Here is a 57,476-nt window from a genome sequence, read left to right as displayed (position 1 = left end):
ACAGTGTTCAAAGAAACCCACGTTTGAACCTGCTGATTAACTTCTTTTTTGGCTGTCCCTTGACCGAAGATTAAAAAGGGAAATAATAGAACTAGAACTTTAGATAAATTTTTCAAAACAATATGTGATTTAGATCAAAAAGTAACTGCTGAACAAAATACAATTTCAGATTTTGCTCAGTAAAAATACTTTACATTTTATAATTCTAATATGACATTTATCATTTTGGAGAATAAAAACTAACGTGAAAGTTATAATTTCATACTCTTACTCTTTGCACTTCAATTTGTATTTCTGAATAATATAATTTGTAATAGGTTTTAATGGTTTAGCAGTTTCAGGATAAAATCCAGGCTGATTAAATAATTCAATTTCTCCATCCTTTTTATAGTACCAAACTATAGGCTTGTCATTTTTAAAAAACTCTAATCCAGCCTTTGGATCCAACTTTTCCAACTTCATTATTTTCTCATCAATAGGAACAATTAAAGTCAATTGACCAATTCCTAGTTTATCATTGGAACAATCAACTGCTTCATAATGATTTTCTTTCCACTGCATACATTCTTTGGGTGGAAAGATTATATCTTTTACTGAATATGTCATAAAAGATAAAGAAATCAAAATCATTATAATGAAACCAACTCTTTTGATACTTTTCCAATTCTTAGTGATTACATCATTTTTTATTAAACCTTCCAAATCAATTTTATCAATAATAATCTCTTTCTGTTCTACCCTTTGAGAAATCCCAACTCCTATTTCTTTAGTATCTCCAATTTGCAAATACCTTTTATAAGGTCTTGGATTATAATCTACAATAATAGCCGCCATTTCAATCCTCGTTCTATCTTCTGAATTTTTTTCACCTAACAGAAAAGAGCGTATCGGTCTAAATCTGCTTATTTCGCATTTTTCAATGGACTTCCTCAAACTCCCTTCCTCTTTTACATTGAAAAACAGTTTCATTGTTGTTTCATCATTCTTGGAAAGAGATTCATCAAAAAAAATCAAACACAAATTACGCAGTTGTGCAGGACTTGGATTCATCAAAATCCCAGTGATATCTTCTATTTTCTTCTTTTCATATTGAGTTCTAATAGCCGTCTTGTATTCATTCAAAGTAATTTTACTCATATCATTTACTGGAATTAATTAACATTAAATGGAAACCATCGGAAATACTGGAATTACCGGAATTCCATTGAAATCATTCAACATAAACGGCATTCCTTTGCTTCAGAATTAGTTCTTGTTCTATTTCGCGATAAGAACAAATGTACAAAACTAGTTCCAAAAAAGTGTTGCTATACAGCGTAGTACGTTTATTCGGGAAGTATAAATAATACTATACTGCTTTAGCACACTTCACTTCCCACGAGCAAAAAAACAAACAGTTTTTAGTGGCTTGCCTATTCAGGTAATGATCCGATTTCAATATCGGACAGCCCAATCTATGTCTAATTTTTAATACTTAAAAAAATGAAAAGAATATTTTTAGTATCGTGTTATGTTATTGCAGCAGTAGCAATGGCTTCTTGTACCAATGATGATGTGGAGACAACTCCAAAAACAAATAAGCAACAAATCAGTGCTGATGAGCCAGGAGATGGGCAAAGTGGACAAACACCAACCACACCTCCGAAACCTTAATTCTAGAATATTAATTCTAAATCATAAAAGATTTTAATTAATTTGAGTATTTTCGGGAAATGATAGCGAAAAAGTTACATTTCCCGAATTTTTCTTTATTACTTATACTCATACTATTAGTTCTATTTGGTTGTAATAAAAAGACATATATTCCTAAAGTAAAAAAAAATAATACAGCATATCAAGTTTATATTGATTATGCTGAAAAATATTTTGCAAATTCAAAATATAACAGCGCATTCATTTACTATAATAAATCAAAATTAACTTGCGACCCAATTCAAGATAGTACAAAAATCATTTATTCATTACTTAAAATTTCTATTATTCAACAAATACAAGGTGATTATGCTAGTAGTGAAACTAGTGCGACTGAAGCAATCTCCTTTTTTAATAAAACAACAGAAAATCAATACAAAACAGCAATCTATAATATTCTAGGCATTAATTATGAAAATTTATTCGATTATGATTCTGCTATTAATTATTATAATCAAGCGTATAATTTTGCTGAAAGCGAAATACAGAAAGTTATACTTAAAAATAACATTGCAGTTGTTTATTTAGATCAAAATAAATACCAGCAGGCCATAACCATTTTATTGCCATTAACAAAAGAAAGCGCAGTTCAGGGAAACAAAGAAAATTATGCCCGAATCTTAGATAATTTAGGCTACTCCTATTTTCGATTAAAAGATACCCACAGTTTATCATATCTCAATCAATCATTAAAAATAAGAGAACTCATCAGAGATGATTTTGGATTGACCAAAAGTTATATTCATTTATCTGAATTTTATAAAAATCTTGATGCAAAACTATCTTACAGCTACTCTAAACAAGCTTATGCTACAGCTACTAAAATAAATAATGTTGACGATCGCTTAAAATCATTGACTTTATTAATGCAAAACAATATTAAAAATGATTCTAAAAAAAATTCAGAAATCTACCTTCGCATCAGCGACAGTCTTAATAAAGCTAGGCAAAAAGCAAAAAATCAATTTGCAAAAATCAAATACGATTCAACCAAAGAAAAAAATGAAAACCTAGTTCTTAAAGCCCAAAAAGCTGAAAATGCATTAGAACTGGAACGGCAAAGAACTAGAAATTATATCGCTTATTTTTTCATATTTACAGGGATTCTATCTTCTGTTTTTTTATACTATTATTTAAAAAACAAAAATAAGAAGGAACAACAAGACGCCGTTTATAAAAGCGAAACCCGAATAGCCAAAAAACTTCATGACGAGTTAGCCAATGATGTTTACCAAACAATGGCTTTTGCAGAAACCCAGGATTTACAAAATCCAATAAAAAAAGAAACGCTACTCGGCAGTCTGGATAAAATATACGCTCTAACACGAAACATTTCAAGAGAAAACAGTAAAATAGAAACGGGTGCCAAGTTTGAAGAAGAACTAAAAGAAATGCTGTCGGGTTACAACAATGATCAAGTAAAAATAATTATTAAGGATAATGGCGATATCAATTGGTTAAAAATCCAGCCTGAAACAAAAATTGCCCTCCACAGAGTATTGCAGGAACTGATGGTCAATATGAGAAAACACAGTCAGTGTTCATTTGCTGTCATTAGTTTTGAATCGAATGAAAAACACATTGAAGTCAATTATTCTGACAATGGAGTTGGAATAAAAGATTCCTTAATTTTAAAAAACGGACTCTCCAATGTGGAAAACCGTATTCATACCATCAATGGAACTATTATTTTTGACTCAGAAACCACTAAAGGTTTTAAGGCTAAAATAGCAATCCCTAAATAATTACTGATTATGTTCAAAAAAGTTTTGATAGTAGATGACATCGATTTTAATGATATTGCTGCAGTACAGGTTCTTGAAGAACTTGAAGTTCCCGAAATTGCTTTTGCAAAATATTGTGATGACGCTTTGCTAAAAATCAAAAAAGCCTACAAAGACGACGAACCCTATGAATTATTGATCTCCGATTTGTCATTTAAAACCGATTACAGAGAAAATACCCTCAACTCTGGCGAGGAATTAATAACTGCAGTAAAACAATTGTTTCCCGAAATAAAAATCATTGCCTTTTCTATCGAAGACAAATCCTATCGCATAAAATCATTATTTGACAAATACAATATTGATGGTTTTGTCATGAAAGGCCGAAACAGTATCCCAGAACTCAAAAAAGCCATTGACATTGTTTACAAAGACACTCAAAAATATTTATCTCCAGAATTGAACTATATTCTTCAGGACAAGACCGTCAATGAAATAGACAATTATGATATCCAACTCATTAAATATCTTTCTATAGGCGTGACTCAGGAAAATATGGAATCCACTTTTAAGGAAGCTGGTATTGTGCCAAATAGCAAAAGCACGATCGAAAAACGCCTCAATAAACTCAAAATATACTTCAAGGCAAACAATCCAACTCATCTTGTGGCTATTGCCAAAGATTTAGGATTGATTTAAGCAAAACTCCTTTATTATTGACCTAACAGATTTTACGAAATCTGTTAGGTCTTTTTATTTTATTCACAATCAGTTTTTAAAAGTAAAATATTTYTCCTCTTTACGGATTCCCGTAAGGAATTGATTTTTAATGGGTTTAAGTTTGAATAATTATTAATCAAATAAAAAACCAAATTCATGAAGTTTCCAAAATTTATAATTAAAAAAAGCACTAACGATCAATTCTATTTTAATCTATGGTCAAAAGATGTGTCCATTATTTTAAAAAGTGAAATGTACACTACAAAACAAAATTGCAAAAACGGAATTGAATCCGTGAAAACAAATGCGCCATTGGATAAAAATTACGACAGAAAAACATCCGACAACTCCAAATATTATTTTGTTTTAAAATCTCAAAATAATGGTCAAGTAATTGGAACCAGTAATATGTACCCGAACGCATCCGAAAGAGACTCCGCCATTGAAAGAGTCAAAAATGATGCTCCAATAGCCGAAACTGAAGATTTATCTTAACTCATAAAACCTATGGAACTTTCTACCCAACTTAAATCTTTGGCCGATAAAATCAATCAGCTGAAAGATAAAATTGAAACCGAAGAATCAACAAAACATGCTTTTGTGCTTCCTTTTATCAACATCTTAGGCTACGACACTTTCAACCCAACCGAGGTAGTACCGGAATTCACAGCCGATATTGGTCTCAAAAAAGGCGAAAAAGTTGATTATGCCATTATTCAAGATGGAGCTCCAATCCTGATTATCGAATGCAAGAATTGGAAAGAGAAATTATCCGTTCATAATTCGCAATTGTTCCGCTATTTCCATGTAACCAAAACTCGTTTTGCTCTTTTAACAAATGGAATTACCTATCAGTTTTTCACAGATTTGGACGAAAAAAACAAAATGGATGCAAAACCATTTCTGGAGTTCGACATTACTTCATTAAAAGACAATGTGATTAATGAAATAGCAAAATTCCACAAATCCAGTTTTGATGTCAATCACATTGTAAGCAATGCGAGTTCCTTAAAATACATACAAGAAATCAGAAAACAAATTAATGATGAATTGTCTAATCCATCCAATGAATTTGTAAAACTGTTTGCCAATAAGGTCTATTCGGGACGATTAACCGAAAAAGTGGTGGATGAATTTAAAGACCTGGTTCAAAAAGGATTCAATCAATTTATTAGTGACAAAATAAATGACCGTCTTAAAGCTGCACTCACTAAAGAATCACAGCAACAGGAAGAACAAATTGAACCTGTAACAGAAGAAAGCAAAATTTGCACCAGCGAAGAAGAGCTCGAAGCTTATAGAATTGTAGTGGCTATTTTGAGGCGAAAACTTCCAACCAACAGAATTGTTTCCCGCGACACCCAATCCTATTTTGGAGTTTTATTGGACAACAACAATCGAAAACCTTTATGCCGATTACACCTTAACGGCGGCAAAAAATACATCGGGCTTTTCAATACTGATAAAAACGAAATTCGCCAATTCATTCAAACCATTGATGATATTTATTTGTTTGAGAAAGAGTTGCTGGAGACGGTTGGAGGATATGAAATTGAAAATTAAATATTTAAAAAAATATGAAGAATATTTATCTATTACTAATATGCATCGTATTCCATTCTTGTTCATCAAGTTATACCTGTGAATCAAATTATGAAACTCCAATATATTCAGAAAAATCAGAAAAAAGCAGTATTGTTTTTATGATTCCAAAAAACACTAAAGTTATTGTGATTGGAAAATCAAGAAAATTCAAAAAAATAAAAATTGACCAATATGAGGGTTGGACTAATAGTACTAATTTAAATTTTATATCAAAAAGCAATAAAGCTCAAAAAAATAGCACTACTTCATATAATAAATATTGTTCAAGTTCATCTGGAGGAACTGTTAATGTTAAAGGTTATTATAGAAAAAATGGAACTTATGTTAGCCCTCACACGAGAAGTTCTCCAAAATCATATAAAAGAAAATAATCATGGGATTCAAATTTCAAAAAAGAATAAATCTGGGAAGCGGATTCGGCTTTAATATAAGTAAATCAGACATATCTCCAAGTTTACGAACTCAATTTGGTTCAATAAGCAATAAAAAAATATCAGCTAAAACAGGAATTCCTGGCGTTTCATATAACAACACATTCAAGTCCCGTAAAAGTGGTTGCACAGGGATTCTTTTAATTGGAGTTATAACATTTTTAATTTATATAATAAAACATTAATAATCATGGGGTATAGAAAAGGATATTATAAAAAAGACGGGACTTATGTTCAAGGGCACTATACTAGCACTAAATCCAAATCTTATTCAAATAATAAAGGGTGTGCAGGAATATTTTTAGCACTAACAATCTTTGGTTTAGCAATTTCTTGCTCTGAACAATCTAATAAAACAGATTGTCCAAGTAAAAATTGTTCTGATTTTTCAACGCAAGCTCAAGCGCAATCAACTTATAATAGCAACAAAGATTGCTATAAAAATTTAGATGCTGATAATGATGGAACCGCATGCGAAAATTTACCTAACTAAATATTTAAAAAAATGATAACACTAGAACTAAAAAGTCATTTTCTTCGATTATATCAAATGGCTTTAGCAGATGACAACTTTGATGTTTTGGAACTTCAAATGTTATATCAATTTGCTGATGAAAGAGGAATCCCAAAAGAAGAATTAGACAAATTATTCTTAAATCCAATAAATAGTGATTTAAGTACACCAAGTAATTTAAATACAAGAGTTGAGTATTTATATGACTTGACTAGAATTATTTGGGCAGATGGTCAAATCACTATTGATGAAATGAACACTCTAAAAAAATATTGCAAAAAATTTGAATTTCTAGAAGAAAACATAGATGACTTAGCAAATTACCTGATTGATTGCGTCCAAAAAGGAATTGGCAAACAGGAAATTATTAATCAATTAAATTCTTAATTTATGAAATCACTGCAACAAATATTTAGTTTAAAAAAAGTTGAAGAACCGCAGTCAAACTCTTTTGAAGAAAACGAAGAAAACAGAGAACAAATCCGAATAACTTACTACCAAAGTGGTTTTGCAGCTTCAGTTAGAGCAACTGGTAGACCTATTGTTTTAAGAGCATGTCTGCAAAATTTATTCAGCAGTTTTGAAGATCAATGCCGAAAACAAATTTTAGAACAAGAAAGATTAAAACAACCCTACAAAGAAGAACAAGAGAAGAACAAAACTGAGCTTAGAAAGAGTGAAACGGCAATCGCTATTTATGAACAAAAAGAATCTGAATTTAACAGCATAATAGACAATATCCAGCAGGAAATTGTTGATGTAAAAGTCAATCCAAAAAAATATATCGATGATGGTAAAAGGCAAAAAGCACAATTCTACGTTGGTTTAATTCTAATACTTCCGATTACACTTTACTTATTAGTCTTTTATATCTCTGCATCTTATTCGGCATTCTTCAAAGAATTTTCAGACGATAGCTTAACCGCTGCTATTTTTGATGCCGATGCTCTCACAAATTCATTTAAAGCAAGCTGGCTAGAAGGCGTTTTAGTTATTACTATTCCGTTTGTATTTATGGGATTGGGATATATAATCCACATGGTTCAAAAAGGCAAAGGAATAAAAAACACTTTTAGAATGATTGCTCTATTTACTATTACTTTCCTATTTGATGGATTATTAGCTTATATAATTGAGAAAAAAATATATGATTTCAATAAAACACCAGATTCTCCAGCTTATAATTTAAGAATTGCATTAGAACAAGCTGAATTTTGGATGATAATTTTTGCCGGTTTTGTAGTGTATATTATTTGGGGGTTGGTATTTGACTTTGTAATGAAAGAACATGAGAATATGGATAAAATCAGAGTATTTATTCGCGGAAAAAAAGAAGAATTAACCAATCTAGGAAAAGTCAAATTAGAGAACTCAAATAAACTAAATGATTTCAAACAAAAAGTTGTAAGCATTAATGGCACAATCAGAGAATTACAATCTAAAATAGATGGATTTGTTTTTCCTGTCAAAGAATACCTTAATTATCATCATCAATACAAAGAAGGATGGTATCAAGCAATTGGAACTGAAATTGCATTACCGCACAGAGAAAAAGAAGAATTATTAGTGAGTTGTGAATCTACTTCGGTAGAACATCTGAAACAGCTAAACCTTATTGATCCTGATTTCCAACACTTAGTATATTCTAAAAACTAGACATTATGAAACTAAATATTAAACTAACAATCATATTATTTTTTACCACTTTTGCTTTTTCTTGTAAAAATGAAGAAAAAGAGGCTGATAACAATGTAACTAAAACAAAAGACATTTCTGAAAATTTAAATATCAGTTTGCTGCTTGATTTATCAGATAGAATCAGTCCAACGAAATATCCCAATCCAACAATGGAATATTACCTAAGAGATGTTGGATATATTAATTCAGTTTCTGAAGCATTTACAGAACATGTTCGCAGCAAAAAAGTAATAAGAGCACATGATAAAATTCAATTGTTTTTTGATCCGACTCCGCTTAATCCAGAGATAAACAAAATCTCAAAAGACTTAAAAATTGAAATCAATAAAGGAAATGTTTCAAAAGAACGAATAAGTAATATCAAAACAATCTATGCAAATAACCCTTTAGAAATATACAAACTTGCTATTAAAGATGAAAACTATATTGGTTCAGACATATGGCGCTTCTTTAAAACCAAAATTAATGATTACTGCCTCGAAAAAGAGTATCGAAATATTCTAGTAATATTAACTGATGGTTATATCTATTACAAAGATACTCAAATGAGAGAAGGGAATCTAACAACTTATCTCACTCCCGAATTAGTAAAAATCAGCAACCTTAATTCTTTTGATTGGAATAAAAAAATGATGGGTCAGAAATTTGGTTTTTTAAAAGCTAACAATAATTTATCAAAACTCGAAATACTCGTATTAGGGATTAACCCAAACCAGAAAAATCCTTATGAAGAAGATGTGATAAAAGCCTATTGGACAAATTGGTTTCAATCCATGAAAGTAAAGAGATTCGAAATAAGAAATGCTGATTTACCATCCAATATGGATAAAATTATAAAGGATTTTATATCTAAAAAAGATTAATTTATGAAAATATAAAGCCTTTTATATCTATCATTTACGGTTTCCAACATCGAACTAATACATTATCCCTTTAGATTTGAAACAAAATTACTATGATTAAAAAACTACTTTTTATATTATTTTCATTTTGGCTTATAACTTCCTGTAAAAAAGAACCTCAAAAACTAAAACCGCAATCATTCTATAAAAAAGTTATCGCTCCAGATGACATCAAAACCATTACTCCTGAAGAGGCTAAAACCTATCATAAAGACATTCATTATCATTATGAATACCGCACTGGGACCTCTGGCAATTATAAATACAACTATGTGGTAAATGGTTTGGATCAAGAGGGAGACTCTGTATCGGGTGTTATCAATGTAAAAGGCAAACATGGCGCAGGAATAATCATCAACAGAGATAAAGAAACAATCGATATTTATGTAGAATGGATTGATTATGGCAAACTAAAAGGCACAGACGAAGAGGGCAACATTTATAAACTGGAAGTAAATTAAAAAGAATTCTTTGTGACTGGGAAGACTTATAATTCCTTTTGCAATCTTTATATTTGGGAAATAATTCCAATCCATGAACAAAATATTCTGTTTTCTCTTTTTACTTTTTTTCACCTCCTTTTATTCCCAAACCAAACTCCTTTCCTGGAATCTTGAAAACTTTGGAAAATCTAAATCCAATCAAGAAATTGCATTTATTGCCAATACTATAAAAGACTATGATATTGTCACCATCCAAGAAGTGGTAGCGGGAAACGGAGGAACACAGGCTGTTGCAAAACTTGCCGATGAACTCAATCGAAAAGGAACTAAATGGGATTATCGAATAAGTGACCCTACCTCCAGCACTGCTTATAAAACCGAACGCTATGCTTTTCTCTGGAAAACGAGTGCCATAAAACTAAAAGGCAAACCATGGCTGGAACAACAATACCATTTGGAAATAGACCGCGAACCTTATTTTGCCACTTTTGAAATAAAAGGAAAAACTATTACTATTGCTTCCTTTCACGCCATAACCAAAAACAAACAGCCCGAAACCGAGATCAAATATTTCAAGCTTCTGCCACAAGTCTATCCCAATTTAAATTTACTGTTTGCTGGAGATTTCAATTGCCCGCAGTCGCATTCGGTTTTTACGCCTTTAAAGAAAATGGGCTTTGCCCCTATTTTGAAAAATCAAAAAACATCATTAAAAATGAAATGCAAAGGTTCCAATTGTTTGGCTTCCGAGTATGACAATATCTTTTATAAAACCAGTTCCATAAACTATATAAAATCGGATGCGGTCTTGTTTTATGAGAAATTCATTTCCTTAAAAGAAGCCCGAAAAATATCCGATCATCTTCCTGTTTGGTTTGAATTCTCTTTGAATTAATGAAATACGCATAAAAAATAGGCCACAGATTACACGGATTAAGCAGCTAAAAACTAATGACTAAGAACTAATGGCTAATCACTTTTTTACGTTTTCTGTTTTTTCTTTCTTGCCGCTGGGAACAGCACATTATTTAAAATCAGGCGATAACCCGGAGAATTGGGATGCAAATCCAAGACTGTCGCAGGATCGCCCACCTGATGCTGATAATCTTCCGGATCGTGGCCTCCATAAAAAGTAAACATTCCTTTTCCTTTTTCTCCATGTATATAACGAGCTTCACCATCCAGTTCGCAGGTTCCCATTACTAAAACATTCGATTTTACAAATTCGGAATCAAAAGCTGTGGTTTGCCCCATAAATCCTTTGATTAACTGTGTGTGGTTTTGGCATAACATGCTTGGAATAAAATCCCATTTGGCCGAATACTCCATCAAAGTAAAATAATCTTTGTCCATCGGAATTCTTCTTTTCGAAGTCATGTCGATGTTCGAAAATTCATATTCTTCTGGTTTTCGTTCCAAAGTAAAATTTTTGAACGCAAAAGTGTTGCTGAAATTCAGTTTAGACTGATAATTGGCTTCGCTGGGATCTCCGTCAAACATAGATTCGCAAATATCGACTCCATCTGCAGCCAAAGCAATATCAAAACTGTCTGTTGCAGAACACATAGCAAATAAAAACCCTCCACCAATTACAAAATCTCTAATTTTCTTGGCGACAGCTCCTTTCTCCTGAGATACTTTTTCATACCCTAACTTTTTGGCCAAAGCTTCAGCATCTCTTTTTTGATCAATATACCAAGGAATATTTTTATAAGCTCCATAAAATTTTCCGTACTGACCAGTGTAATCTTCGTGATGCAGATGCAGCCAATCATACATTACTAATTGGTCACTTAGTACTTCTTCATCATAAATAGGCGTAAAAGGAATTTCGGCATAAGTCAAAACCAAGGTTACAGCATCGTCCCACGGCTGTTTCCCTTTTGGGGTATAAACGGCAACTTTTGGGGCTTTTTCCAGAATAACGGTCTCCATATTTTGAGACGGACTGGAAATTTCATTCAGTATTGCAGTTTCTTCTGCATCTGAAAGCACTTCAAAACTTACGCCCCTAATTTGGCATTCTTTTCTAATTTCTTCGGCATCGGGCAATAAAAAAGAGCCTCCGCGGTAATTAAGCAGCCAGCTTGCTTTATACTCTTTAGCTAAACACCAATAGGTAATTCCGTATGCTTTAAGATGATTTTGCTGCGTAGTCTCATCCATTGGCAGCAAAATAAAAGATGCTCTGGAAGAAATCGAAACAAGAAAAATAAATGTAAAAAAAAGTATTTTGCGTATCATTTTAAAACTATTTTAAAACAAAGATAATGGTAAGCAATTAAAGAACTTATTTTATCTTTTATAATAATGCAAAATAAAACTTTTTCATACACTTCTATTATTATAGATCCAAAGAAACTAATTCATGCTGTATGGCAAAAACAACCAATCCGGCAATGTTTTTGGACTCCGTTTTCAGCAGCAGGTTATTTCTATGCCCTTCGACTGTTCTTGGGCTTATGAATAATTTTTCGCCAATTTCTATGGTGCTTTTTTGTTTGCAGATGAGCTGTAAAACTTCCAGTTCCCGAGAAGTGATAAAATTAGTATCAAAACTGCATTTGATTTTTTTATTGGTAACAATATCTTTCTGAATAATATTCAAAACATAATCTGAATAATAAAACCCTTTTCCAGCAACTTCGTTGATAGTTGCAAACAGTTCTTGCGGTGTTGCATTCTTTACCAAATATGAAACAGCTCCCACATCAATCATGTTTGCTATAAATGATTTTGAATCATAGCTGGTTAATGCGATAATTTTTATATCCGGATAATCTTTGCGGATGATCTTTGTCGCTTCAATTCCATTAAGGAACGGCATTTTCAAATCCATGATTATAATGTCTGGCTTGGGATTGTCTCCTTTTAAAAACTCCATCAATTCCAATCCGTTTGAAGCTTCAAAAAGAACCTCAATATTTTTTTCTCTAGTCAATAAAAAAGAAATCCCTTTTCGAAAAAGCATTTCATCATCAACTAAAATCATTCTTATTGTTTTGTCCATAATTTAAAAATTAAAAAAAACCGAAATTCCTTCATTCATTTGTGATTCAATCGTGAGCTTTCCACCAAGAATTGCTACTCTGCCTGACACATTTTTCATTCCTAACCCTTCGTGGCCTTTCAGCTGATTCAAATCAAAACCAATCCCATTGTCCGAATAATTACAGGTTTTTACCCCATCAATTTCATTAAACGAAACCGATATTGAAGTTGCTTTTCCATGTTGAATTGAATTAGCAAACAATTCCTGTAAAATTCTAAAAACATGAATGTGTTTTTCATTGTCTTTAAAATCAAACTTTATATTATTTACATATTGAATATCTATGGTTGTGGCATCAATTAATTCAGAACATAACTCTTCAATTCCTGCATGAAGCCCAAATTTTTCTAAAACCGGAGGAAGCAGGCTATGGGTCAGTCTTTTAGAACTTATCAATGCCTTCGAAGTATATTCTATAATATTTTTGGTAATTTCTTCAATATCCTTTTTAGGTAAATTTGGAATTTTTAACAAATGACAATTTAGAGAAATCACATTTAACTTGGAGCCCAGATCATCATGCAAATCTTGGGCAACTCGTTTTCTATCCATTTCTAGCGTACGAACTGCTGCTAATAATTGATTTTGGCATTGGGAAATATTAAACCCTTGAAGCACCATTCTTTTCCCCATATTTGTTTAGATTTAACTAATAAATAATTACTCACTTTAAAACGGTTTGGCTCAATAAATAAAAATCATACTATTTACATATCTGATTAAAAAAATCTAACTTGTAATTTACAATAACAAATATATATCATAGTTAGTAATTTTCCTAATAAAAAAATACGAAAATAACATTTATTCAACGCTAAATTTATTTATATATAAATAATTAAAATAATAATTCTCATAAAAATTAAATCCCATTTAGGCTTTGGAGCAATTAAAACCGTCAGGCAAAAAAACATTTTTTATAATGATTTATTAGTCCAATAGTCCAAAGTGTGCTTCCAAATGTTTTATTAAAGATTCACAAGTCAAAAAAAAAAAAAAAACAGCAGCAAAATTAATTTTGCTGCTGTTTAATCTAAATTTACTTATCAAATAATAATTGAGAATGTTTCGTTTTCAAAAATCAGGTTCTCATTACATTTTAAAAAGGAACATCGCCATCATCATCGTCATCATTATTAAAATTACTCCCAAAAGCTTCATTAGCCGAAGGAAGGTTTTTGGTAATAAATGAATTTTCATCATGATTCATGCTCGAAGGCAAGTCATCATATCCGCTGCCATAGTCTTCTAAATTATCAAAGCGTCCTAAATGCCCAATAAATTTCAAACGAACGTTTTCGATACCACCATTTCTGTGTTTGGCAATCATGATTTCAGCCTGACCAGCGGTTGGAGATGCCTCTTCATCATCCCATTCGTCAATTTTATAATATTCAGGACGGTATAAAAAAGAAACAATATCCGCATCCTGCTCAATCGCTCCAGATTCACGAAGATCCGACAGCAAAGGCCTTTTGCTCGAACCACGCGTCTCAACAGCACGCGATAACTGTGACAGTGCAATTACAGGAACATTTAATTCCTTTGCCAGTGCTTTTAAATTTCGGGAGATAGTCGAGATTTCCTGCTCTCTGTTTCCTCCGCCTTTTCCATTTCCTCCAGCAGTCATCAGCTGTAAATAATCGATAATAATAATTTTGATGCCATGTTGTGACACCAAACGTCTTGCTTTTGCTCTTAAGTCAAAAATCGATAACGATGGAGTATCATCAATAAAAAGTGGTGCTTTTTCTAAATTCTTTACTTTGGTACTCAGTTGTTCCCACTCGTGTTTCTCTAGTTTTCCTGTACGCAATTTTTCCGACGACAATCCTGTTTCAGATGAAATTAACCTTGTTATCAGCTGTACTGATGCCATCTCCAACGAAAACAAAGCTACAGGATGCCCAAAATCGATAGCTATGTTTCTGGCCATAGATAAAATAAAGGCCGTTTTACCCATCGCAGGTCTTGCCGCAATAATAATTAAATCACTTGGCTGCCAGCCAGAAGTAAGCTTATCTAATTTGTCAAAACCAGTGGCTACACCGCTAAGTCCTTCCTGACCTGCAATTTCTTCAATACGCTTTTTTGCCTGGAGCACTAAACTTTGAGCCGTTTCAGAACTACGTTTGATGTTTCCTTGAGTAACCTCGTAAAGTTTAGATTCGGCCTTATCTAATAAATCAAAAACATCGGTAGTTTCATCATAGGAATCTTCTATAATTTCAGACGAAATTCGAATCAAGCTTCGCTGGATAAACTTTTGAAGAATAATTCTGGAGTGAAATTCGATATGCGCAGATGATGAAATCTTTTGCGTAAGCTGAATAAGATAAAAATCACCGCCGGCAAGATCTAATTTTGCATTTTTTCTAAGCTGCGCCGAAACGGTTAATAAATCGATCGGCTGTGTATCGTTGAATAATTGTATAATGGCTTCAAAAATATATTTGTGAGCGTCTTTATAAAATGCATCAGGCTGCAGGATATCAATTACCTCATCTACACCTTTTTTATCAATCATCATTGCCCCAAGAACAGCTTCTTCTAAATCTAATGCCTGTGGGGGTAATTTTCCTTTTTCTAGATTTATAATAGTTGTTTTGTCCACTTTAATCGGACTCATATTTTTGAAATTTTCCATATAGCGAAAGTAACTAAAATTAAAAAAAAATCACAATTGAGTTATTACGATTTATTGTTTATAAATACTTCTTTTTTGTTTATAACCAAAAAAAAATCCGAAACTGTAAGGCTTCGGATTAAGATCTTAAAATTGGCGGTTTACTCTTTAAACTCCCCCATTTTACAGTATTTATCCATTCTCTGAGCGATTAAATCCTCTGTTGATAAGTCTTTCAATTCGTTATATCCTTTCAAGATGTATTGCTCTACTGTAGTAAAAGTAGTCTCTCTGTCATAATGAGCTCCTCCTAAAGGTTCTGGTATAATGTCGTCGACTAATTTTTGTTTTTTCATATCAGCTGAAGTCAATTTTAAGGCTTCGGCAGCTTGTTCTTTATAGTCCCAGCTTTTCCATAAAATAGACGAACAGGATTCTGGCGATATAACGGAATACCAAGTATTTTCCAACATATACACACGGTCTCCAACACCAATTCCTAACGCCCCTCCAGAAGCACCCTCACCCACAATAATAGTTATCACAGGCACTTTTAACAGAACCATTTCAAAAATATTTCTTGCAATGGCTTCTCCCTGTCCGCGCTCTTCAGCTTCCAAACCTGGATATGCACCAGGTGTATCAATCAATGTAACTACTGGAATATTAAATTTCTCAGCCATTTTCATCAAACGTAAGGCTTTTCTATATCCTTCAGGATTTGCCATCCCAAAATTTCTATATTGTCGTGTCTTAGTATTGGTTCCTTTTTGCTGTCCAATAATCATAAACGACTGCCCGCCTATCTTGCCTAAACCGCCAATCATGGCTTTGTCATCTTTAAAACCTCTGTCGCCGTGAAGCTCTAAAAAAGTGTCTCCGCAAAGTCCTTTAATATGATCTAGGGTATAAGGCCGGCTTGGGTGTCTTGACAATTGTACACGTTGCCAAGCGGTTAAGTTTTTGTAAATCTGTTTTTTGGTTTCCTCTAATTTTTTGTTGATTTGCTTGCACGTATTGGTAACATCAACATCCGATTCTAAACCAATAACAACACATTTATCTAATTGCTCTTCAAGTTCTTTTATAGGAAGCTCAAAATCTAAATATTCCATAGGATTTGCGCGTATTTATTATTGTTCTTATTTTTTTGATTTGGAACTGCAAATATAAAATTTAATATCGTTATACACTTATTTTTTTGTTCAAGTAAAAAAAATAGGTTTTTCAACAACAAAAAATCTTACAATTAATCTTCTTTTCTATAATGTTTTATGACACCGTTTAAAAGCACTGTAATTACAATTACAACAGCGCCAATATAAAATTCTGTACTCATTTTTTCTTTTCCGCCAATGATAAAATAAGCTAGCACAATACCGTAAACAGGCTCTAAATTAGTAGTTAGCATCACCGTATATGGAGATAATCGGCGCATTACTTTTACCGATTCCGTAAAGGCATAAGCAGTGCAGACAGATGCTAAAATTAAAATCAAAACCCAATTCTTAACAGACAGCTTAAAAAAATCGGCTGTGAAAGAACCTTGAAATAAAAAATAAACTGAAATGAAAATAAAACCGGCCAAAAACTCATAAAACGAAATTAGGGAAGGATCGTGATTCGCAATTAATTTTCCGTTCATTAAAGTAAACAATACCCCTAACAGAATAGAAATCAATGCCAATACCATTCCGTTCCAGTAATTAATCTCCACTTGCATAATCAGCCCTAAACCTGCAATAATGATTAGCCCAAAAAATACTTCGTACCAAAGCACTTTTCGTCCATAAAACAAGGGTTCTAATAAGGATGCAAAAAATGCTCCTAATGAAAAAACCGACAAGGTGATGGATACCGTAGAGACTTTTATAGCTTCAAAAAAGAAAATCCAGTGCAAAGCAATTAAAAGTCCCACAAACAGGAACTTCATTAAAACTTTGGGAGCAACTTTAAATGTTTTTTTCTTTAAGCCAAGAAAAAGAGCCAGAAAAAGGGCTGCAAAAAACATTCTGTACCAAACTAAAAATTCAGATTGTATCGTAATTAAAGCTCCTAAAATTGCTGTAAACCCCCAAATAAAAACAATTAGATGTAAATTAAGGTAACTCTTTAAATTATCGTTTTGCATTTCGTAGTAAATAAACAGCTAATATTCCAAAAACTATATTAGGCAGCCAAACTGCCAAAAGAGGCGAAAAACTAGATTTTTCGGCTAATACGCCAAATATTTTATCAAAAAAGACAAATGAAAATGCTACTGCGATTCCAATAGCCAAGTTGACCCCCATCCCTCCTCTTCGTTTCATTGAAGACACCGAAACAGCTATAATAGTCAATATAAATGCTGAAACCGGCACACTGTATTTTTTGTACAAAACAACCAAATAAACATTGATATTAGAAGATCCCCGTTTTTTTTCTTTATCAATAAAAGCGTTCAAATCCCCTAAACTCAGTGTTTCAGCGATATAAACTACGGGAGCCAAATCTTCCAGATCAAAACTGAATTTCATCTTCTTTTCCGGTGCTTTTTCGATCACATCATTTTCAGGACCAACAGTTCTTTTTGTAAAATCATACAGCGTATAGTTCTTTTCCTTAGGATTCCATTTAATTCTGCTGGCCGTAATCTTGTATTCTAATTTTTCTTTTTTAAACCGTTCTAAAGAAAAATTAAAAGCCATTTGAGACTCATTATTAAAGCTGTTTACATAGATAAACTCATTATCGCTTATTTGTCTGTACACATCGGTATTATCCCCCCGCATGAGCTGTTTTCCATCATTCCGCAAATAAGTATACCTGAAATTATTATAGCCTTCACTGGAAACAGGAATAACCCAAAAACCCATCAGCAAAACAATAACTGATACAATAGAAGCCCCTATAATATAAGGTCTCATAAACCGAGTAAACGAAATTCCAGAACTTAAAATGGCAATAATTTCAGTATCATTTGCCAACTTGGAAGTAAACCAAATAACAGATATAAACAAAAATATCGGAAAGAGGTTATTCATAAAGTAAATCGTAAAATGATAATAATAAATGGCGATTTTTAAAACCGGCACCTGATTCTCAATCATTTTATTAATTTTCTCCGATACGTCTATAATCATTCCAATAGGAGCAAATAGCAAAAGCATCACCGCAAAAGTGGCTAAATATCTTTTTAAAATATATCTGTCAATTATTGTCAGCATAGTAAAATTGAATTGTTTAAACGATTAACTGTTGAATTGTTTAAACGATTAAACAAATAAACGATTAAACCGCATTATAATCTTTGGCTCATATTTTTCACCATCATTTCCTTCCATGGCTTGAAATCTCCGGCTAAGATATGTTTTCTGGCCTCACGTACCAGCCACATATAAAAACCCAGATTGTGAATCGTCGCAATCTGTTTCCCCAAATATTCATTGGCTGCAAACAAATGACGTAAATACGCTTTAGAATATTCCGTATCCACAAAAGTATAGCCCATTTCATCTATTGGAGAAAAATCAGCTTCCCACTTTTTGTTCTTAATATTAATCGTTCCGTTTGCTGTAAATAACATTCCGTTTCTCGCGTTGCGCGTAGGCATTACGCAGTCGAACATATCGATCCCAAGAGCAATATTCTCCAAAATATTGATCGGAGTTCCTACTCCCATCAGGTAACGAGGCTTGTCTTCTGGAAGAATTTCACAAACCACTTCGGTCATGGCATACATTTCTTCCGCAGGCTCCCCTACTGAAAGTCCGCCAATCGCATTTCCCTGTTGGTTGGAATTAGCAATATATTCTGCCGATTGTCTTCTCAAATCTTTATAAGTACTTCCCTGTATAATTGGGAAAAAAGTCTGCTCATAACCATATTTAAAGGGCAATTTATCCAAATGATTGATACAACGATCCAACCAGCGGTGCGTCATGTGCATCGAGCGCTGTGCATAACGGTAATCACAAGGATAAGGCGTACATTCATCAAAAGCCATAATGATATCGGCTCCAATGGTACGCTGAATTTCCATCACATTTTCGGGTGTAAAAAAATGATAAGAGCCATCTATATGCGATTTAAATTTTACCCCTTCTTCCTTAATTTTACGGTTGGCCGAAAGAGAATATACTTGATACCCTCCAGAATCTGTCAAAATATTGCGGTCCCAATTCATGAATTTATGCAGTCCGCCTGCTTTTTCAAGAACCTCCGTTTGCGGACGCAAGTATAAATGATACGTATTTCCAAGTATAATATCGGGGTTTATTTCTTCTTTCAATTCCCTTTGGTGCACCCCTTTTACCGAAGCAGCAGTCCCAACAGGCATAAAAATAGGCGTTTCAATAACACCGTGATCAGTAGTAATACTTCCCGCACGAGCTTTCGACTGCGGATCTGTTTTTAGTAAATCAAACTTCATATATGCTTTTTATCAGTCGGCAAAGATAGTCTAATTTAAAACCCGCATCAAAAAAAATATTTCCCTTCTAGTTGAATGCAAAGTGAATTCATGACCACAAAAATTTAAATACTTCTAAGAATAAAATCAGATACTTACTAAATCCTAAAATGTTTACGAATGTAAAATCCAAAACTAAGTTCTAAAATCATTTAGGCGTGATCACAATAGAAAATGGGCCCAATTTACGTTGCGTTTATTCGGCCCATTCTCTATTGCGGTCGGGCTATCTGCGTTACTTCGATAACTTGCCTCTATCCCACGCAACTCGTAAGAACATTGAGAATTTAATCAAGAAAATCAGTCTTCATAAGATATAAAACAACCTATGCACACAAAAATGACCATAAGTTAATTTATTACTAATATTCCTTATATTTGAAAAGCACAACTGATCATTATAAGACCTAATAAACAATACTATAAACTCAATATAGCCAAACCATGAGAAAATATTTATTTTTAATAACATTGATATCCATAGCGACCTTTAACACAATCTTTGGACAATCAAAAATCAAAGCCATCAAAGCAGGCATGCTCATAGATGTTGTGGCCGGTACGGTTCTTAAAAATCAGGTAATCTTGATTGAAAATAATTTAATAACTGAAATTGGAAATAACATATCTATTCCAAAAGATGCCGAGATCATTGATTTAAGCAATTCTACCGTAATACCTGGATTAATAGATTGTCACACTCACATGTCAGCTGAACCAAGCGATGATTATTACGGAGATGTTTTTCGTAAGACATCCATAGACTACGCAGTACGTGCTCCTATTTATGCTAAACGTACGCTCCAAGCTGGCTTTACAACATGCCGTGATATGGGGTCATCGGATTTGGTTGACATCTCGCTTCGTAATGCAATCAATGAAGGAGTAATCGAAGGACCGAGAATGTTTGTAGCAACATTTGCACTTGGCGCAACTGGAGGACACAGTGATTTAACAGGTTTCAATCCAGATATTTCCTGGAAAGGAAATCCAGATTTCACAGGCGTGGCAGATGGCGTTGATGAAATAAGAAAACGAGTTCGCAACAATGTAAAATGGGGAGCTGACGTAATAAAAGTTTGCGCAACAGCCGGTGTTTTGAGCGAAGAAGAAAGCGTGGGAGCTCCACAGTATTCTCTGGAAGAAATGAAAGCACTCGTAGATGAAGCACACATGTGGGGAAAGAAAGTGGCCGCTCATGCACACGGAACCGAAGGAATTAACCGTGCAGTGCTTGCGGGAGTAAATTCTGTAGAACATTGCAGTATTATCGATGATCAAACCATCAAATTAATGAAAGAAAAAGGCACTTACATGGTTCCGACTTTATATGCGCTGGATTACATCATTGAAACCTATTCGCAAAAAGGTTTTCCTGAAAAAATAATCAACAAAGCAAAGAGCATTAAAATAGAAAAAGAAAAAAGTTTTGAGCGTGCAGTAAAAGCAGGAATTAAAATTGTCTATGGAACAGATGCCGCTGTAATGCCACACGGATGGAACGCAAAAGATTTTTCATACATGGTAAAAGCTGGCATGACTCCAATGCAGGCAATACAATCGGCAACAATAAATGCAGCTGACTTACTTGATATAAAAAACAAAACTGGTTCAATCACCAAAGGCAAATATGCCGATATCATTGCCGTAGAAAACAATCCCCTCGATGATGTCACTATTCTTGAACATGTAAAATTTGTAATGAAAGACGGAACAGTTTATAAAAATGAATTCAAATAATATTTAGGAATCAAAATGGAAACAAAAACTTTTAGAGTTGTTACCTCCATATCAATGGTTCTAAGCCTTACGGCGGCAATACTCAGCATTATTGGTATTGCAATCACTGGTTTTTACCCGGGAATTATTGCACTATCGTTAGTGGCTCTGATTCCAATTGCTTCTAAGTTTTATGCTAAAAAAATCATTAGCAAGTCCGATGCTTTTCAGAGAAAGTATCACACAACACTCACAATTATTAATTTGCTGTCGATCCTAGTCGTGTTATGGATGACATTTGTAATCGTGCATGACCGTGTTCTTAATGACTGCTGTTAATTTTTATCAGACACACTTTAGCAATTGAAAATCACAAACATCTTCAAACCCCTTGTCTATAACAATGTTCATAATAATGATGATAACATGGAGAAACCAACAAAGTAAAATTACTTTTCAATTCACTAAATATCTGGTTTTAACGATAGCGTGAGGGATAATAGCTTGGCTACCGAAGTAGCGCGGATAGCCCGACAGCATAAGGAAAAGGGGAGACTAAGCAGCAACAATTAGTCAGCCCCTTTTTCTTATGGTGGCACGCCCACATAATTTGAAAAACTTAATGCATTAGAGTTTTAAATTTTACTTGATTTTAAAATTTGTTGTTGAAATTCTCTTCACTATTGAAATTGCCTCTTAAATCATTTGTCTTACGGTAAAAAAAAATTACTTTTGCAGCAGTTTAACTTTTACACACAAAATGAAGCCTAACACACAACAATTAAACGATTTAACTATCCAAGTAAGAAGAGATATTCTTCGTATGGTTCACGCTGTTAATTCAGGTCATCCAGGAGGATCCCTTGGATGTACCGAATTTCTAGTAGCCTTGTACCAAAATCTTATGGACCGCAAGGAAGGATTTGACATGAATGGAATTGGAGAAGACTTGTTCTTCCTTTCAAACGGACATATTTCACCTGTATTTTACAGCGTTTTGGCAAGAAGCGGCTACTTTCCGGTAAAGGAATTAGCAAGTTTCCGTTTGATCAACTCAAGATTGCAAGGGCACCCAACGACTCATGACAATTTGCCTGGAATACGTATTGCTTCTGGTTCATTAGGACAAGGATTATCTGTAGCAATTGGTGCGGCTCAGGCTAAAAAACTGAATAATGACAGCCATATCGTTTATACTCTTCATGGTGACGGTGAGTTACAGGAAGGTCAAAACTGGGAAGCAATTATGTATGCATCTGCAAAAAAAGTAGATAACCTTATTGCTACTGTTGACCTTAACGGAAAACAAATTGACGGTACTACCGACGAAGTTTTGGCAATGGGAAGCATTCGTGCTAAATTCGAAGCTTTTGACTGGGAGGTTATTGAAATTACCAAAGGAAATGACATTGATGCTATCATTGGAGGAATGAATGAAGCAAAAGCAAGAACCGGAAAAGGAAAACCTGTTTGCGTACTGCTTCATACTGAAATGGGTAACGGTGTAGATTATATGATGTACAGTCATGCTTGGCATGGTAAAGCACCAAATGATGCACAACTTGCAAATGCTTTAGAACAAAATTATAATACTGGAGGTAATACAGATTATTAATCCCCACCTAGCCTCCCTAAAAGGGAGGAACAGCTACAGATTGATAAAATATAAAATATAAAAACCTATTCACCCTAATAGGAATTCCCCTCCTTCGGAGGGGTTAGGGGAGGAAAATGAAAAAATATATAAACACAGGAAGTAAAGATACCCGCTCGGGTTTTGGAGTGGGAATGACTGAATTAGGTCAAAAGAATGAAAACGTAGTGGCACTTTGTGCTGATTTGATTGGATCATTGAAATTTGATGATTTCAAGAAAAATCACCCAGAGCGTTTTTTCCAAATCGGAATTGCAGAAGCAAACATGATCGGAATTGCAGCAGGATTAACCATTGGAGGAAAAATTCCTTTTACGGGAACTTTTGCTAACTTTTCTACAGGAAGAGTTTATGACCAAATTCGTCAATCTGTTGCTTATTCAGATAAAAACGTGAAAATTTGCGCTTCTCACGCTGGATTAACTCTTGGAGAAGACGGAGCAACACATCAAATATTGGAGGACATTGGATTAATGAAAATGTTGCCTGGAATGACTGTAATCAATACTTGTGATCACAACCAAACCAAAGCAGCTACATTAGCACTTGCTGACCACCATGGTCCAGCTTACTTGCGTTTTGGACGTCCGGTAGTACCTAACTTTACTCCAGCTGACGAACCATTCATCATTGGAAAAGCTATTATGCTTAACGAAGGTACTGATGTAACAATTATTGCTACTGGACATTTAGTTTGGGAAGCTTTGGTAGCAGCTGAGAAATTAGAAGAAAAAGGAATCTCTGCCGAAGTAATCAACATCCACACRATTAAACCATTGGATGAAGAAGCTATTCTGAAATCATTAGCCAAAACGAAATGTGTCGTTACTGCCGAAGAACACAACATCCTTGGAGGTCTCGGCGAAAGCGTTTCTAGAGTATTAGCTTTACACCAGCCAGCTCCACAAGAGTTTGTTGCCGTTAATGACAGTTTTGGAGAGTCTGGAACACCAGAGCAATTAATGGAGAAATACAAATTGAACAATCAGGCTATTGTTGAAGCTGTAGAAAGAGTGATCAAAAGAAAATAATTTTTCTATATATTTTATTAAACAGCTGATTTACTTATCAAAAAGTGGATCAGCTTTTTTTTCAGCATAAAACTAAAAATACAATTATTAGAAGCAAAAAGATCCCATTTCGTTGACCGAAATGGGATCTTTTTGCTTCTAAAATTACCATACTTAACGACAGATTTTATCTATTTTTTTGATTCTAAGATAAAAAGCTAAATAAAAAAAGAAAGAAAATGGCTAAAAAAAAATGTACGTATTGGTTTATTTATTTTAAAAAACACCGTATAATTGCATAATATTAATCTTAATAAATAATAACAAAAAAATGAAACATTTAATTAAATTATTTGCAATTACATTATTACTTTCTCTAGGAGCATGCTCAGAAAACGATCAAGAAAATTCAGATCAAATTGCCAAAAAAGAAACAGACGTAATTTCCATTGATGGAACAAAGTATTCTATTACTTTTACTGAAGACAAAGAAGGAAATATTACATTAGAAAAAGGTCAAGAGGAAAAAGAAAAAACAATAACCGATTATTTAAAAACAAATCTTACAGCAAGTTCTTTCTATAATGAAACCGACAAAGTCCTTTATTTATTTAAAGACAGTGAAACTATGATAAATTTTATGACAAATAAAACTAATCAATCGTTAACTTCAAAAAAATCAAATAAATTAGCAACTACATCTCTCCCTAGTGTAAAAATCGAACTAGAATTATATGCTGACGCTAACTTCGTTAATTTACTTAATCCAGATGATGCTAATGAAGATTCTTTTTATTATCCTATAAATGGTTCAGTAACAACAAGAGGATTTGAAGTCCCTAATTTATCCCAATTTAGACAATCTAAAAGTTACCCAAATCAGTACCGAAACATAGAAGACATGATGTCTTCCATAAAACTTAAAGTAGGACCAGATGCTCCAATTCCCTCAATGCCATATAATTTTCATCAAGTTACAGTTGTTTTTTATGAAGAGAGAAACTTTGGAGGCTACTCATTTGGTATGACTTTAAACACCTATAATTCTGAAACTAGTCACAATAACTTAGCCACATTAAGAATGTACAAAAGTTGGATAAATGGAACTAAATACTTTAACGATAGAATTAGCTCATACATAATAAACCAAAATTAAATATTTCCATCATTTATAAAAAAAAGGTAGTAAATTATAAAATTTACTACCTTTTTTTTATAACAAATCATAATTTAATTCTCGTTGAATACTAATAATATAACTAAAATATAATAATCAATTTTATTTATTGACTCATTTTGATACAAGTTGGATCTAAATGTCTTTTTAATCTTTCTCCAGTCTGCTTTCCTGAACAATCCGGAATTAAATCAAATGGATAATAATTCCCATTAGCATCTTTAACTTCTCCTCTTGTAGCATATCCATCACCATCATCGTCGAAATCACCAAAATTTGGGATTCCATCACCATCAGTATCATCTGGATTTGCTACCCCTGTTCCCAAATAATACATATATCTATCTCCATTTAAATCTTCTTGAAAAGAAGGAATACCATCTGCATCATGATCGGCTCTTTTTAACGCATACAATTTTACACTAAAAACCAAAGGAGAATATGCTGGAATTGAACCTTGAGCATTATTATAATACCCCATAGCAGAAGGCAGAAACATTACCCCTACTCCAAAATCATTATATCTTATTGTTCCGTCGGTATTAGAAGAAACCCAACCTGTTTTGAACTGAGGAAAACCCTCAGACCACCCGCGAATTATTCCTGGATCATCTAAATTCCACTGTATTTGACCATTATTTGAAGAATCAAATACAGTTCCATCTAATAAAGTCCCTTTATAACCAGCAAAAACCGCATCAACATTACAAGGATATTCTCCTCCAGATGGATTTGCACCACCTTGAATACCTTCTCTTATTAATAACGTATATATCTTATAAGTCACATCACCTCTTAAAATATCTCTACTTGACAATCGCGGAAGAGTCGGGCTATTTAAATAAGACCATAATGAAGAATGATTTTCTCCATCAGGAATTTTTTTAATAGTAACATCTTGATCATCTGGGAAACCAGGATGATTTACGATTTCACTGATATAATTTGTTTTTAAATAGTCTTCTATAGCACTAATATCTAAAGGATACTGTTCAGCATAAGGTTTGGCTGGAGTTACTGCTACATCATCATTATTATCTTTATTACAAGAATTTATTGCAATAACCGACATCAAAACAACAAAAGAAAACTTAATTTTGCTCATTATTAGGTATAGTTTAAGTCGCAAATATACATTAATGATTTACTTTTGTAAAGTATTTAACTCCGATTTTAGAAAATTCATGAGAATAGACAAATATTTATGGTGCGTAAGGTATTACAAAACCAGAAACATGGTCACAGAGGCATGCAAAAAAAACCATATTACCGTAAATGGTATTGTTGCCAAGCCATCAAAAGAAGTTTTCCCTACCGACAAAATCACTTTTAGAAAAGATCAGATTACACAAATCATAACCGTACTTGACATTCCCGAGAACCGTGTAGGCGCCAAACTTGTTGATATGTATCGAAAAAATGAAACTCCAGCCGAAGCTTACGCCCACTTAGAATTATTAAAATTATCGAAAGAGCATTATAGAAAAACCGGAACCGGAAGACCTACCAAAAAAGACCGAAGAGATATTGATGATTTTGGAAACGATATTCCTGATGAAGGTGAAACAGATTAAAAATTCTCTTTTAAGTTTCCGATTTAGTCCTTGAATTAATGACATCAGTTTCGTCTAACTTTTTTATCTTTGAAAAAACAAAAATAATAATACACCATGAGCAAAAACATAATTCTTACCAATCAGCAAATAGAGCACACTACTAAAAGAATAGCTTACCAAATCTATGAAACTTTTGTTGAGGAAGAAGAAATTGTGATTGCTGGAATTACTGATAATGGCTTTGTTTTTGCCAAAAAAATTGCTCAGGCATTAAGCACTATTTCATCCATCAAAATTTCGCTTTGCGAAGTTCATACTGATAAACAAAATCCCGAAATGCCTATAACCACATCTTTAACCAAAGAAGAATACAGCAACAAAGGCCTAGTACTTGTAGATGATGTATTGAGTTCGGGAACTACATTAATATATGCCGTAAAACATTTTTTAGATGTTCCCTTAAAAAAGTTCAAAACCGTTGTTCTTGTCGACAGAAACCACAAAAAATTTCCAATTAAAGCCGATTTCAAAGGAATATCGCTTTCTACTTCCTTATTAGAACACGTTGACGTTGTTTTTGACAGCGATGGCAACAGTTATGCCAGCCTAAGCTAATACCCCTGACCTCAATATTGTTTTTTTTTTGGGAGCAGAATGAATTGGCTTTTTTGCCAATACCGTCCCGTTTTCTGTTACACCTTCTGTGCCTCTCGTTTTTTGGGACGAGACGACACAAAAGGGTTTCCCTCTTCAACCGAGGCTAAGAGCCTGTATTCTGTCTTTTTTCCATTGTCAAAAAAAACAGCAGTCCGCACTCAGCTTAACAGATTCAAAATATCGTTTACCGTTTCCTCAATAGTTTTACCATCAACATTCACTTTATGCTGTGCGTGATTGTAATAAAAACTTCTGTCAAAAAGATGCTTGGCAATAAACTCCTTCATTTCCTCATCGTTTTTATCCGCAATAAGCGGTCTTTTGCTCTTATTAGCCACCAATCTGTTAAATAGTGTATCAATAGATGCTTTTAAATAAATAGAGACTACACCATCCCCTATTAACAATTCATGATTATTGGCATAACACGGTGTTCCTCCTCCTAAACCGATAATAATTTCATCCGGCAAATTTAATAATTCAAGAAAATAAGTATGTTCTAATTTCCGAAAATGGATTTCTCCTTGACTTTCAAAAATCTCTTTTATGGACATTTCTGCTTTTTTTTCGATGTATTCATCCAAATCAATATACGGAATTGATACTATTCCCGAAACTTTATGGGCAATTGTAGACTTACCACAACCCATATAACCTAATAATATAATTTTTTTCATTTGAATAAGACCTTACATACTAAGGCGTTAAGAGTTTTAATTAAAAAAAGACAAATTTATAATAAAATTACTTGGAAACTTCGAAAAAAAGTCCCTATATTTGCACCCGCATTCAAGAAACGAAATGACTCGATAGCTCAGTCGGTAGAGCACATCACTTTTAATGATGGGGTCCTGGGTTCGAGCCCCAGTCGGGTCACAAATTATGTGATCAAAGCATAAGTTTCTTGAAGCAATGACTCGATAGCTCAGTCGGTAGAGCACATCACTTTTAATGATGGGGTCCTGGGTTCGAGCCCCAGTCGGGTCACAAAAGGTCGAGTAATTATTTACTTGACCTTTTCTTTTTTCAGGCCACGTGGAGAAACGGTAGACTTGCCATCTTGAGGGGGTGGTGCTCGTAAGGGCGTGTGGGTTCAAATCCCACCGTGGTCACTATAAAATTAAAAAGTCTGCAAAATTAATATTTTGCAGACTTTTTAAGATTTGATAAAACCCCTTGTAATTTTGACGGATTAGGATCAATGATTATTTGAATGTTGGTAATTTGCGCAACATTATTTAATGCTGCTTCTAGAACTTCTGCGTTTTTTAATTTTGAACCCATTTTAATTAAATTTTAAATTTTTTCCTACTCATTTTTTCAGTTTTTCGGCTTCCGCTGATGTTATATTGGAAGACTAAAATTAAAATAGTTCAATAAATTTAAACAGCATACATATGATTAATTATCAGATAATTAGATATGTATATACTTGGCAATTCTACCGCTAACTGTGTGGAAAAAAAATAGGTTCCCTTTAATTCTGAGTTAAACTTACATTGCCTTTATCCTTCAAAACAATCACCTAAAAGTTTCAACTCTTCAAATTAAAGATTCGAATTTTGCATCAACAGATTCACAATAAAATTAAAAACCTGTAACGTTTTAATTTTACAGGCTTTTTTTTTCGACAAAATATTTGCTGTTTTTGATTGATTAATAAGAATCTGTGTTATACATTTCTGTTTTTTAATATAAAATTAAATTTATAAAAGTTTAATTTTGTTTGATAACTCTTTTGAAATCTCTATGGAAAATCATTTGAAAAAAACAATAAAAATACTGATAGTTTTTTTGTTTATAAGCTCTTCTTTACTAGCACAATCGTCTATTTTAAAAAAAAGAGATGAGTACCAGACTCTTTCACAGATTTGGGAATTAGATCCTGAGACTAATCGGGAAACCTTTATTTTGACTACCTATAAACCCGTTTATGTTTTACCATTTCGGTTTTCAAGCCATAGGCGTGATGTTCCTTTTGAAGTTCCAGCTGATGAAGTTCCCGTTGACAAACCAATCGAATTAGATAATGTTGAAGCTACTATACAACTTAGTTTGAAGACCAAAATAGCTCAGAATCTTTTTGGCAAAGGGTCGATATGGATAGCTTACACCCAAAAATCTTTTTGGCAGGTTTATAATGCCGAATTTTCAAGACCATTTAGAGAAACCAATTACGAACCTGAACTGATCTTTAACTTTCCCGTAAAATCTAATTTTTTAGGGTTAAAAACTAAAATGCTTGGATTTTCATTAAATCATCAGTCTAATGGAAGAGAAGGAAAAGAGTTTTCCCGCAGTTGGAACCGATTTATTGTGCACGCAGGCTTTGAGGACAAGGATTGGAGTCTAATTTTTAGAACATGGGTGACCGCTGAAATTAATGAAAATTCAGATATTAAAAACTATATGGGTAGAGCAGATGCTGCCTTTAATTATAGGCTAAACAAACATTTATTGACATTACGCGGGCAGCATTCTTTAAGAGGCGGTTCTAATAATCACGGTAGTATTGAACTAGACTGGGCTTTTCCTATATACGGGAACTTAACGGGTTATGGACAGTTTTTTCACGGATACGGGGATGCAATGATTGATTATAATCAGATACATACTATTGCAGGAATTGGGATAGTGTTTTCGGGAACATTATAACAGTTAATAAAAGATTTTTTTCAAGTATCTTCATTATTCAAAACAATTAGATAAGAGTTTCAAATCTTCCAGTAAAAGATCCAAATTCTGTGCCAAAAGGGTCACCTGCATTAAGCATTTAGAAAAAGGTTTAAGCAAGTTTTTTCTAATGCTTTTATATTTTAAAATAAAATTTTATTAAAATAAGTATGTATTTCCAGTTTTTTTTATACCTTCCCTCCAAAAAGATAAAAAATCACACCAATAAACTCATTTACAGTATTTTAAAAATAATTTTCTGTCAAAAATAGTATAATTTATGAGAAAAATTTTAACATCCTTAAAAAACAATTCAGCCATTCTTTTTAGCATTGTTTTTATATTTTTAGTTTCATTAAATGCTAAATCTCAAACCGTTAAATATGATTCTGTAAACAAACAGAAATACATACTCGTAGATGTGCAAAAAACCTATGAACGAATTGTAGACAAAGGCTATGAGTCTGCCGAAATATTTGAATCTCTAGGGAATTATTATTACGAAAATAATAATCTTAAAAAATCAAAACTATATTTTGACAAGTTATTTGGCAAATACAGTATTTCCCAAATTTCATTAAAAAGCAGAGAACGATATCAATTAATGAAAAAATAACACCTTTCAGATTTATTACCAATTAGTATTTTTATAAAGTCTCTAAAAACAGCAGCTAAGTCTTAACTAATTAGCTGCTGTTTTTTTATACCCTACTCCCTATTAATCTTGCCAAAAATTAAATTACTATTTATAAAAAAAATCATAACTTTCAACTTCTTAATTGTAAAATTGAATTCCAAATGACTACACTGCTCATAAACAAAAAGAAATACACTATTGATGTTGACCCCGAAATGCCTTTACTTTGGGCTATTAGGGACATCATTGGCCTTACTGGCACCAAATTTGGATGTGGTATTGGCGCTTGTGGCGCATGCAAAGTACTTGTAGACAATGTAGCAGCTTATTCCTGCCTGACTCCTGTCGAAATGGCTGTTGGCAAAAACATCACAACTATTGAGGGAACTTCAGAAAATTTACAATTATTGCAAAAATCCTGGGAAGAATTTAATGTGCCGCAATGCGGCTATTGTCAGCCAGGACAATTAATTACTGCAACTTCTCTGCTCAATTCTAACAAAAATCCTTCTGATACTGATATTGATGACGCTATGAGTGGTAATATTTGCCGTTGCGGCACTTACCAGCGCATCAAAAATGCCATAAAACATACTGTAGAACTTAAAAAACAACGCTAGTCATGAGTGAAATTCAAAATTTAAGCCGCCGAATTTTTATCAGAAACGTAGGATTAGCATCAGGGGGTTTAATCTTAGGCTGTAATTACAATTTGTTTTCTAAAGCTATTGAAGAGGGAAATCTCACTGAGTTTAATCCCAATCTATTTGTACAGTTAAATTCAGATGGCAGCCTTATTATTGTTGCCGCCCGTTCCGAAATGGGTAATGGCGTAAGGACTTCCTTAACTTCGGTCGTTGCAGATGAAATGGAAGCCGATTGGAAAAAAGTTGTGGTAAAACAAGCTGTTGGTGATGCAAAATATGGAGACCAAAATACAGACGGTTCCCGAAGTGTAGCTAATTTTTATGATACGATGCGAAAAATGGGGGCTATGGCGAGAATAATGCTCATTGCCGCTGCCGCAAAAAAATGGCAGGTTCCTGAAAGCGAATGCATCGCTCAAAATCACTTTATTGTTCATTCCAGCGGTAAAAAAATAGGCTTTGGAGAATTAGTTGATATAGTAACAACATTGCCAGTTCCAACGAATATCACTTATAAAGACCCAAAAGATTTTAAATATATAGGCAAAAATCTAAAAAGTATTGACGTAAAAGATTTTACAAACGGAAGCGCCATTTTTGGAATTGACAAACGCTTACCCAATATGAAAATTGTTGCCATAGCCCGATGTCCAGTTACTTTTGGTACAGTTAAATCTTTCGACAAAACAGCTGCAATAAAAATTAAAGGCGTCGAAGATGTAATTGAAATTCCAAGAATCGAAAAACCATTTGGTCCTTTAGGAGGAGTTGCCGTGATTGCTTCCAATACCTGGGCTGCTTTTAAAGGTAGAGAAGCATTAGAAATTCAATGGAATTATGGCAAAAACGAAGGCTATGATTCAGAAAAATATATGATTGAATTAACTGAAAGAGTTCATAAAACGGGAAAAACAGAAAAAGAAATTGGCGATGTCAATAAAGCTTTTGGCGAAGCTGCAAAAATTATCGAAAGCACTTTTCAATTACCGCATTTAGCACATGCTCCCATGGAAGTTCCAAATGCTGTTGCATGGGTTCAAGGTGACCGTTGCGAAGTTTGGGCTCCAACACAATCGCCACAAAGTGCACAAGAAGAAGTTGCAGCCTACCTAGGCACAACCGCTGATAAAGTTACCGTAAACGTTACTTTTTTAGGAGGCGGTTTTGGCCGAAAATCAAAACCCGATTACATTGTAGAGGCCGCAATGGTTTCAAAAACCATTAAAGCTCCTGTACAGGTAGTTTGGTCTCGGGAAGACGACATTAAGCATGGCTATTATCATACTGTGAGTTCCCAATACATGAAAGCATCACTCGATACACAAGGAAATGTTACAGGTTGGCTTCATCGTTCTGCTTTTCCTTCTATCATGTCAACTTTTAAACCCGGAACTGAATATCCAGCTGGATGGGAAGCTTCTAGCGCTGCCGATGTCCCTTTTGATATAAAAAATTTAAAAATCGAATCAGGACAGGCTCCTGCCATGGTACGAATTGGCTGGATGCGGTCTGTAATCAATATCCTTCACGGTTTTTCTATCAATGTATTTGCCGATGAATTGGCTCATGCCGCTAAACAAGATCCATTAGAATTCCGACTCAAATTAATAGGCAATGATCGTATGGAAGATACCAAAGATCCTATAAAATACAGTACAGCACGTCTAAAAAATGTTTTAAAACTGGCCGCAAAAAATGCTAATTGGACAACACCATTACCTAAAGGCCACGCATATGGCTTGGCAGTTCATTATAGTTTTAATTCTTATGTTGCTTCAGTAGTTGAAGTATCAATGGTAGATGAGAAGATAAAAGTTCATAATGTTTATACTGTTATTGATTGCGGCACAGCTGTCAATAAAAACACCATAAAAGCGCAGCTGGAAGGCGCTGCTGTTTTTGGAATGTCAATAGCCTATTATGGAAAAATAACAGCCAAGGATGGCGCCATTGAACAAAACAGCTATAGCGACTACCGAATGATCCGTATGAATGAAATTCCAAAGGTTCACGTAGAAATTGTTGAAAGCGCCGAAAGACCAACAGGAGTAGGAGAACCTGGAGTTCCAGTAATTGCTCCAGCCATAATCAATGCAGTATTTAAGCTGACAGGAAAACGATATTACAATTTGCCTCTCAGCGATTATGATCTGGTATAATTGATTAGCGAATCAAAAATCTCAAAACGAATATTATTTTAATGAACAACTGGATTGAACTATTACAGGAATTTAAAAGTAAAAAAAAGCTAGTAGCATTAGTTACCATTACTAAAATTCTAGGTTCGGCGCCATGCAGATTAGGATCTAAAATGATTGTTACGCCACAAAAAGAAATATTTGGAACTATTGGAGGAGGCAAATTAGAATTTGAAGTAATCGATGAAGCTGTTCGAGCCATCAGAGAAAATAAAATTTTAGAATGCTCTTATACGCTAGGACCCGAATTCGAACAATGCTGTGGCGGAAAAGTAGAATTAATTATTGAACCCATGAATCAATGCCCGGAATTATACATCTTTGGAGCTGGACATATTGGTGTTGCTATTTGTCAGGTTCTGAAAGACACCCCTTTTGCAATTACACTTCTTGATATCAGAGAGAATTGGAAAGAAACTTTTGAAATTGATTCAACAGTTAATTATAGTTCCATTCCTTTTGATCTTTACAAACAAAATATAAACTGGGGTTCAAACTGTTATGTAGTTATATTGACTCACGATCACAAACTTGATTTTGAAATTACCGCTTTGGCATTGCATGAGCAAACAAAATATATTGGACTGATAGGCAGTAAAACCAAGAAAAACAAATTCAATAATTTATTAATAAATGAATTGAACTTTAAAGCTGGAATTACTCCTGTGCATTGTCCGATTGGATTGGATTTAGGTGGTAATTCGCCTAAAGAAATTGCCATAAGCATTGCCTCTGAATTACTGAAAGCATATTATGAAAAATGATACTGTATTTGTGTTATTGGCTGGAGGCAAATCCGAAAGGATGGGGATTGCAAAAGGATTGCTTCCGTATAAAAACAGCTATTGGATTTTGGAACAAATTGACCGAATTGCAACAGCAACACTCCCCGAAGTTTATATTGGATTAGGGTATCATTCCCAAGAATACCTTAATCGAATACCTTTATTAAAGCAAGCGCAATCAGGGTTTGTCTCTTACAAAAAAATCAAGCTCCGAGTAATTATTAACAATAATCCGGAACTGGGATCATTCTCTACCCTGCAAACCATATTACAGCAAATACCCAAAGGCAAATCAGTATTAATCAATCCTATTGATGTTCCTATATTGAAAACAGTCGAATTACAAACTATTATTAAAACTCAAAACCAAATTGTAATTCCTAATTTTGAAGGCAAAAATGGTCACCCTATAAAATTGCATGCAGATTTTTGGCAATCGCTGCTTTTGCTTAATCCTACAGACGAGAACAGCCGATTGGATTTAGAAATCAAGAAAATGAATCCTTCAGCAATCACAAGAATTGCTGTAACCGATTCCTCTATCCTAAAAAACTTAAATACTTCAAACGATTGGATGGAGTTTTCAAAAGCATAAAAAAACGTCCCGAAAAACTTTCGAAACGCTTTTTAACTTAATTCGTTTTTGATTGTTGATGATGGAAAACAAGCAAAAACTACTTCTTGATTAATTCCTGCAATGGCTTTAATTGTTCCAAGTCGATTTTGGATTCTTTCAAAACCGAGATCATATTCATAATATTGGTAGGATTCATGTCTTTTCCTAAAACTCTTACTACTGCAAAACCGGCATCATTTTTATTGGCAAAAAATACAAATTCATTGATATGGTCATCGGTTCCAACGTAGCTTACAGATGCGCCTTGTTTTCCAGAACCAAACTTCATCAACTGTTGATACTTTGGATTTTTCAGAATCAAACCCACTTTAGCCCTTTCTGTTTCAAACTTTGGTTTGTTCTTATCGTTCAATTTGAAAGCTAAAACATTGATCTTCTCAAAGGAATGCAATGCTTCGCTTTGGGCAACTGTCAATTTGGTTTTATCAACATCTAAGATATTTGATGAGATGTCTACAGCAATAAAGTCTTTGTTTTCGGTATTTTCAACAAAGTATTTTTGCAGAGTAGGTTCTGAATTACAGCTCCCAAAAAACAAACTGCCCAACAGTGCGGTTAAAAACAATACTGCTTTCATCTTACTTTTTACCTTTAGTTGCTTTTTTCAAGTCGTCTCCTCCAGGGATTCTCATTTTATCAGTCAAGACCGAAATTTCATTCAGGTCAAAATCGCCTGTCAGCGACATCAGTACAGTATCTTCGTCTTTACCCCCTTCAACAAACATCAGCAGTTCTTTTATCTGAGTATCTTTTGCTCCAGATTTAACCATAATTTTGACATTTTTGCCTTTATCATTTATACGCATTAATTCTTCCAAGCCAGCAGTTTTAATATATTTATCGGCTGTCGATTTCATTTCACCTTCTACCTTTGAATTTTGGGTAGTAAACACTTTTAAATTATCCAATTTTTTAATCAGGTTCATATATTGCTGCGCCTCTTTATCAGAAGTATCAACTTTTACTTTACTCATCAATTCGAACATTTTCTTGTTTACGACTATTGAGGTTACTTCCTCCTGCCCGTCGAACTTATCGAATGCCGATTGGGCAAAAAACGGACTTGATACCAATACTGCTGCTAATGTGATTATTAACTTCTTCATTTTATTTGATTTAATGATTATTTTTAAATTTAAATGTGCAATTGGGCTTGAATGCTCTAGAATCACTCTCGCTTTATTTTTAATGTTTTTATTTATTTTAATATTTTTTAAAATCTTTTGGGCGTGTCCCACAAAAAACCGATTCATTGAGGCATTTAGCCATTTTATTCAACAAATACTTTATTCTTGGTTACTTCATACACTTGAATATACTGCATTCCTTCGACACCGGCATTTACATTGTTAGATAACATTGCTAATGCTTTTTGGGTCGCTTCCAAAGCTTCTTTAGGATTTTCATAAGTTCCCAATTCATTATTTTCTTTTACTTCATTAGCATTGAAATAAGCATAAGTTCCTATTCCTAACAAGACTGCAATAGATGCCGCTATAGATAGCCATGCTACTTTTTGTTTTTTTGGAATTAACGATATAATTTTCTCAAAATTTTCTTTTTTTGCTTCAGCAAAATACCCAAATAAAGGTTTGTATTGTTCTAAATGCGGTGCAACATCTGATGAAGAAAAATAGTTTTTCAACTCATTTTCTTCGGCAATACTTGTCTCTCCTTCAAAGTATTTTTCTAAAAGTGCTTCCATTTTATTGAACTCCATAACTGTGTGTTTTTAACATATATTCTCTAATTGTTTTCCTTGCTCTTGAAAGTGCTACCCGTACAGCAGTTTCATTCATCTCCGTTATTTTTGCAATTTCCGAAAATTCGCACTGCTCAATATCCCTTAACTGGATAATTAACCGCTGTTGATCTGGCAATTGACTGATGATTTTTTCAACCCATTTTAAACTGTCGTTATCTTCAACCTTTTTATATAAGCTCGGTTCTTTATCTGTAAAATTGCTATGCTCAATTTTGAGATTACCGGCTCTTTTCGATTTCAGCTGATCTAAACAATAATTTTTAGTCATTGTCATCGCCATTGCTTCGACACTATTATACGTATCTAAATTTTCATTTTTATTCCATAATTTTACCAAAATTTCTTGGGTCGCATCTTCTGCTTCCTCTGTGCTCACAAGCAATCTCTTAGCCAACCGAAAAAGCTTATCTTTGAATGGATTGATTAAAAGCACAAAATCCTTTTGGTTCATAAATATGGTTATATTAATTTGGTTATATAATCAAGACGAATCACTATAATTTTTGTTACAAAAAAATTTAAATTAAACTAAAGTTAGTATTTTTACGTTGTAGATTTATAACAAAACTATATGAAGACATCTTTCAAAGTTACATTATTATTATTCTTAGCTTTTTTTATTTTTCAGAGTTGTGAAGACAACGATGATGTCGCTCCTCCAACTAATCTGGAAGTCAATGACTTTATCTGGAAAGGACTTAACTTGTATTATTTGTGGCAAGCCGATGTTCCTAATTTGGCCGACGACAGATTTGCCAATCAAGCCGAATTAAATAATTTTTTGAAAGGATATTCAAAACCCGAAGATTTATTTGATGCTCTTAGAGTTGACAAATCCATTGATCGTTTTAGCTGGATTGTAAGCGATTATTTGGAATTGGAAGGTCAGCTTCAGGGAACTACAAAAAATGACGGTGTTGATTTTGGCCTTTACCTTAAATCTTCCGGCTCTACTGAAATATTTGGCTGGGTTCATTATATAATACCCAATTCTGATGCTTCTACAAAAGACATCAAACGAGGTGCTATTTTTTATGGTGTCAATGGAACACAACTCACCGTGAGCAATTATCAGTCTTTATTAAACTCCGAAAATTACACACTCAATTTAGCTGATTATAACAATGGAGCTATTACTCCCAACGGAAAATCAGTAAACCTGACAAAAACAGTTCTTGCTGAAAATCCAATTTTAATCAATAATGTCATTGAAACTGGCGGACACAAAATAGGATATTTAATGTATAATGGTTTTTATCCAAACTATGACACACAATTGAATAATGCTTTTGCCTCACTAAAAACACAAGGTGTTACTGATTTGGTTTTAGATTTAAGATACAACAGTGGAGGTTCTATTCAATCATCTACGCGCCTGGCCAGTATGATAACAGGTCAATTTACAGGCAAAGTGTTTTCTAAACAAAGATGGAATGACAAAATCAATTCTTATTTTGAATCGGAAGATCCGGATGCCTTAAAAAATTTATTTACAAGTACAGTGGGAACTGCACCAATGAATAGTTTAAACCTTACCAAAGTTTATATTTTAACCACAAAAAGCACTGCTTCGGCTAGCGAATTAATTATCAACGGATTAAAACCTTACATTAGTGTAGTTCAAATTGGTGATATTACAACTGGGAAAAACGTTGGATCCATAACAATTTATGACTCYCCAACTTTTGGGAAAGAAAACAGAAATCCAAATCATCGTTACGCAATGCAGCCTATTGTTTTAAAGATAGTCAATGCAGATGATTTTGGCGACTATTTTAATGGTTTGACACCAACTTATGCTTTAAAAGAAAATTTAGCCAATTTAGGTGTACTGGGAACAAGTTCAGAACCTTTGCTAAGCACTGCCATAGGAAAAATTACTGGAACTGCAAAAATGTTGAAAACGACTCAAGGAAAAACATTCCCATATTTTCAAGATGCAAAATCTATTACTGGACAAAACCAAATGTATACTGAAAAAGTTCCAGCAGGACTTTTAAAATCTTTGGAATAAGCAAAAAAGTAAAAGTATATTAGAACTGATAACTCATTATCATTTCCATTCAAATTAAAACAAACAATCAAAAAAGGCTTTCATCACTGAAAGCCTTTTTTTTTCAAAAACAAAATTACAAATACGTTAATTAATCCAATAGAATACCACAACTATTAAACCAACAACTGTATTATACTTTATTACAAAAAAACATGATTAATCATTAAAATAAAACCCGTTCGGCCCTACTCCAACAGTTAATTCTTTTTGCAAGGTTCCAGTTAAATCGTAAATATAAGCCTTACTGTCTGCTTTATAATCACCGCTGTCAGCCAAATAAATACGATTATTATTAACCGCAAATCCATATAAATTAGCAACTGAAGAAGCCGTTACAATTGGTGTAGCTGAAGCGCCTGTCGCATTCGTGTTTATGCTGTAAACTGAATTCAAAACGGTGTAGTAGATTTTATCATTATAAATATCCATATATCCTGCTCCATCTAAAGCTGCAGGAAATGTAATTTTGGAGATTGTTTTGTCTGATAATTTCACTTTTACTATTTCGCTTCTGCTGCCATAAGGCCCCCTTAAAACATATAGAATTCCATCTTTTTCTTCCATTGCATCTGAGCTAGATCCAATCGTAATTGGTGTTTCAGCCGCTTTTGTGGCAATATTTATAACCGATAATTTGTCAGTATTATAAGGCTCGGTAATATATAATTTACCATTCTTTTCTATAATTCTGTTGGCTGTTGCGTTTACATTAATTTTTGACTCATATTTATTAGTTGCCAAATCAATAACAGCAACATAATCATCTGTGTTACCTGTAATTACAGCTGCATCATCGGCAGGTTTTCCATATGGTGCATAAGTATTCGCATTGGTCACATATGCTTTACCGTCTTTTATCACACCGTATCTTGGATTCTTAAGTCCTGTGTCAATTTTTGCTATCAATTTAAATGTATATCTATTAACAACGTTTATAACATTCGAACCGCCGGCAATAATATAAGCATTATCTCCACTAAAGAAGATATTTTGAGCATATTTCCCAAGCAGATCACTTCCGTTTGCAGTTGTGTACGTATCTTTTGCAAAAACACTAAAATCATCACTTGAAAATGATACTGTTCCCTGACCTGCACTTCCTTCATTTAGGATAAAAAATCCATTGTCATAAACTCCTTTTGGAGTATTGTCGTTGTTATCATCGTCATTCGAACAAGAGACAAATAACGAAATACCAAACGCTATTAAAAGTAATTTACTGATTTTCATAATATTAAAATTTTAAAGTTAAATACATATTGAAATTTCGACCCGGCATAGGTCTGTTTTCCAGACTTTCATAATTTTCATTGAAAACATTCAAAACCTGAAAGCCCAGTTTAAAAGAATCTAAGAATTTAAAATCATAGTCGATTCCCAGATTTGAAACTGTATAATCGTTTATGATTTCATCCGGATTATTATCAGCTCTGGTATAAACAAAACCATTATATAAAAACTGATAATAAGCAGTTATTCTATTTCTCGAATAAGAAACTGAAGCGGTTATTTTATCATAAGGAACAAAGAAAAGCTGGTTTCCGGTTGCTGAATCTTCAGATACCGTGTGAGCATAGGAAGCATTGGCATTGAAATTATTTTTGTCAAACTGTTTTTTCCAGCTCAATAAAGTTTCAGAACCATAGCTGTTCACTCTATCTTTATTTTGAGGAGTCCAAATACCATTTTTGCCAGGAACCCACTGCAATAAATCTTTAATTTTAATATAATAAAAAGTCTGGGTAAGCGAAATGTTTTTGAAAGTAAACACATTCCCTATTTCGGCCTGATAAGAACTCTCCGGCTTTAAATCAGGATTTCCGCCCTGTTCCCAATACAAATCATTAAAGGTTGGTATCCTAAAATTTCGGGATAGATTCAATTTCAAATTGTACAGTTTACTAAATTGACAGGAAGAACCTAAAGAGAATAAAACAGGCGATTTGTAATTCTTTGTAAATTCTTTTCGAATGCCAAACTCATTTTTCCAATGCCCTAAAAGGTCTTGTTTTATTAATAATGAGGCTGAACTAATTTCGCGTACGTGATCGCCAAAGCCACTTCCATAACCATTCGTTTTATTGTAATCTAAAATTCCGTTTACTTGAGTTGATTTAAATAATGTGTATCCAAAATCAGCTTTAGTTATCAAACTTTCTGTTTTTCCATAAGTATATTGATTAGTTGAATTATCAGCAAAATATTGATAATTTTCAAAAATATAAGCTGTTTTTAAATTCGTAGTGAACCTGCCAAAATTCCCGTCATATTCTAATAAATTACGGTTAAAACCATTAACGTATTTACTTTTCATTTCAGATTCCGTCACTAAAGAAGTATTTCTGTCTGTGTTTGACGTTTGGCTGTATAATTTAAAAATGTTTTTATCATTAAGCTTATACCCTAAATTAGCACTCATTGTAATCACATCGTATTGGCCATTTTGATTCCAGCGCTGCTCTCCTTTCCAAGTGTATTTATTCAGGTATTTGTAATCATTAGTAGAACTGTTTTTTGAAAATCCAATTTGAGCACTCCATTTTTTAGCAGCAATATTGCTTTTATAATTAATTCCAATAGTATTAAAACTGCCATAATCCAGTTTTAAATTATTGTCAAATCGATTATAAAAACCCAAATCGTTGTTCAAATGAACCGTTCCGCCTATTGCTCCACTACCATAAAGTATGCTTCCGCCACCAGCTTTTATGCTTATCGAATTATAATCAGAGCCTGAAATTGTATTAAAATCAGTACTTCCATTCATTTGAGAATTAATATTGATTCCGTTCCAAATTACAGCAGTCTGAGAAGAAGTTGTCCCTCTAAAGGAAACAGTCGAAAGCATTCCACGCCCATATTCCTTGAAATAAATTGTGGAATTAAAGTTTAATAAATCCGTCAGTAAAGCTTCATTTTTATTGATAATGGAATCATTAAGTTTTAGAACCGACTGAGAATTGGAATATTTTTTGAGATTTGCATCAGAAATAACAACTTCTTTTAAATTGTTTATAGAGTCATTCTGCGCCGAAATAAATTGGCATAGCAAAACAAAAAAGCTAAAAAGTAATTTTCTTAAAGTCATAATTCTTGAACCTTTTTTCCCGAAAGTTCGATATTTGTTAAGAAAAAAGGCAGGTCTCCTGGCTTGCGTCTTGTTGTTCACCTTCCCATTACAATTTTAGATTTCTGAGTTTAGATTTTAGATTAAGTCTAAAATCTGAATTCTAAAATCTACAATTTAAAACAGTGGCTTTGTAGATAACAACAAGCTTGATAGCTTACAGTTGCGGGAACAGCTTAGGTTTTGAACCTAATTCCCTTTTAATGTGTTTTCGTAAAAAAGTAAAACACAACCTCAATTCGGGTGCAAATATAAAGTTAAAAATATCGAAAAGTAAAATTAATAAACACTTTTAATTTATTTCGAAATACAACAACTTATTAATCAATGCTATAAATGAAAATTTTAAAAATTTTAAATTTCCACTTTAATCACAGCTCCAAAATCCAATTGTGTTTTAAAAGCTTCCTGCAAAGGAATATTATTAATTTTGCACAAAACACTTCGAATCACTCCTGAGTGGGCAACAATGATAATTGGCTTTGTATGTGTTTTATACAATTCAACATCCATGAACCCCCGAACCCTGTTGTCCAAATCCACAAATGATTCTCCATTTGGCACTGCTACAGTGACAAAATCTTCCATCCACGGATCTAGAAATTCCCTGGGAATAGCATCCCATTTTTGTAATTCCCAATCGCCAAAATGCATTTCCATCAATCTTGAATCTTCAATAATCGAATCGATTTTGGTATTTTCGCTAATATGTTTTGCCAAAATGACACAGCGCTGCAATGGACTTGAGTATAAAACAGCCTCTTGTGGCAATTGGTTTAAAATGGATTCAAAAACAGCATCATAAGGCTCTCGAATTTCCACATCACTCTGACCGTAGCAAATTCCTTTTTCACAGACAGTTTCGGTATGACGCACTAAATAAACTTCCATATTCCAATAATTGACAGATAAAAAATCACTTCACATACTTGTTGTGTTGCACCTAAACAATCTCCTGTATAGCCGTTAATCCATTTCTGAAAATATCGGGCAAGGAAAAAACGAGCGATAAAAACAGGTACCAAAGCCAACAGCAGCTGCCATTGAAAAAAAGATAAAACAACAAGAGGCAGCAACCCAAAAAACAAAGCTCCAATTACTTCTTTCCAAGTAAAATTTTTAGCAATTGGCTTGCTTTTGCTCGATGCATCTTCTCTCGAATATTGATGTGTAAAAACTATTGAAATAGCAGACAAACGGCTTATCGAATGAGCAGAGATAAAAAGAAGAGAAATAGTGATTAGTAAATAGTGATAAGTAAATGGCAAATCTTTATTTAGAATAATCGCACTATGAACCAATTCGGACAAAGCTATGAATTTTAGCAAAAACAATAAAACCACACCAATTGCTCCATAGGCGCCAATAGCGCTGTCTTTCATTATCAGAAGGATTTTTTCTTTGGTCCAGCCACCACCAAAACCATCACAAACATCGGCAAAACCGTCTTCGTGGAAAGCTCCAGTAGTGAGAATCCCTGCAATGATTGCAAGAATTACAGCTATTTCATTTGTAAATAAAACAGCAGAAAGATAATAAACTATAAAAGAAATTCCCCCAACAATCCAGCCAATCAGCGGAAAATATCGGGATGTTTTATTTAAATAATCAGGATTGTGGTCAATGTTTTTTGGACACGGAATTCGGGTGTAAAACATCAAGGCTGTAAAAAATATATGTAATTGTTTTTTCATTATTTATTTTTTATATTCATTGTAATAGAGAAGCACTGCAGTGCCTCTCTATGTGATGTGCAATCAATTTACGCACCGCTAATTCCTGCCGATTCAAAACTGGCCATTTCATTCAGGAAAGAAACGGCCGATTGTATAATTGGAAATGCTACAGCACAGCCTGTTCCTTCTCCCAATCTCAAATCGAGCTGCAACAAGGCTCGAACATTCAAATAATCCAATATTTTTTTATGCCCTTGCTCTGCCGATGAATGACAGAAAATTGCGCTTTCTTTTACCGATGGATTCATTTTATAGGCTATTAAAAAAGCAACTGTACAAATAAAGCCATCTACCAAAATAAGAATATTGTTTTCTTTCGCCTGAAGCATACCTCCAGCCATTTGCATAATTTCGAATCCTCCAAAATAAGCTAACTTGCTTTCTAAATCATTTGGACCACTATAATTTTCTAAGGCTTTTTTAAGAATATTTTGTTTCTGAATTAACTTTTCGTCAACTACACCTGTTCCATTGCCTACACAATCATCTATAGGCAATTCCAAAAGAATACTCATCAAAATCGAAGCTGTGGAAGTATTCCCAATTCCCATTTCGCCAAAACCAATGCAATTACAGCCCGTTTCAAAAATGGTATTTACAATTGCTGCTCCTTTTACAAAACACAAATCCAATTCGGTTCGACTCATTGCCGGAGTATGTAAAAAAGATTGTGTTCCCTTCCCAATTTTAGCCGAAACCAAATTGGCATTTGTTGGAAAATCATAATTTACTCCAGCATCTACAATAGTTAACGCAATATTGTTTTGTTTACAAAACACATTAATCGCAGCTCCGCCTTCGAGAAAATTAGTCACCATTTGTCGGGTAACATCCTGCGGATAGGCACTTACACCGTGATCGGCAATTCCATGATCAGCGGCGAAAACGATTATGTTGGGTTTAGCAATTTTGGGTTCCAAGGTCTGAAAAACTGTTCCAATTTGTTTTGCCAAACTTTCCAAAATACCTAGTGATCCTGTTGGTTTGGTTTTATTATCTATTTTTTGTTTCAATTCCTCACTTACTTCGAAATTACTGGAGTGTGATTGCTTCGTTCTTCGCAATGACTTTGACTCAGAAACCGGAACTGAAACTAATATCTCTTCTACAAAAGGTTTTTCTGCTTTCTGTTTCCAATTCAATTGTTGCAGCATCGGCTGGTTGTTATAATCAGTTGCAGGTTTGCCAACACAAAAATAGCCCAAAGGTTCAATGTTTTCGGGCAATCCCAAAAGCTGTTTGAACTGATAATAATTTAAGATTGAAACCCAGCCCATCGAATAGCCTTGTTCTGTCAGTGACAGCCAAATGTTTTGGGCTGCACAAACCGCACTGAATTTTATCGCTTCATTACTTCCTACAGTTCCAATGGTAAAATTATTCAACACCGAACGGTCATAACAAATCACCAATCCAAGGGGTGCTTCTTCAATGGCTTCGAGCTTTAAAGCTTGGTATTGTTTTTTTTGCAGTTCATCATCTGTTAAGTTTGCTGCTTTTTGGTCGTAATCTAAAAACAACTCTTTTACTGCTTTTTTGATTAATGCCGACTTGATTAAATAATATCTTGTAGCATCAGTCAGGCCGACAGATGGAGCGCAATGACCCGCTTGGAGTGCTTTTTGGATCACATCATCTGGTACAGCATCAGTTGTAAAATGACGGGTATCCCGGCGGGATTGTATGATTTCATCTAAGTTGAACATCTTACTATTTTATATTTTTTTCAATAGCAATAGCAAAAATCAATTTCAATTTTATTTTTTTGATATTGCCATTGATATTGCCATTGTTTTCTATTTTTTAATCACAACTGGTATTCCAGAAACCATCAGTACTACCGTATCGGCATTTTTGGCGATGTATTGATTCATCCATCCCTGCAGTTCTGTGAATTTTCTGCCGATGTGAGTTTCGGCGTGAACACCCATTCCTATTTCGTTTGTCACAATAATTATTGTAGTATTTTCTTGTTTTGCAATAGCGTCCAATTCAGCTTTGGCCTGTTCCAAACTTAAAGCAACGTCATTTTTGGTATCTACAAAAAAATTAGTGAGCCACAATGTGACACAATCAATAATCGCTACTTTACCTGAAAAATCAATTTCACTCAGAAATTTTTCTTTCTCGATGTTTATCCATCGTTCGTCTCTATCTTTTTGGTGTCTGTCAACCCGCTTCTGGAAATCTTCATCCCATTTTCTAGCTGTTGCCACATACATTGGATTTTCGGCTAATTCTTTGGCTAAATTTTCGGCATAACTGCTCTTTCCCGAGCGTTCTCCACCTGTAATTAAATAAATCATTTTTGTTTTTCTTTCTTTAAAACTTTCTTGGTATTCTCAATATATTTTATAAAATCGTTTTAAACCTAAATTCGATTATTATGTTTTTCTTTTTTAAAATGATTGCAAAAAAGCAAAATATCTCCCTTTAGCCCCGATAGCAGTGAAAATCCTTTTTATTTTTCCTTTAAAAATAAAAAGATTACTTCACTTAATATTTATTTTCATAGGAGTTCAGTGAACTTCGTTTGTAACGGATAGCGGGACAATGTTTCCTAAAAATACCTAATCTTTCTGCTCCTAAAATTAATGATTGAACTCCGCTCTCTTAAATCAATATGGACAATGCGTGCAATCGCTTTTACAGCAATATCCCCGTTTGAGATGAAACCAAGGTTTAAAAACATAGTTGCCGTCTTCAAAATAATAATCAATTCCTTCAATTATTTTTGTGGTTTCGGGCAATAACGAGGCTTTGTTTCCTATCGCATTTTCAGGAGTTATTGTAGCTACAAACTCATCAATTTTATCAGAACATGCTTTTGCAAAACAACTAGGACAAAGACAATCTGATATATCAAAAGGATTGAAAATGGGAGGGAAATTATTGCACCAGCATATTTCCCCTTCTGGAATATCTCCGCAATCAAAAGGTTTTTGACAGACCGAACAATGCTTCTCTTTTATAACATTCATTTTGTAAAGATAACGTTTGTCTTATTTTTTACTGCAAAAATTAAACAAGAAATTTATAATTTACTATACCTTTGCGATTATTGAAAAAAATATAATATGCGATTTTCATTCTACAAAGTTCTTTTAGTCAGTGTTCTCATTTCTTTCATTGGATGTAAAAAAAATGAAACAAAAGATATTATAAATACTGTTAGCACTACAAACAGTATTCAATATTCCAAAAGTTTAGGAATCCATAAACAGAATGGTTATACGGTAGTAACGGTTTCAAATCCTTGGCCAGATGCGGTTAAAAACTTCACTTATATTCTAAAAGAAAAAAACGGAATTATTCCGGACAGCCTAAAAAAATATACTCAAATCAATGTTCCGCTGCAATCTATTGTAGTGACTTCGACAACTAATATTCCATTTCTTGAAATGCTGGGTGTAGAAAAATCATTGATTGGATTTCCTCATACTGATTATGTTTCATCCGAAAAAACCAGAGCTTTAATTGATGCTGGTTCAGTTAAAAATGTGGGACAAAATGAGAAACTCAATATTGAACAGCTAATTGAATTAGCACCAGAACTTATTGTAACTTTTGGCATTGACAATAACAATCCTAGTATTGAAAATTTACAAAAAAGCGGCTTAAAAGTATTAATTCAAGCCGATTGGATGGAGCAATCACCCCTTGGAAAAGCCGAATGGCTAAAATTGTATGGCGTTTTGTTTGGCAAAGAGAAAGAAGCAAATCAATTATTTGATAATATCGTGAAAGAATACAGCGATGCCGTAAAATTGGTTGCCAGCCAAAAGCCAGCTTCAACGGTATTATACGGTTCTATGTATCAAGATCAATGGTTTGTAGCAAGAGGCAGCAGCTGGGTTGCCCAATTTATGAAAGATGCAAAAGCAGATTATCTTTGGAAAAATCTTGAAGGAACTGGAAGTCTTGGATTGTCTTTTGAAAACATATTAGACAAAGCCAAAACGGCTAATTTTTGGATTGCGACTGGTTCATTCAAATCATTGTCGGAACTGGAAAAAGCCAATCCGCATTATAGCCAATTTGATGCTTTTGCAAATAAAAACATTTATAGTTTTGAAGGAAAAACAGGAGCTACCGGAGGTACTATATTTTATGAATTATCTCCTGCCCGACCTGATTTGGTATTGAAAGATTACATTAAAATTTTCCATCCTGAATTGCTTCCAAACTATACTTTTACTTTTGCTCAAAAACTGAATTAAACACAAATTATGAGGCCTAACAGATTTTGAAAACCTGTTAGGCCTTTCCTAAAAAAAGTGAATTGAACAATCCAAAACGAAATACAATCTTATTCTCATTCCTTTTTTTAGGGCTTATTGTTCTGTTCTTTGTAAACATCAGTTTAGGTTCGATTACCATACCTTTCAAGGAAGTTTACACCAGCCTAACAGGAGGCCAATCGAGTAAATCAACCTGGGAATACATCATCATCAATTACCGTTTGCCCAAAGCAATTACTGCGGTTTTGGTCGGAATGGGATTGTCCATAAGCGGATTGTTAATGCAGACTTTATTTAGAAATCCGCTTGCTGGCCCTTATGTTTTGGGGTTAAGTTCGGGGGCTAGTTTGGGTGTTGCTTTTGTAATATTGGGAGCGAGTGTATTGCCTTCCTTTTTAAGTGGCATTTTATTGTCACCCTACGGAATCGTTTTGGCTTCGACACTGGGCAGTACCTCTGTTTTATTATTGGTTTTACTGGTTTCACAACGCTTGCGGGACACTATGGCAATTTTGATAGTTGGGCTTATGTTTGGGAGTTTCACCAGTGCCGTTGTGGGTGTTCTTACCTATTTCAGCTCGGCAGAACAATTGCAGAAATTCACTTTTTGGTCAATGGGAAATCTTGGCAATTTATCATGGACATCCATCCTCATCTTAACGATTTGTGTGACGTTTGGCTTATTGCTCAGCTTACTAAGCATCAAACCTCTGAATGCCTTGCTATTGGGTGAAAATTACGCCAAAAGTATGGGATTGAATTTCAATAAAGCCCGACTTATTATTATATTAGCTACGAGTATTTTAGCAGGAAGCATAACGGCTTATGCTGGTCCTATCGCTTTTGTAGGGCTGGCAGTTCCTCATATTGCTAAATTAGTTTTTCAGACCAGTAATCATACAGTTCTATTCTGGAGCACTTTACTTTTTGGAGCGGGAATTATGTTAGTTTGTGATGTGGTTTCCCAAATGCCGGGAATGGAAATTACGTTGCCAATTAATGCGATTACTTCGATATTGGGTGCACCTGTAGTTATCTGGCTGTTGGTTCGAAAGAGGAATTTTAAGTGATATAACTTTTTTTAAACACATAGAAACATAGATTTACAGTATAAATAAAACCAAATGATTACTCAGAAATATTTAGACGAACTAACATATGAAATCATTGGTTCAGCCATTGAGGTTCACAAAATTATTGGTAAAGGATTACTTGAGAGTGTATATCATCAATGTATGATGGAAGAACTATCTCAGAGGAAAATAAATTTTCACACAGAGCTCAATGTCCCAATAATTTATAAAACAAAAGAATTAACGACTAATTTTAGATGTGATTTATTCATTGAAAATTGTATTGTCGTTGAATTAAAATCTGTATTAGAAATGAATTCTATATTTGAAGCGCAGCTTCTAAGCTATATGCAACTCTTAAAAGCACCCAAAGGACTAATCGTAAATTTCAATTGTTATAATATTTTCAAAGAAGGACAAAAAACATTCGTAAATGATTTTTTTAAACTTCTACCCAAACATTAAATTTCTACATCTATGTGTGTTTTATTTTTTACCAAAATTCTTTAAATAAACACAAAGAAACATAGAATTGATAATGTAAATTAGATTGTTTTAGAAAATACATTTTTACACATAGCACTATGAAAACTATCTTGAGCAAAGCGTCTTTTATTTTCTATTTTGACCTATGTTTCTATGTGTTTAATTCCATTTCCATAAAATTAGTAATCGATTAATATGGCAAACAACATCCTCACCACTTCTAATTTAAGCATTGGATACACTTCCAAAAAAGAAACCGTGACCATTGCCGAAAACCTCAATCTGAACTTACAGACTGGAAAACTGATTGCTTTGATTGGGGCAAATGGCATAGGAAAATCCACATTGTTGCGCACCATTACCGGAATTCAAAAACCTTTGCAGGGAACTGTTTTGTTGAACGATAAAAAAATAAGTAACTATGAACCTTTGGAACTCGCTCAAAATTTAAGCATGGTTTTGACTGAAAAATTGCCTCCAAGTAATTTAACTGTTTTTGAATTGGTGGCATTGGGACGTCAACCTTATACCAACTGGATAGGGACTTTATCGGATGCAGATATTCAGATTGTTCAAGATGCAATTGATCTGACGCAAATTAGTCATTTATCTCAAAAAAAGCATTACGAAATAAGCGATGGCCAATTGCAAAAAGTTTTGATTGCAAGAGCATTGGCACAGGATACTCCCTTGATTATTTTGGATGAACCCACAACCCATTTGGACTTATTACATAAAGTTTCATTACTTAAGCTCTTAAAAAAACTGACACACGAAACTGGAAAATGCATTTTGTTTTCGACCCACGATATTGATATGGCGATACAATTAAGTGATGAAATGATTATCATGACTCCTGAAACTGTAATGCAAGATGAACCTTGCAATTTAATTACCAAAGGAAGTTTTAACACTTTATTCGAAGACGAACACATTATTTTTGACAGCGAAAAAGGGAAGTTTGTTATTACTTAATGAGTTATGAGTTTTTTATCCAATACAACGCTGAATACTAAAAACTGTAAACTGAACACTTTTTTCAAACTCCTTTCAATAAATTAATACTAACTGTAGCAATCTCTGAATCAGGGAATTTTTTGAAATAGTTGGGATCAGGAAAAAGTCCTGCTTCGGCAGCAATTTTATGCAGGACATCAATCTCCACAATATATTGATCCGAAAAACCGTGAGTGGCATCATAAGCCGTTGCAGCGGTTTTGCCTAAATTCATAGCGGTTAAATGTGGCGCTATCGTATGCAATTCGATAATTAACAATCCAAATTTATGGACATACGGAGACCATTTTTGAAAATGTTCCAATAAATTATCTTCAACTAAATTATTGTTTATCCTAACGCCTCTATGAGCAAATGCACCTGTTGAACTGCTTTTTCTATCCTTAGAAATTTGCTTTGGTATTTCCCAAATTCGGTTGTGATCCAGAAAAGTTCTCACGTTCAGCAAATCTTTCAAATCAATTGAATAATTCTCCCGTAAATCTTCGGCAAGCAAATCGGGCCGGCCAATGTCCCCCCAAATAACTTTCGCCCAAATATCGGCTTTAATCAAATTGGCTCGCGTTACTTTGAGAGCAGCTTGATTATAATCGGCACCTACTAAAAATAAAGGGTGGGTGTCAAGCATTTTTCCTCTTAATGTTTGACGTTCAATCACATCAAAAATGTGTTCCAGAAAAGCACCGTTTCCACAACCCATATCAAGGATTCCTCTGGGTTGCTGAGCAATTGGCAGATTAAACAATTTGATGATAATTTCGTCAACCACTTTAAAATAAGCATCATGCGCACCACCGCTTCCCCACACATTCATTTCACGATCCACATGAATTTCATCTTCTCCATCACCAACAATTCTTAAAATGGAGGGATCTCCAAAAATTAATTCTTCTATTTTTCTGAAAGTTGGCAAATACGAAACCGTAACTCCATAAGCCGAAGCTCTTTTGGCAAAAAACAAACCTGTTTCGGTAAACTGATAATTGCCTTTCTTTTGGGTAAACCAACCTAAATAAGTTAAAAAATTAAGTACGGTTTTGAAATTTTCGGGGAATTTATGAAACTCTTCAGGGCGAAAAGATATTTCCATAAAATATTTATGAAACATCCCGCTCATTCCCAAATGAACCGTTATTTGCCCAACAAGAAAACCTTCAATATGCATCAGTATTTGATGCTGAATTTCATTCGTTAAACTATCCTCAGAAAATGAAATGCCATAATTATTTTGGCATTTTTCGAATATCATTTTCGTTCGATTGAAAATCTCACCTTCAAATAATTTGGGACGCAAATCACTGGAACACTGCAATAGCTCCACAGCATCTTTATACAATGGAAACAACGAAAAAGCAATTTCACTTTTTTCATTAATGCGAAAAGCAATCAGATCAGTATTTGTGTTCCTGTAATAATCGAGAAAACCTTGTGATGCCAAAACACGCAAAGCAACGTTTAGATAACCATCATTGACTTTGAACTTTGAAGAAAGTTCAGAAAGGCATATTTCTTTTTTGTCCAAAATATGGGCTAGCACTCCTTTTTTATACAAACAAAAAGCAACAGGTGCAGTTACCAAACCATCAAGATGCCGAAAAATAGTACTTCTTAAGGAAACATTATCTATCATAAAAAGAAATTTAAGACCTAAAAATGTCTATCTCAAATATATGAAATTTCCTTTGAAAAAACAGTCTAATTACTTATGAAATAGATTGCAGCAATCTGATTCTAAACACTTAAACCAATCTGCCTCTTTGCTTCTCCGACAACAAAAGCAACTGAATTGGCGATATTAAAACTTCTGATTAATGGGGACATCGGTATAGTTAAGTGATTTTCGAACAATGCTAAAACTTCGGCGTTCAAGCCAACGCTTTCCTTACCAAAAACCAGCCAGTCCCCGTCTTGGAATTGATTCTCCAAATAAGACTTTTTGGCATGGGAACTCATCAGGAAAACTCGGGATTGATCTGGAATTTGAAACATCCATTCGGCTACATTTTGATATTCGGTGACATCAAGATGCACCCAATAATCGAGTCCTGAACGTTTCAGGTTTTTGTCATTAATAACAAATCCAAAAGGATGAATTAAGTGCAAACGGCTTTCAGTGCCTACGCACAAACGTCCAATATTTCCAGTATTATTTGGTATTTCCGGTTCTACTAATACGATGTTTAACATTTCTTAATGGTTAATCGGTTATTTGTTTATTTGAAAATCATCTACTTCCAAAACTTGCCCAGCCTGCAAGTCCTTTAAATGCACATTTCCAATTCGGATCCGTACCAATCTTAAGGTAGGAAACCCAACTGCCGCAGTCATTTTGCGCACTTGGCGAAACTTTCCTTCATTGACTGTAATCGAAGCCCAAGAAGTTGGTCCATGACGCTCGTCACGTATTTTCTTGCCTCGAGGTCCAAAATCAGGAATTTCAGTAATGAGCCGGGCATCACATTTTTTAGTTTTATATTTCCCTCCGTCAAAACCAATTTCAACACCTTCTTTCAATAAATCTATTGCGGCCTGAGTAATTACTCCATCAACTTGAACATAATACTCTTTATCGACCTTTTTTGATCGAATCTGTTCACTTACTTTTCCATCTGTAGTCAATAAAAGCAATCCTTCTGAATCTTCGTCAAGACGGCCAATCGCCATTGTGCCTTCTGGAAAATCGTATAATTCACCCAAGAGTTTTTTCTTGCGTTTCAATTCGTAAATAAATTGGCTTAAATATCCGTAAGGCTTGTGGATGATGAAATGATGGTGGGACATTCTAACTTTTTTTTAAAAGCAAAGATAGCGTTGTTTTTAAAGTTTTTTTTAAAACATTTATTTGCTTCCATATTTATATTTCATGACATGAAATTCCCCTCTTATGTCATTTTTTCTTCTGTTATTTCATTCCTTAAACTATTTTTGAAGAACTTAAAATAATCTATTAACTACTTAAACAATAAACAATTATGGAAGAAATAATGGGAACCATCAAACTTTTTGCAGGAAATTTTGCTCCAAGAGGATTTTATACTTGTGAAGGACAAATTTTATCTATAAGCCAAAACACAGCTTTATTTTCTATATTAGGGACAACCTATGGCGGAGATGGAATATCTACATTTAAACTTCCTGATTTACGCGGAGCATTTCCGACACAATGTTCAAATATTTCTGGTTCACATCCTGGTGGAACATACTCATTAGGTGAAATTGGCGGTACTCAATCAGTAATAGTTACCGCAAACAATATGCCTCCTCACACTCACTCAATTGTAAAAGGAGCTGGAACAAATCTTTCAGGTTCTGTAACAGTAAATACTGTTTTGCAAGCGAGTACCGCAGATGGAGCATCTCCATCGCCATCAGCAACAAACAATGCTTTGGGAACAACAGGAGATGTTGGAGGAGCTGGCCAACCCAATCTTTATACTAATACTGCACCAACCATCCCTTTAGCTGGAGGCAGTTCAACAGTAAACAACACCTTGAATTTTGATCCAACAGGATTGACTTTGACTCCTTGGGGAACTGGAGCTCAACCTCTTCCAACTGTACCGCCTTTTGTGGCTATGCAATATATAATTTGCTACGAAGGCATCTATCCTTCCAGACCATAAATTATCAAAATTAAAAGGACTGTTCTTACAACAGTCCTTTTTTTATATACTTTAAAAAAAATTATATGTTTAAAAAATTACTTTTCTTAGGATGTTTTCTGTATATGATAGCATCCTCAAACGCTCAAACTTTATCTCCAGGTGACATCGCAATTATTGGAGTCAACTACGATACTTCTCCAAATTACGAAATTACTATCGTTACACTAGCTCCGATTCTAGCTAACACTCAAATCCGTATTAGTGACTATTGGTACAACGAAAGCACTCCAAACACTTTAACAAATGTTCAGGCTAGCACCAGTACTGCTTTGGATACCGAAGGGGGTATTTTATGGCAGCCAACCTCGGACATAAGTGCTGGAACTATATTCAAAATCGGAATTACCAAGGGAGGAAATACCGTTACAGGATTACCAGGAACTGTTACCGTTACAGGATGGACAAATGTAGCTACAACTACTTCCCCTGGAAACGCCGGTGGAGATAATTGGTTTATTTATCAAGGCAGCAGTATAACTAACGTAAGTAATTTTATTTTTCTTTGGGGAAATGCTTTTACAAGCACTATAAACAGTGTCGCAATTACAGCTGGTACATTTGTAACAACAGGAAGTGGAAATTTAAGCAGCAATAGTGTTACTTACTTACCTCCTTCACTAACATTAGGCACAAACGCCATTGCTCTTACAACTGTAACTTATCACGGAGACAACAATGTTTATACTGGGATAACAACAGGTACAAAAGCAACAATACTAGCAGAAATATGCAATAAAAGTAAATGGAATCATGATGAAGCAACAACCTACGACATATCTCCTGGGGGAACCAGCTTTCCAGGTTCAAATCCTATATTTAGTCTCTCAACTCCTAATACTGCGCCGACGGATATTGCCCTTTCGGCCAATACCGTCAACGAAAACGCAAGCGCCAATTCGGCAGTGGGAACTTTGTCCTCCACCGATCCCGATGCCGCCAACACTTTTACCTATACTCTGGTATCTGGTACGGGAAGCACCGATAACAGCGCTTTCACCATTACGGGAAACAGCCTGACGATCAACGCAAGCCCGGATTTTGAAACCAAATCTTCGTACTCCATCCGCGTGAGAACAACAGATCAGGGAAGCCTCACTTTTGAAAAAGTGTTTGCAGTTACCGTAAATAATGTCAACGAAACGCCGACGGACATTGCTCTTTCCAATACAGCAGTAAACGAAAATGTAAGCGCCGGCTCGGCTGTGGGGACGCTGTCTTCTACTGATCCCGATGCTTCAAACACTTTTACCTATTCTTTAGTAGCTGGTACGGGAAGCACTGATAACAGCGCATTCACCATCACAGGGAACAGCCTGACGATAAACGCCAGCCCGGATTTTGAAACAAAATCATCCTACTCTATCCGCGTGAGAACAACCGATCAAGGGAGTCTGACTTTTGAGAAACAATTTACCATCACAATCAATGATCTTGCAGAAGGAGTTTTACTGAGCACCTCTCCCACATTGACATTTACCAGCAATCCCGCATCCATTACCAGCGATGATATTGCAAGCGATGGAGAAGGGGGGTCTCAGACCATATCCGATATTGATATCCAGGTATATAATATTTCAAATATCAATGGAACTTTACTACCCGCATTATCTTGGCAAAACAATTCTTTTATGTCAAGTTCAAGTCCCTCTTATTCAGGGCTAACCAATGAAAATAATGTGGGTTCAAAAGGGATGGCAATTAAATCGTTAACGGGTAGCGAATTTCGTCTCAATCAATTTGTCTATTACAACTGGGGAGAAAGCGCGTCATTTACAAATACAGTAAAGGGATATAGAGATGGTAATGAAGTAGCTTCCACAACTTTTGATGGCTTTGATTCAGGTTACATCCCAAAAACGATAACCTTAACCTCAGCCTTTCAAAATGTTGACGAGGTACGATTTTATATAAGCGCTGGAGGATATCTAGGTGACCAATCTACTACCAATCATAGTATAAACTCTATTTCAGTTACATCGCCTGCCGTAAATAGCTCCCCAACTGATATTGCTCTTTCGGCTACTTCCATTAACGAAAATATAAGCGCCAACTCGGCTGTGGGAACTTTGTCTTCTACCGATGCTGATGCGTCAAATACTTTTACTTATACTTTAGTTGCCGGTACAGGAAGCACCGATAATACGGCGTTCTCCATCACAGGAAACAGCCTGACCATCAATGCAAGTCCGGATTTTGAAACCAAATCTTCGTATTCGGTTCGTATTCGTACAACGGATCAGGGCGGATTATCTTTTGAAAAAGTATTTGCTGTTACTGTAAATAATCTATGTGATATTGTTTTAACTTCAGCATCTCAAACAAACATCGCTTGTAATGGTGGTTCAACAGGAGCTGCAACAGTAAATGCTGCTACTGGAGGAACAGGACCATATACTTACAACTGGACACCAAGCAACCCAACAGGTGATGGAACAGTTTCTGTTACTGGTTTGACTCCTGGAGTCTGGACTTGTACTGTAACGGATGCAAATTCTTGTACCGCAACTCAAAGTTTCACTATTACACAGCCAACGGCTATCAGTACGGCAACTGCTGCGCAAACAAACGTATCCTGTAACGGTGGATCTAACGGTTCCGCTTCGGTGACTCCTTCCGGAGGTGCTGGTGGATATACTTACTCTTGGTCGCCTTCGGGTGGAACGGCTGCTACTGCAACTGGACTTGCAGCTGGAAGTTATACCGTAACGGTAACCGATGCAAATTCTTGTACCGCTACTCGAAACTTTACAATTACACAGCCAACGGCTATCAGTACGGCAACTGCTGCGCAAACAAACGTATCCTGTAACGGTGGATCTAACGGTTCCGCTTCGGTGACTCCTTCCGGAGGTGCTGGTGGATATACCTACTCTTGGTCGCCTTCGGGTGGAACGGCTGCTACTGCAACTGGACTTGCAGCTGGAAGTTATACCGTAACGGTAACAGATGCTAATTCTTGTACGGCTACTCGAAACTTTACAATTACACAGCCARCGGCTATCAGTACGGCAACTGCTGCGCAAACAAACGTATCCTGTAACGGTGGATCTAACGGTTCCGCTTCGGTGACTCCTTCCGGAGGTGCTGGTGGATATACCTACTC

At 34.4% G+C, this 57,476-nt stretch carries 60 protein-coding genes, 3 tRNA genes and 1 riboswitch (1 of these 64 running past the window's edge); of the genes, 36 read left to right on the top strand and 27 right to left on the bottom strand.

Annotated features, from left to right (window positions below; translation table 11 throughout):
- Together AC1DVP_RS18960 and AC1DVP_RS18955 are read right to left on the bottom strand one after the other, a co-directional pair.
- A protein-coding gene (locus AC1DVP_RS18960) for a DUF2490 domain-containing protein (RefSeq protein WP_477185046.1) crosses the window boundary here: on the bottom strand, window positions 1-116 show its 5' portion. 634 nt of this gene lie to the left of the window's left edge; the window shows 116 of its 750 coding nt (coding positions 1-116); its start codon is at window positions 114-116; its stop codon lies beyond the left edge, outside the window.
- A 151-nt stretch (window positions 117-267) separates the two neighbouring features.
- Window positions 268-1,137 (bottom strand): hypothetical protein, encoded by an 870-nt coding sequence (locus AC1DVP_RS18955; RefSeq protein WP_477185045.1) that lies wholly within the window; start codon window positions 1,135-1,137, stop codon window positions 268-270.
- A 345-nt stretch (window positions 1,138-1,482) separates the two neighbouring features.
- On the opposite strand from AC1DVP_RS18955, the gene AC1DVP_RS18950 reads away from it, so the two are divergent.
- From AC1DVP_RS18950 to AC1DVP_RS18890, 13 genes are all read left to right on the top strand, one after another.
- Window positions 1,483-1,653, top strand: a complete 171-nt coding sequence (locus AC1DVP_RS18950) for a hypothetical protein (RefSeq protein WP_477185044.1) — start codon at window positions 1,483-1,485, stop codon at window positions 1,651-1,653.
- A gap of 59 nt (window positions 1,654-1,712) precedes the next feature.
- Entirely contained in the window at window positions 1,713-3,437 is a 1,725-nt protein-coding gene (locus tag AC1DVP_RS18945) for a tetratricopeptide repeat-containing sensor histidine kinase (RefSeq protein WP_477185043.1), read from the top strand.
- Between the two features lie 9 nt (window positions 3,438-3,446).
- Window positions 3,447-4,115: a response regulator transcription factor gene (locus AC1DVP_RS18940; RefSeq protein WP_477185042.1), complete on the top strand. Its 669-nt coding sequence runs from the start codon at window positions 3,447-3,449 to the stop codon at window positions 4,113-4,115.
- Between the two features lie 177 nt (window positions 4,116-4,292).
- Window positions 4,293-4,631 (top strand): YegP family protein, encoded by a 339-nt coding sequence (locus tag AC1DVP_RS18935; RefSeq protein ID WP_477185041.1) that lies wholly within the window; start codon window positions 4,293-4,295, stop codon window positions 4,629-4,631.
- A gap of 12 nt (window positions 4,632-4,643) precedes the next feature.
- Entirely contained in the window at window positions 4,644-5,699 is a 1,056-nt protein-coding gene (locus AC1DVP_RS18930; RefSeq protein ID WP_477185040.1) for a type I restriction endonuclease, read from the top strand.
- A gap of 14 nt (window positions 5,700-5,713) precedes the next feature.
- Entirely contained in the window at window positions 5,714-6,112 is a 399-nt protein-coding gene (locus tag AC1DVP_RS18925) for an SH3 domain-containing protein (protein WP_477185039.1), read from the top strand.
- Window positions 6,113-6,114: 2 nt separating this feature from the next.
- Window positions 6,115-6,357: a hypothetical protein gene (locus AC1DVP_RS18920; RefSeq protein ID WP_477185038.1), complete on the top strand. Its 243-nt coding sequence runs from the start codon at window positions 6,115-6,117 to the stop codon at window positions 6,355-6,357.
- A gap of 5 nt (window positions 6,358-6,362) precedes the next feature.
- Complete coding sequence (locus AC1DVP_RS18915) at window positions 6,363-6,665, top strand: excalibur calcium-binding domain-containing protein (protein WP_477185037.1); 303 nt, start codon at window positions 6,363-6,365, stop codon at window positions 6,663-6,665.
- Between the two features lie 12 nt (window positions 6,666-6,677).
- On the top strand, window positions 6,678-7,073 hold the full coding sequence (locus AC1DVP_RS18910; protein ID WP_477185036.1) for a hypothetical protein: 396 nt from the start codon (window positions 6,678-6,680) through the stop codon (window positions 7,071-7,073).
- Between the two features lie 3 nt (window positions 7,074-7,076).
- Window positions 7,077-8,342 (top strand): ABC transporter permease, encoded by a 1,266-nt coding sequence (locus tag AC1DVP_RS18905; protein ID WP_477185035.1) that lies wholly within the window; start codon window positions 7,077-7,079, stop codon window positions 8,340-8,342.
- Between the two features lie 5 nt (window positions 8,343-8,347).
- Complete coding sequence (locus tag AC1DVP_RS18900; protein WP_477185034.1) at window positions 8,348-9,247, top strand: hypothetical protein; 900 nt, start codon at window positions 8,348-8,350, stop codon at window positions 9,245-9,247.
- 92 nt (window positions 9,248-9,339) lie between these two features.
- Complete coding sequence (locus AC1DVP_RS18895) at window positions 9,340-9,747, top strand: hypothetical protein (RefSeq protein WP_477185033.1); 408 nt, start codon at window positions 9,340-9,342, stop codon at window positions 9,745-9,747.
- Between the two features lie 73 nt (window positions 9,748-9,820).
- Entirely contained in the window at window positions 9,821-10,624 is an 804-nt protein-coding gene (locus AC1DVP_RS18890; RefSeq protein WP_477185032.1) for an endonuclease/exonuclease/phosphatase family protein, read from the top strand.
- 86 nt (window positions 10,625-10,710) lie between these two features.
- Here AC1DVP_RS18890 and AC1DVP_RS18885 read toward each other — a convergent pair whose 3' ends face one another.
- The 8 genes from AC1DVP_RS18885 to tgt form a co-directional block, all read right to left on the bottom strand.
- A complete protein-coding gene (locus AC1DVP_RS18885) occupies window positions 10,711-11,973 on the bottom strand; it encodes an asparagine synthetase B (RefSeq protein ID WP_477185031.1) in 1,263 nt (420 codons plus the stop codon).
- Between the two features lie 100 nt (window positions 11,974-12,073).
- Window positions 12,074-12,739, bottom strand: a complete 666-nt coding sequence (locus tag AC1DVP_RS18880) for a response regulator (protein ID WP_477185030.1) — start codon at window positions 12,737-12,739, stop codon at window positions 12,074-12,076.
- A 3-nt stretch (window positions 12,740-12,742) separates the two neighbouring features.
- Complete coding sequence (locus tag AC1DVP_RS18875) at window positions 12,743-13,414, bottom strand: sensor histidine kinase (RefSeq protein WP_477185029.1); 672 nt, start codon at window positions 13,412-13,414, stop codon at window positions 12,743-12,745.
- 466 nt (window positions 13,415-13,880) lie between these two features.
- Complete coding sequence (gene dnaB / locus AC1DVP_RS18870) at window positions 13,881-15,428, bottom strand: replicative DNA helicase (protein ID WP_477185028.1); 1,548 nt, start codon at window positions 15,426-15,428, stop codon at window positions 13,881-13,883.
- A gap of 140 nt (window positions 15,429-15,568) precedes the next feature.
- Entirely contained in the window at window positions 15,569-16,522 is a 954-nt protein-coding gene (locus AC1DVP_RS18865; RefSeq protein WP_477185027.1) for an acetyl-CoA carboxylase carboxyltransferase subunit alpha, read from the bottom strand.
- Between the two features lie 134 nt (window positions 16,523-16,656).
- Window positions 16,657-17,538 carry a DMT family transporter gene (locus AC1DVP_RS18860; RefSeq protein WP_477185026.1) on the bottom strand — a complete coding sequence of 294 codons (882 nt, stop codon included), beginning with the start codon at window positions 17,536-17,538 and terminating at the stop codon, window positions 16,657-16,659.
- Window positions 17,525-18,613, bottom strand: a complete 1,089-nt coding sequence (locus tag AC1DVP_RS18855; protein WP_477185025.1) for an LptF/LptG family permease — start codon at window positions 18,611-18,613, stop codon at window positions 17,525-17,527. The genes AC1DVP_RS18860 and AC1DVP_RS18855 overlap by 14 nt, the downstream gene beginning before the upstream one ends.
- A gap of 74 nt (window positions 18,614-18,687) precedes the next feature.
- Window positions 18,688-19,818, bottom strand: coding sequence for a tRNA guanosine(34) transglycosylase Tgt (gene tgt / locus AC1DVP_RS18850; protein WP_477185024.1), 1,131 nt, complete (start codon window positions 19,816-19,818; stop codon window positions 18,688-18,690).
- A gap of 483 nt (window positions 19,819-20,301) precedes the next feature.
- On the opposite strand from tgt, the gene AC1DVP_RS18845 reads away from it, so the two are divergent.
- The 5 genes from AC1DVP_RS18845 (at window position 20,302) to AC1DVP_RS18825 (ending at window position 25,396) form a co-directional block, all read left to right on the top strand.
- Window positions 20,302-21,597, top strand: a complete 1,296-nt coding sequence (locus AC1DVP_RS18845; RefSeq protein ID WP_477185023.1) for a Xaa-Pro dipeptidase — start codon at window positions 20,302-20,304, stop codon at window positions 21,595-21,597.
- A gap of 15 nt (window positions 21,598-21,612) precedes the next feature.
- On the top strand, window positions 21,613-21,915 hold the full coding sequence (locus AC1DVP_RS18840; protein ID WP_477185022.1) for a hypothetical protein: 303 nt from the start codon (window positions 21,613-21,615) through the stop codon (window positions 21,913-21,915).
- A gap of 421 nt (window positions 21,916-22,336) precedes the next feature.
- Window positions 22,337-23,191 carry a transketolase gene (locus tag AC1DVP_RS18835; protein ID WP_477185021.1) on the top strand — a complete coding sequence of 285 codons (855 nt, stop codon included), beginning with the start codon at window positions 22,337-22,339 and terminating at the stop codon, window positions 23,189-23,191.
- A gap of 116 nt (window positions 23,192-23,307) precedes the next feature.
- Window positions 23,308-24,261 (top strand): transketolase family protein, encoded by a 954-nt coding sequence (locus AC1DVP_RS18830; RefSeq protein WP_477185020.1) that lies wholly within the window; start codon window positions 23,308-23,310, stop codon window positions 24,259-24,261.
- Between the two features lie 310 nt (window positions 24,262-24,571).
- Window positions 24,572-25,396: a hypothetical protein gene (locus AC1DVP_RS18825; protein ID WP_477185019.1), complete on the top strand. Its 825-nt coding sequence runs from the start codon at window positions 24,572-24,574 to the stop codon at window positions 25,394-25,396.
- 127 nt (window positions 25,397-25,523) lie between these two features.
- Here the strand turns inward: AC1DVP_RS18825 and AC1DVP_RS18820 are convergent, their stop codons facing one another.
- Entirely contained in the window at window positions 25,524-26,522 is a 999-nt protein-coding gene (locus AC1DVP_RS18820) for an FKBP-type peptidyl-prolyl cis-trans isomerase (protein ID WP_477185018.1), read from the bottom strand.
- 79 nt (window positions 26,523-26,601) lie between these two features.
- Here AC1DVP_RS18820 and AC1DVP_RS18815 point away from each other — a divergent pair, with 79 nt between their 5' ends.
- Both AC1DVP_RS18815 and AC1DVP_RS18810 read left to right on the top strand, forming a co-directional pair.
- Entirely contained in the window at window positions 26,602-26,991 is a 390-nt protein-coding gene (locus AC1DVP_RS18815; protein ID WP_477185017.1) for an RNA-binding S4 domain-containing protein, read from the top strand.
- 96 nt (window positions 26,992-27,087) lie between these two features.
- Window positions 27,088-27,588: a phosphoribosyltransferase family protein gene (locus tag AC1DVP_RS18810; protein ID WP_477185016.1), complete on the top strand. Its 501-nt coding sequence runs from the start codon at window positions 27,088-27,090 to the stop codon at window positions 27,586-27,588.
- Window positions 27,589-27,788: 200 nt separating this feature from the next.
- On the opposite strand, the gene AC1DVP_RS18805 is transcribed toward AC1DVP_RS18810, so the two are convergent.
- The gene (locus tag AC1DVP_RS18805) at window positions 27,789-28,307 is read right to left on the bottom strand and encodes a shikimate kinase (protein ID WP_477185015.1); all 519 of its coding nucleotides are present in this window, start codon (window positions 28,305-28,307) and stop codon (window positions 27,789-27,791) included.
- A gap of 126 nt (window positions 28,308-28,433) precedes the next feature.
- Between AC1DVP_RS18805 and AC1DVP_RS18800 the strand changes: the two genes are divergently transcribed.
- The 3 genes from AC1DVP_RS18800 (at window position 28,434) to AC1DVP_RS18790 (ending at window position 28,742) form a co-directional block, all read left to right on the top strand.
- Window positions 28,434-28,506, top strand: a tRNA-Lys gene (locus AC1DVP_RS18800).
- 38 nt (window positions 28,507-28,544) lie between these two features.
- Window positions 28,545-28,617: transfer RNA gene (locus AC1DVP_RS18795), tRNA-Lys, on the top strand.
- A gap of 42 nt (window positions 28,618-28,659) precedes the next feature.
- A tRNA-Leu gene (locus AC1DVP_RS18790) sits at window positions 28,660-28,742 on the top strand.
- 25 nt (window positions 28,743-28,767) lie between these two features.
- Here the strand turns inward: AC1DVP_RS18790 and AC1DVP_RS18785 are convergent.
- A complete protein-coding gene (locus AC1DVP_RS18785; RefSeq protein ID WP_477185014.1) occupies window positions 28,768-28,914 on the bottom strand; it encodes a hypothetical protein in 147 nt (48 codons plus the stop codon).
- Window positions 28,915-29,379: 465 nt separating this feature from the next.
- Between AC1DVP_RS18785 and AC1DVP_RS18780 the strand changes: the two genes are divergently transcribed.
- The 6 genes from AC1DVP_RS18780 (at window position 29,380) to AC1DVP_RS18755 (ending at window position 35,165) form a co-directional block, all read left to right on the top strand.
- A complete protein-coding gene (locus tag AC1DVP_RS18780) occupies window positions 29,380-30,285 on the top strand; it encodes a phospholipase A (protein ID WP_477185013.1) in 906 nt (301 codons plus the stop codon).
- A 298-nt stretch (window positions 30,286-30,583) separates the two neighbouring features.
- Window positions 30,584-30,919: a hypothetical protein gene (locus AC1DVP_RS18775; protein ID WP_477185012.1), complete on the top strand. Its 336-nt coding sequence runs from the start codon at window positions 30,584-30,586 to the stop codon at window positions 30,917-30,919.
- Window positions 30,920-31,101: 182 nt separating this feature from the next.
- The gene (locus AC1DVP_RS18770; RefSeq protein ID WP_477185011.1) at window positions 31,102-31,560 is read left to right on the top strand and encodes a (2Fe-2S)-binding protein; all 459 of its coding nucleotides are present in this window, start codon (window positions 31,102-31,104) and stop codon (window positions 31,558-31,560) included.
- A 2-nt stretch (window positions 31,561-31,562) separates the two neighbouring features.
- Window positions 31,563-33,746, top strand: coding sequence for a xanthine dehydrogenase family protein molybdopterin-binding subunit (locus AC1DVP_RS18765; RefSeq protein WP_477185010.1), 2,184 nt, complete (start codon window positions 31,563-31,565; stop codon window positions 33,744-33,746).
- A 41-nt stretch (window positions 33,747-33,787) separates the two neighbouring features.
- Window positions 33,788-34,549, top strand: a complete 762-nt coding sequence (gene xdhC / locus AC1DVP_RS18760; protein WP_477185009.1) for a xanthine dehydrogenase accessory protein XdhC — start codon at window positions 33,788-33,790, stop codon at window positions 34,547-34,549.
- Complete coding sequence (locus AC1DVP_RS18755) at window positions 34,539-35,165, top strand: nucleotidyltransferase family protein (RefSeq protein WP_477185008.1); 627 nt, start codon at window positions 34,539-34,541, stop codon at window positions 35,163-35,165. The genes xdhC and AC1DVP_RS18755 overlap by 11 nt, the downstream gene beginning before the upstream one ends.
- Window positions 35,166-35,244: 79 nt before the next feature.
- Here AC1DVP_RS18755 and AC1DVP_RS18750 read toward each other — a convergent pair whose 3' ends face one another.
- The 4 genes from AC1DVP_RS18750 to AC1DVP_RS18735 all read right to left on the bottom strand — a co-directional run bounded on the left by AC1DVP_RS18750 (window position 35,245) and on the right by AC1DVP_RS18735 (window position 37,423).
- Window positions 35,245-35,784, bottom strand: coding sequence for a DUF4252 domain-containing protein (locus tag AC1DVP_RS18750; RefSeq protein ID WP_477185007.1), 540 nt, complete (start codon window positions 35,782-35,784; stop codon window positions 35,245-35,247).
- A gap of 1 nt (window position 35,785) precedes the next feature.
- A complete protein-coding gene (locus AC1DVP_RS18745; protein WP_477185006.1) occupies window positions 35,786-36,313 on the bottom strand; it encodes a DUF4252 domain-containing protein in 528 nt (175 codons plus the stop codon).
- A 164-nt stretch (window positions 36,314-36,477) separates the two neighbouring features.
- A complete protein-coding gene (locus tag AC1DVP_RS18740; RefSeq protein ID WP_477185005.1) occupies window positions 36,478-36,927 on the bottom strand; it encodes a SipW-dependent-type signal peptide-containing protein in 450 nt (149 codons plus the stop codon).
- Window positions 36,914-37,423, bottom strand: coding sequence for an RNA polymerase sigma factor (locus tag AC1DVP_RS18735; protein WP_477185004.1), 510 nt, complete (start codon window positions 37,421-37,423; stop codon window positions 36,914-36,916). Before AC1DVP_RS18735 ends, AC1DVP_RS18740 begins: the two co-directional genes overlap by 14 nt.
- A gap of 120 nt (window positions 37,424-37,543) precedes the next feature.
- Here AC1DVP_RS18735 and AC1DVP_RS18730 point away from each other — a divergent pair, with 120 nt between their 5' ends.
- Entirely contained in the window at window positions 37,544-38,986 is a 1,443-nt protein-coding gene (locus tag AC1DVP_RS18730) for a S41 family peptidase (protein ID WP_477185003.1), read from the top strand.
- Between the two features lie 198 nt (window positions 38,987-39,184).
- Here AC1DVP_RS18730 and AC1DVP_RS18725 read toward each other — a convergent pair whose 3' ends face one another.
- The 7 genes from AC1DVP_RS18725 to AC1DVP_RS18695 form a co-directional block, all read right to left on the bottom strand.
- Window positions 39,185-40,258, bottom strand: coding sequence for a YncE family protein (locus tag AC1DVP_RS18725; RefSeq protein ID WP_477185002.1), 1,074 nt, complete (start codon window positions 40,256-40,258; stop codon window positions 39,185-39,187).
- Window positions 40,259-40,262: 4 nt separating this feature from the next.
- On the bottom strand, window positions 40,263-42,116 hold the full coding sequence (locus AC1DVP_RS18720) for a TonB-dependent receptor plug domain-containing protein (protein WP_477185001.1): 1,854 nt from the start codon (window positions 42,114-42,116) through the stop codon (window positions 40,263-40,265).
- A 31-nt stretch (window positions 42,117-42,147) separates the two neighbouring features.
- Window positions 42,148-42,407: riboswitch (cobalamin riboswitch) on the bottom strand.
- Between the two features lie 102 nt (window positions 42,408-42,509).
- A complete protein-coding gene (cobC, locus tag AC1DVP_RS18715) occupies window positions 42,510-43,046 on the bottom strand; it encodes an alpha-ribazole phosphatase (protein WP_477185000.1) in 537 nt (178 codons plus the stop codon).
- On the bottom strand, window positions 43,031-43,849 hold the full coding sequence (locus AC1DVP_RS18710; protein ID WP_477184999.1) for an adenosylcobinamide-GDP ribazoletransferase: 819 nt from the start codon (window positions 43,847-43,849) through the stop codon (window positions 43,031-43,033). The genes cobC and AC1DVP_RS18710 overlap by 16 nt, the downstream gene beginning before the upstream one ends.
- A 68-nt stretch (window positions 43,850-43,917) precedes the next feature.
- Complete coding sequence (cobT, locus tag AC1DVP_RS18705) at window positions 43,918-45,597, bottom strand: nicotinate-nucleotide--dimethylbenzimidazole phosphoribosyltransferase (RefSeq protein ID WP_477184998.1); 1,680 nt, start codon at window positions 45,595-45,597, stop codon at window positions 43,918-43,920.
- Between the two features lie 90 nt (window positions 45,598-45,687).
- Window positions 45,688-46,197: a bifunctional adenosylcobinamide kinase/adenosylcobinamide-phosphate guanylyltransferase gene (cobU, locus tag AC1DVP_RS18700; protein WP_477184997.1), complete on the bottom strand. Its 510-nt coding sequence runs from the start codon at window positions 46,195-46,197 to the stop codon at window positions 45,688-45,690.
- A gap of 312 nt (window positions 46,198-46,509) precedes the next feature.
- Window positions 46,510-46,872, bottom strand: coding sequence for a DUF5522 domain-containing protein (locus AC1DVP_RS18695; RefSeq protein ID WP_477184996.1), 363 nt, complete (start codon window positions 46,870-46,872; stop codon window positions 46,510-46,512).
- A gap of 96 nt (window positions 46,873-46,968) precedes the next feature.
- Here AC1DVP_RS18695 and AC1DVP_RS18690 point away from each other — a divergent pair, with 96 nt between their 5' ends.
- The 4 genes from AC1DVP_RS18690 to AC1DVP_RS18675 all read left to right on the top strand — a co-directional run bounded on the left by AC1DVP_RS18690 (window position 46,969) and on the right by AC1DVP_RS18675 (window position 50,666).
- Window positions 46,969-48,111: an ABC transporter substrate-binding protein gene (locus tag AC1DVP_RS18690; RefSeq protein WP_477184995.1), complete on the top strand. Its 1,143-nt coding sequence runs from the start codon at window positions 46,969-46,971 to the stop codon at window positions 48,109-48,111.
- Window positions 48,112-48,173: 62 nt separating this feature from the next.
- Complete coding sequence (locus AC1DVP_RS18685) at window positions 48,174-49,202, top strand: iron chelate uptake ABC transporter family permease subunit (protein WP_477184994.1); 1,029 nt, start codon at window positions 48,174-48,176, stop codon at window positions 49,200-49,202.
- A 54-nt stretch (window positions 49,203-49,256) separates the two neighbouring features.
- The gene (locus tag AC1DVP_RS18680) at window positions 49,257-49,670 is read left to right on the top strand and encodes a GxxExxY protein (RefSeq protein ID WP_477184993.1); all 414 of its coding nucleotides are present in this window, start codon (window positions 49,257-49,259) and stop codon (window positions 49,668-49,670) included.
- 216 nt (window positions 49,671-49,886) lie between these two features.
- Entirely contained in the window at window positions 49,887-50,666 is a 780-nt protein-coding gene (locus AC1DVP_RS18675; protein ID WP_477184992.1) for an ABC transporter ATP-binding protein, read from the top strand.
- 64 nt (window positions 50,667-50,730) lie between these two features.
- On the opposite strand, the gene AC1DVP_RS18670 is transcribed toward AC1DVP_RS18675, so the two are convergent.
- From AC1DVP_RS18670 to AC1DVP_RS18660, 3 genes are all read right to left on the bottom strand, one after another.
- A complete protein-coding gene (locus AC1DVP_RS18670; RefSeq protein WP_477184991.1) occupies window positions 50,731-52,338 on the bottom strand; it encodes a class I SAM-dependent methyltransferase in 1,608 nt (535 codons plus the stop codon).
- Window positions 52,339-52,439: 101 nt separating this feature from the next.
- Entirely contained in the window at window positions 52,440-52,895 is a 456-nt protein-coding gene (locus AC1DVP_RS18665) for a tRNA (cytidine(34)-2'-O)-methyltransferase (protein ID WP_477184990.1), read from the bottom strand.
- 18 nt (window positions 52,896-52,913) lie between these two features.
- Window positions 52,914-53,489, bottom strand: a complete 576-nt coding sequence (locus AC1DVP_RS18660) for a pseudouridine synthase (protein WP_477184989.1) — start codon at window positions 53,487-53,489, stop codon at window positions 52,914-52,916.
- 191 nt (window positions 53,490-53,680) lie between these two features.
- Between AC1DVP_RS18660 and AC1DVP_RS18655 the strand changes: the two genes are divergently transcribed.
- Both AC1DVP_RS18655 and AC1DVP_RS18650 read left to right on the top strand, forming a co-directional pair.
- Window positions 53,681-54,331, top strand: coding sequence for a phage tail protein (locus AC1DVP_RS18655; protein ID WP_477184988.1), 651 nt, complete (start codon window positions 53,681-53,683; stop codon window positions 54,329-54,331).
- A gap of 65 nt (window positions 54,332-54,396) precedes the next feature.
- On the top strand, window positions 54,397-57,476 hold a 3,080-nt coding region (locus tag AC1DVP_RS18650; RefSeq protein WP_477184987.1), incomplete at its 3' end, for a beta strand repeat-containing protein.

This window comes from Flavobacterium sp. P3_A6 (genome assembly GCF_056403035.1).
The sequence above is the reverse complement of the archived record's forward strand: the minus strand, read 5'-3'. Positions and strand labels throughout refer to the sequence as shown.

What these genes read in the sequence shown, in the direction of transcription:
- AC1DVP_RS18955 (WP_477185045.1), bottom strand. Translation starts at nt 1,137, where the DNA reads ATGAGTAAAATTACTTTGAATGAATACAAGACGGCTATTAGAACTCAA.
- AC1DVP_RS18950 (WP_477185044.1), top strand. Translation starts at nt 1,483, where the DNA reads ATGAAAAGAATATTTTTAGTATCGTGTTATGTTATTGCAGCAGTAGCA.
- AC1DVP_RS18945 (WP_477185043.1), top strand. Translation starts at nt 1,713, where the DNA reads ATGATAGCGAAAAAGTTACATTTCCCGAATTTTTCTTTATTACTTATA.
- AC1DVP_RS18940 (WP_477185042.1), top strand. Translation starts at nt 3,447, where the DNA reads ATGTTCAAAAAAGTTTTGATAGTAGATGACATCGATTTTAATGATATT.
- AC1DVP_RS18935 (WP_477185041.1), top strand. Translation starts at nt 4,293, where the DNA reads ATGAAGTTTCCAAAATTTATAATTAAAAAAAGCACTAACGATCAATTC.
- AC1DVP_RS18930 (WP_477185040.1), top strand. Translation starts at nt 4,644, where the DNA reads ATGGAACTTTCTACCCAACTTAAATCTTTGGCCGATAAAATCAATCAG.
- AC1DVP_RS18925 (WP_477185039.1), top strand. Translation starts at nt 5,714, where the DNA reads ATGAAGAATATTTATCTATTACTAATATGCATCGTATTCCATTCTTGT.
- AC1DVP_RS18920 (WP_477185038.1), top strand. Translation starts at nt 6,115, where the DNA reads ATGGGATTCAAATTTCAAAAAAGAATAAATCTGGGAAGCGGATTCGGC.
- AC1DVP_RS18915 (WP_477185037.1), top strand. Translation starts at nt 6,363, where the DNA reads ATGGGGTATAGAAAAGGATATTATAAAAAAGACGGGACTTATGTTCAA.
- AC1DVP_RS18910 (WP_477185036.1), top strand. Translation starts at nt 6,678, where the DNA reads ATGATAACACTAGAACTAAAAAGTCATTTTCTTCGATTATATCAAATG.
- AC1DVP_RS18905 (WP_477185035.1), top strand. Translation starts at nt 7,077, where the DNA reads ATGAAATCACTGCAACAAATATTTAGTTTAAAAAAAGTTGAAGAACCG.
- AC1DVP_RS18900 (WP_477185034.1), top strand. Translation starts at nt 8,348, where the DNA reads ATGAAACTAAATATTAAACTAACAATCATATTATTTTTTACCACTTTT.
- AC1DVP_RS18895 (WP_477185033.1), top strand. Translation starts at nt 9,340, where the DNA reads ATGATTAAAAAACTACTTTTTATATTATTTTCATTTTGGCTTATAACT.
- AC1DVP_RS18890 (WP_477185032.1), top strand. Translation starts at nt 9,821, where the DNA reads ATGAACAAAATATTCTGTTTTCTCTTTTTACTTTTTTTCACCTCCTTT.
- AC1DVP_RS18885 (WP_477185031.1), bottom strand. Translation starts at nt 11,973, where the DNA reads ATGATACGCAAAATACTTTTTTTTACATTTATTTTTCTTGTTTCGATT.
- AC1DVP_RS18880 (WP_477185030.1), bottom strand. Translation starts at nt 12,739, where the DNA reads ATGGACAAAACAATAAGAATGATTTTAGTTGATGATGAAATGCTTTTT.
- AC1DVP_RS18875 (WP_477185029.1), bottom strand. Translation starts at nt 13,414, where the DNA reads ATGGGGAAAAGAATGGTGCTTCAAGGGTTTAATATTTCCCAATGCCAA.
- dnaB (WP_477185028.1), bottom strand. Translation starts at nt 15,428, where the DNA reads ATGGAAAATTTCAAAAATATGAGTCCGATTAAAGTGGACAAAACAACT.
- AC1DVP_RS18865 (WP_477185027.1), bottom strand. Translation starts at nt 16,522, where the DNA reads ATGGAATATTTAGATTTTGAGCTTCCTATAAAAGAACTTGAAGAGCAA.
- AC1DVP_RS18860 (WP_477185026.1), bottom strand. Translation starts at nt 17,538, where the DNA reads ATGCAAAACGATAATTTAAAGAGTTACCTTAATTTACATCTAATTGTT.
- AC1DVP_RS18855 (WP_477185025.1), bottom strand. Translation starts at nt 18,613, where the DNA reads ATGCTGACAATAATTGACAGATATATTTTAAAAAGATATTTAGCCACT.
- tgt (WP_477185024.1), bottom strand. Translation starts at nt 19,818, where the DNA reads ATGAAGTTTGATTTACTAAAAACAGATCCGCAGTCGAAAGCTCGTGCG.
- AC1DVP_RS18845 (WP_477185023.1), top strand. Translation starts at nt 20,302, where the DNA reads ATGAGAAAATATTTATTTTTAATAACATTGATATCCATAGCGACCTTT.
- AC1DVP_RS18840 (WP_477185022.1), top strand. Translation starts at nt 21,613, where the DNA reads ATGGAAACAAAAACTTTTAGAGTTGTTACCTCCATATCAATGGTTCTA.
- AC1DVP_RS18835 (WP_477185021.1), top strand. Translation starts at nt 22,337, where the DNA reads ATGAAGCCTAACACACAACAATTAAACGATTTAACTATCCAAGTAAGA.
- AC1DVP_RS18825 (WP_477185019.1), top strand. Translation starts at nt 24,572, where the DNA reads ATGAAACATTTAATTAAATTATTTGCAATTACATTATTACTTTCTCTA.
- AC1DVP_RS18820 (WP_477185018.1), bottom strand. Translation starts at nt 26,522, where the DNA reads ATGAGCAAAATTAAGTTTTCTTTTGTTGTTTTGATGTCGGTTATTGCA.
- AC1DVP_RS18815 (WP_477185017.1), top strand. Translation starts at nt 26,602, where the DNA reads ATGAGAATAGACAAATATTTATGGTGCGTAAGGTATTACAAAACCAGA.
- AC1DVP_RS18810 (WP_477185016.1), top strand. Translation starts at nt 27,088, where the DNA reads ATGAGCAAAAACATAATTCTTACCAATCAGCAAATAGAGCACACTACT.
- AC1DVP_RS18805 (WP_477185015.1), bottom strand. Translation starts at nt 28,307, where the DNA reads ATGAAAAAAATTATATTATTAGGTTATATGGGTTGTGGTAAGTCTACA.
- AC1DVP_RS18785 (WP_477185014.1), bottom strand. Translation starts at nt 28,914, where the DNA reads ATGGGTTCAAAATTAAAAAACGCAGAAGTTCTAGAAGCAGCATTAAAT.
- AC1DVP_RS18780 (WP_477185013.1), top strand. Translation starts at nt 29,380, where the DNA reads ATGGAAAATCATTTGAAAAAAACAATAAAAATACTGATAGTTTTTTTG.
- AC1DVP_RS18775 (WP_477185012.1), top strand. Translation starts at nt 30,584, where the DNA reads ATGAGAAAAATTTTAACATCCTTAAAAAACAATTCAGCCATTCTTTTT.
- AC1DVP_RS18770 (WP_477185011.1), top strand. Translation starts at nt 31,102, where the DNA reads ATGACTACACTGCTCATAAACAAAAAGAAATACACTATTGATGTTGAC.
- AC1DVP_RS18765 (WP_477185010.1), top strand. Translation starts at nt 31,563, where the DNA reads ATGAGTGAAATTCAAAATTTAAGCCGCCGAATTTTTATCAGAAACGTA.
- xdhC (WP_477185009.1), top strand. Translation starts at nt 33,788, where the DNA reads ATGAACAACTGGATTGAACTATTACAGGAATTTAAAAGTAAAAAAAAG.
- AC1DVP_RS18755 (WP_477185008.1), top strand. Translation starts at nt 34,539, where the DNA reads ATGAAAAATGATACTGTATTTGTGTTATTGGCTGGAGGCAAATCCGAA.
- AC1DVP_RS18750 (WP_477185007.1), bottom strand. Translation starts at nt 35,784, where the DNA reads ATGAAAGCAGTATTGTTTTTAACCGCACTGTTGGGCAGTTTGTTTTTT.
- AC1DVP_RS18745 (WP_477185006.1), bottom strand. Translation starts at nt 36,313, where the DNA reads ATGAAGAAGTTAATAATCACATTAGCAGCAGTATTGGTATCAAGTCCG.
- AC1DVP_RS18740 (WP_477185005.1), bottom strand. Translation starts at nt 36,927, where the DNA reads ATGGAGTTCAATAAAATGGAAGCACTTTTAGAAAAATACTTTGAAGGA.
- AC1DVP_RS18735 (WP_477185004.1), bottom strand. Translation starts at nt 37,423, where the DNA reads ATGAACCAAAAGGATTTTGTGCTTTTAATCAATCCATTCAAAGATAAG.
- AC1DVP_RS18725 (WP_477185002.1), bottom strand. Translation starts at nt 40,258, where the DNA reads ATGAAAATCAGTAAATTACTTTTAATAGCGTTTGGTATTTCGTTATTT.
- AC1DVP_RS18720 (WP_477185001.1), bottom strand. Translation starts at nt 42,116, where the DNA reads ATGACTTTAAGAAAATTACTTTTTAGCTTTTTTGTTTTGCTATGCCAA.
- cobC (WP_477185000.1), bottom strand. Translation starts at nt 43,046, where the DNA reads ATGGAAGTTTATTTAGTGCGTCATACCGAAACTGTCTGTGAAAAAGGA.
- AC1DVP_RS18710 (WP_477184999.1), bottom strand. Translation starts at nt 43,849, where the DNA reads ATGAAAAAACAATTACATATATTTTTTACAGCCTTGATGTTTTACACC.
- cobT (WP_477184998.1), bottom strand. Translation starts at nt 45,597, where the DNA reads ATGTTCAACTTAGATGAAATCATACAATCCCGCCGGGATACCCGTCAT.
- cobU (WP_477184997.1), bottom strand. Translation starts at nt 46,197, where the DNA reads ATGATTTATTTAATTACAGGTGGAGAACGCTCGGGAAAGAGCAGTTAT.
- AC1DVP_RS18695 (WP_477184996.1), bottom strand. Translation starts at nt 46,872, where the DNA reads ATGAATGTTATAAAAGAGAAGCATTGTTCGGTCTGTCAAAAACCTTTT.
- AC1DVP_RS18690 (WP_477184995.1), top strand. Translation starts at nt 46,969, where the DNA reads ATGCGATTTTCATTCTACAAAGTTCTTTTAGTCAGTGTTCTCATTTCT.
- AC1DVP_RS18680 (WP_477184993.1), top strand. Translation starts at nt 49,257, where the DNA reads ATGATTACTCAGAAATATTTAGACGAACTAACATATGAAATCATTGGT.
- AC1DVP_RS18675 (WP_477184992.1), top strand. Translation starts at nt 49,887, where the DNA reads ATGGCAAACAACATCCTCACCACTTCTAATTTAAGCATTGGATACACT.
- AC1DVP_RS18670 (WP_477184991.1), bottom strand. Translation starts at nt 52,338, where the DNA reads ATGATAGATAATGTTTCCTTAAGAAGTACTATTTTTCGGCATCTTGAT.
- AC1DVP_RS18665 (WP_477184990.1), bottom strand. Translation starts at nt 52,895, where the DNA reads ATGTTAAACATCGTATTAGTAGAACCGGAAATACCAAATAATACTGGA.
- AC1DVP_RS18660 (WP_477184989.1), bottom strand. Translation starts at nt 53,489, where the DNA reads ATGTCCCACCATCATTTCATCATCCACAAGCCTTACGGATATTTAAGC.
- AC1DVP_RS18655 (WP_477184988.1), top strand. Translation starts at nt 53,681, where the DNA reads ATGGAAGAAATAATGGGAACCATCAAACTTTTTGCAGGAAATTTTGCT.